The organism is Brachybacterium sp. SW0106-09 (assembly GCF_001293905.1).
Taxonomy (GTDB): Bacteria; Actinomycetota; Actinomycetes; order Actinomycetales; family Dermabacteraceae; genus Brachybacterium; species Brachybacterium conglomeratum.
This window is the reverse complement of the sequence record NZ_BCAK01000026.1, coordinates 1-53,553: the sequence shown is the minus strand read 5'-3', so window position 1 is coordinate 53,553 and position 53,553 is coordinate 1. Positions and strand designations below refer to the sequence as shown.

At 72.7% G+C, this 53,553-nt stretch carries 49 protein-coding genes; 29 read left to right on the top strand and 20 right to left on the bottom strand.

The window, feature by feature from the left end; genetic code table 11:
* Both Y09_RS11925 and Y09_RS11920 read left to right on the top strand, forming a co-directional pair.
* A partial coding sequence (locus Y09_RS11925) for a pseudouridine synthase (protein ID WP_371440367.1) occupies positions 1-1,054 on the top strand: 1,054 nt, incomplete at its 5' end.
* A 16-nt stretch (positions 1,055-1,070) separates the two neighbouring features.
* Positions 1,071-1,841 (top strand): hypothetical protein, encoded by a 771-nt coding sequence (locus Y09_RS11920; RefSeq protein WP_053917916.1) that lies wholly within the window; start codon positions 1,071-1,073, stop codon positions 1,839-1,841.
* Positions 1,842-1,933: 92 nt separating this feature from the next.
* On the opposite strand, the gene Y09_RS11915 is transcribed toward Y09_RS11920, so the two are convergent.
* Positions 1,934-3,571, bottom strand: coding sequence for an inorganic phosphate transporter (locus tag Y09_RS11915; RefSeq protein WP_053917915.1), 1,638 nt, complete (start codon positions 3,569-3,571; stop codon positions 1,934-1,936).
* A gap of 205 nt (positions 3,572-3,776) precedes the next feature.
* On the opposite strand from Y09_RS11915, the gene guaB reads away from it, so the two are divergent.
* A complete protein-coding gene (gene guaB / locus Y09_RS11910) occupies positions 3,777-5,276 on the top strand; it encodes an IMP dehydrogenase (RefSeq protein ID WP_053917914.1) in 1,500 nt (499 codons plus the stop codon).
* 75 nt (positions 5,277-5,351) lie between these two features.
* Here guaB and Y09_RS11905 read toward each other — a convergent pair whose 3' ends face one another.
* The gene (locus tag Y09_RS11905; protein WP_053917913.1) at positions 5,352-5,807 is read right to left on the bottom strand and encodes a VOC family protein; all 456 of its coding nucleotides are present in this window, start codon (positions 5,805-5,807) and stop codon (positions 5,352-5,354) included.
* Between the two features lie 121 nt (positions 5,808-5,928).
* Here Y09_RS11905 and Y09_RS11900 point away from each other — a divergent pair, with 121 nt between their 5' ends.
* From Y09_RS11900 to Y09_RS11885, 4 genes are all read left to right on the top strand, one after another.
* On the top strand, positions 5,929-6,639 hold the full coding sequence (locus Y09_RS11900) for an exonuclease domain-containing protein (RefSeq protein ID WP_053917912.1): 711 nt from the start codon (positions 5,929-5,931) through the stop codon (positions 6,637-6,639).
* 73 nt (positions 6,640-6,712) lie between these two features.
* The gene (locus Y09_RS11895) at positions 6,713-7,822 is read left to right on the top strand and encodes a GuaB3 family IMP dehydrogenase-related protein (protein WP_148639638.1); all 1,110 of its coding nucleotides are present in this window, start codon (positions 6,713-6,715) and stop codon (positions 7,820-7,822) included.
* A 13-nt stretch (positions 7,823-7,835) separates the two neighbouring features.
* Complete coding sequence (locus Y09_RS11890) at positions 7,836-8,810, top strand: hypothetical protein (protein ID WP_148639637.1); 975 nt, start codon at positions 7,836-7,838, stop codon at positions 8,808-8,810.
* A complete protein-coding gene (locus tag Y09_RS11885) occupies positions 8,807-9,391 on the top strand; it encodes a hypothetical protein (protein WP_053917909.1) in 585 nt (194 codons plus the stop codon). The genes Y09_RS11890 and Y09_RS11885 overlap by 4 nt, the downstream gene beginning before the upstream one ends.
* A gap of 169 nt (positions 9,392-9,560) precedes the next feature.
* On the opposite strand, the gene Y09_RS11880 is transcribed toward Y09_RS11885, so the two are convergent.
* From Y09_RS11880 to pta, 3 genes are all read right to left on the bottom strand, one after another.
* Entirely contained in the window at positions 9,561-10,127 is a 567-nt protein-coding gene (locus Y09_RS11880) for a hypothetical protein (protein ID WP_053917908.1), read from the bottom strand.
* A gap of 169 nt (positions 10,128-10,296) precedes the next feature.
* A complete protein-coding gene (locus tag Y09_RS11875) occupies positions 10,297-11,562 on the bottom strand; it encodes an acetate kinase (RefSeq protein ID WP_148639636.1) in 1,266 nt (421 codons plus the stop codon).
* On the bottom strand, positions 11,559-13,667 hold the full coding sequence (gene pta, locus Y09_RS11870; RefSeq protein WP_255351685.1) for a phosphate acetyltransferase: 2,109 nt from the start codon (positions 13,665-13,667) through the stop codon (positions 11,559-11,561). Before pta ends, Y09_RS11875 begins: the two co-directional genes overlap by 4 nt.
* A 231-nt stretch (positions 13,668-13,898) precedes the next feature.
* On the opposite strand from pta, the gene Y09_RS11865 reads away from it, so the two are divergent.
* The 3 genes from Y09_RS11865 (at position 13,899) to guaA (ending at position 17,013) form a co-directional block, all read left to right on the top strand.
* Positions 13,899-14,858 (top strand): SURF1 family protein, encoded by a 960-nt coding sequence (locus Y09_RS11865; protein ID WP_053917918.1) that lies wholly within the window; start codon positions 13,899-13,901, stop codon positions 14,856-14,858.
* Between the two features lie 2 nt (positions 14,859-14,860).
* Entirely contained in the window at positions 14,861-15,262 is a 402-nt protein-coding gene (locus Y09_RS11860; RefSeq protein ID WP_148639635.1) for a DUF3817 domain-containing protein, read from the top strand.
* Between the two features lie 143 nt (positions 15,263-15,405).
* Complete coding sequence (gene guaA, locus Y09_RS11855; protein ID WP_053917905.1) at positions 15,406-17,013, top strand: glutamine-hydrolyzing GMP synthase; 1,608 nt, start codon at positions 15,406-15,408, stop codon at positions 17,011-17,013.
* A 100-nt stretch (positions 17,014-17,113) separates the two neighbouring features.
* Here guaA and Y09_RS11850 read toward each other — a convergent pair whose 3' ends face one another.
* The 4 genes from Y09_RS11850 to Y09_RS11835 all read right to left on the bottom strand — a co-directional run bounded on the left by Y09_RS11850 (position 17,114) and on the right by Y09_RS11835 (position 21,665).
* Positions 17,114-17,833, bottom strand: a complete 720-nt coding sequence (locus Y09_RS11850; RefSeq protein WP_234695714.1) for a nucleotidyl transferase AbiEii/AbiGii toxin family protein — start codon at positions 17,831-17,833, stop codon at positions 17,114-17,116.
* Positions 17,834-17,868: 35 nt separating this feature from the next.
* Entirely contained in the window at positions 17,869-18,534 is a 666-nt protein-coding gene (locus Y09_RS11845; RefSeq protein WP_053917903.1) for a type IV toxin-antitoxin system AbiEi family antitoxin, read from the bottom strand.
* A gap of 43 nt (positions 18,535-18,577) precedes the next feature.
* Positions 18,578-19,675: a GNAT family N-acetyltransferase gene (locus Y09_RS11840; protein WP_053917902.1), complete on the bottom strand. Its 1,098-nt coding sequence runs from the start codon at positions 19,673-19,675 to the stop codon at positions 18,578-18,580.
* Positions 19,676-19,889: 214 nt separating this feature from the next.
* Entirely contained in the window at positions 19,890-21,665 is a 1,776-nt protein-coding gene (locus Y09_RS11835; protein ID WP_053917901.1) for an MDR family MFS transporter, read from the bottom strand.
* Positions 21,666-21,806: 141 nt separating this feature from the next.
* On the opposite strand from Y09_RS11835, the gene Y09_RS11830 reads away from it, so the two are divergent.
* Positions 21,807-22,436 carry a TetR/AcrR family transcriptional regulator gene (locus Y09_RS11830; protein WP_053917900.1) on the top strand — a complete coding sequence of 210 codons (630 nt, stop codon included), beginning with the start codon at positions 21,807-21,809 and terminating at the stop codon, positions 22,434-22,436.
* A 21-nt stretch (positions 22,437-22,457) separates the two neighbouring features.
* On the opposite strand, the gene Y09_RS11825 is transcribed toward Y09_RS11830, so the two are convergent.
* Positions 22,458-23,465, bottom strand: coding sequence for an acyltransferase domain-containing protein (locus Y09_RS11825; RefSeq protein WP_053917899.1), 1,008 nt, complete (start codon positions 23,463-23,465; stop codon positions 22,458-22,460).
* A gap of 90 nt (positions 23,466-23,555) precedes the next feature.
* On the opposite strand from Y09_RS11825, the gene Y09_RS11820 reads away from it, so the two are divergent.
* Positions 23,556-25,283: a helicase HerA-like domain-containing protein gene (locus Y09_RS11820; RefSeq protein WP_053917898.1), complete on the top strand. Its 1,728-nt coding sequence runs from the start codon at positions 23,556-23,558 to the stop codon at positions 25,281-25,283.
* 81 nt (positions 25,284-25,364) lie between these two features.
* On the opposite strand, the gene Y09_RS11815 is transcribed toward Y09_RS11820, so the two are convergent.
* Both Y09_RS11815 and Y09_RS11810 read right to left on the bottom strand, forming a co-directional pair.
* Entirely contained in the window at positions 25,365-26,126 is a 762-nt protein-coding gene (locus tag Y09_RS11815; RefSeq protein ID WP_053917897.1) for a hypothetical protein, read from the bottom strand.
* A gap of 127 nt (positions 26,127-26,253) precedes the next feature.
* Positions 26,254-27,000, bottom strand: coding sequence for a phosphoglyceromutase (locus Y09_RS11810; protein ID WP_053917896.1), 747 nt, complete (start codon positions 26,998-27,000; stop codon positions 26,254-26,256).
* 263 nt (positions 27,001-27,263) lie between these two features.
* Between Y09_RS11810 and Y09_RS11805 the strand changes: the two genes are divergently transcribed.
* Positions 27,264-27,935 carry an HAD hydrolase-like protein gene (locus Y09_RS11805; protein WP_053917895.1) on the top strand — a complete coding sequence of 224 codons (672 nt, stop codon included), beginning with the start codon at positions 27,264-27,266 and terminating at the stop codon, positions 27,933-27,935.
* A 24-nt stretch (positions 27,936-27,959) separates the two neighbouring features.
* On the opposite strand, the gene dtd is transcribed toward Y09_RS11805, so the two are convergent.
* On the bottom strand, positions 27,960-28,385 hold the full coding sequence (dtd, locus tag Y09_RS11800; protein WP_053917894.1) for a D-aminoacyl-tRNA deacylase: 426 nt from the start codon (positions 28,383-28,385) through the stop codon (positions 27,960-27,962).
* Between the two features lie 42 nt (positions 28,386-28,427).
* Complete coding sequence (locus Y09_RS11795; protein WP_053917893.1) at positions 28,428-30,392, bottom strand: phosphotransferase family protein; 1,965 nt, start codon at positions 30,390-30,392, stop codon at positions 28,428-28,430.
* A gap of 53 nt (positions 30,393-30,445) precedes the next feature.
* Between Y09_RS11795 and Y09_RS11790 the strand changes: the two genes are divergently transcribed.
* The 7 genes from Y09_RS11790 to purM all read left to right on the top strand — a co-directional run bounded on the left by Y09_RS11790 (position 30,446) and on the right by purM (position 37,036).
* Positions 30,446-30,871 carry a DUF3151 domain-containing protein gene (locus Y09_RS11790; protein ID WP_053917892.1) on the top strand — a complete coding sequence of 142 codons (426 nt, stop codon included), beginning with the start codon at positions 30,446-30,448 and terminating at the stop codon, positions 30,869-30,871.
* Between the two features lie 293 nt (positions 30,872-31,164).
* Entirely contained in the window at positions 31,165-32,463 is a 1,299-nt protein-coding gene (locus tag Y09_RS11785) for an adenylosuccinate synthase (protein WP_053917891.1), read from the top strand.
* 1 nt (position 32,464) lies between these two features.
* Positions 32,465-32,944, top strand: coding sequence for a sterol carrier family protein (locus Y09_RS11780; RefSeq protein ID WP_053917890.1), 480 nt, complete (start codon positions 32,465-32,467; stop codon positions 32,942-32,944).
* On the top strand, positions 32,941-33,738 hold the full coding sequence (locus Y09_RS11775) for a copper homeostasis protein CutC (RefSeq protein WP_053917889.1): 798 nt from the start codon (positions 32,941-32,943) through the stop codon (positions 33,736-33,738). The genes Y09_RS11780 and Y09_RS11775 overlap by 4 nt, the downstream gene beginning before the upstream one ends.
* Positions 33,735-34,217, top strand: coding sequence for a hypothetical protein (locus Y09_RS11770; RefSeq protein WP_053917888.1), 483 nt, complete (start codon positions 33,735-33,737; stop codon positions 34,215-34,217). The genes Y09_RS11775 and Y09_RS11770 overlap by 4 nt, the downstream gene beginning before the upstream one ends.
* Positions 34,218-34,394: 177 nt before the next feature.
* Positions 34,395-35,885 (top strand): amidophosphoribosyltransferase, encoded by a 1,491-nt coding sequence (gene purF, locus Y09_RS11765; protein WP_053917887.1) that lies wholly within the window; start codon positions 34,395-34,397, stop codon positions 35,883-35,885.
* On the top strand, positions 35,882-37,036 hold the full coding sequence (gene purM, locus Y09_RS11760; RefSeq protein WP_053917886.1) for a phosphoribosylformylglycinamidine cyclo-ligase: 1,155 nt from the start codon (positions 35,882-35,884) through the stop codon (positions 37,034-37,036). The genes purF and purM overlap by 4 nt, the downstream gene beginning before the upstream one ends.
* A 90-nt stretch (positions 37,037-37,126) precedes the next feature.
* Here purM and Y09_RS11755 read toward each other — a convergent pair whose 3' ends face one another.
* Entirely contained in the window at positions 37,127-37,327 is a 201-nt protein-coding gene (locus tag Y09_RS11755) for a DUF3073 domain-containing protein (RefSeq protein WP_029360640.1), read from the bottom strand.
* A gap of 310 nt (positions 37,328-37,637) precedes the next feature.
* Here Y09_RS11755 and Y09_RS11750 point away from each other — a divergent pair, with 310 nt between their 5' ends.
* Genes Y09_RS11750 through Y09_RS11740 form a run of 3 tightly spaced genes read left to right on the top strand, consistent with a single transcriptional unit; the run spans position 37,638 to position 39,413 of the window.
* Positions 37,638-37,865 (top strand): BldC family transcriptional regulator, encoded by a 228-nt coding sequence (locus tag Y09_RS11750; RefSeq protein ID WP_050815757.1) that lies wholly within the window; start codon positions 37,638-37,640, stop codon positions 37,863-37,865.
* On the top strand, positions 37,862-38,878 hold the full coding sequence (locus Y09_RS11745; RefSeq protein WP_053917885.1) for an alpha/beta hydrolase: 1,017 nt from the start codon (positions 37,862-37,864) through the stop codon (positions 38,876-38,878). The genes Y09_RS11750 and Y09_RS11745 overlap by 4 nt, the downstream gene beginning before the upstream one ends.
* Positions 38,879-38,909: 31 nt before the next feature.
* Positions 38,910-39,413 carry a hypothetical protein gene (locus Y09_RS11740; protein WP_010551232.1) on the top strand — a complete coding sequence of 168 codons (504 nt, stop codon included), beginning with the start codon at positions 38,910-38,912 and terminating at the stop codon, positions 39,411-39,413.
* Positions 39,414-39,483: 70 nt separating this feature from the next.
* Here Y09_RS11740 and Y09_RS11735 read toward each other — a convergent pair whose 3' ends face one another.
* Entirely contained in the window at positions 39,484-40,629 is a 1,146-nt protein-coding gene (locus Y09_RS11735) for a lysylphosphatidylglycerol synthase domain-containing protein (RefSeq protein WP_234695713.1), read from the bottom strand.
* 60 nt (positions 40,630-40,689) lie between these two features.
* Here Y09_RS11735 and Y09_RS11730 point away from each other — a divergent pair, with 60 nt between their 5' ends.
* Together Y09_RS11730 and Y09_RS11725 are read left to right on the top strand one after the other, a co-directional pair.
* The gene (locus Y09_RS11730; RefSeq protein WP_053917884.1) at positions 40,690-41,025 is read left to right on the top strand and encodes a hypothetical protein; all 336 of its coding nucleotides are present in this window, start codon (positions 40,690-40,692) and stop codon (positions 41,023-41,025) included.
* Between the two features lie 154 nt (positions 41,026-41,179).
* Positions 41,180-44,038, top strand: a complete 2,859-nt coding sequence (locus tag Y09_RS11725; protein ID WP_053917883.1) for a UvrD-helicase domain-containing protein — start codon at positions 41,180-41,182, stop codon at positions 44,036-44,038.
* Between the two features lie 82 nt (positions 44,039-44,120).
* Here Y09_RS11725 and Y09_RS11720 read toward each other — a convergent pair whose 3' ends face one another.
* The 4 genes from Y09_RS11720 to Y09_RS11705 form a co-directional block, all read right to left on the bottom strand.
* Positions 44,121-44,537 (bottom strand): VOC family protein, encoded by a 417-nt coding sequence (locus tag Y09_RS11720; protein WP_053917882.1) that lies wholly within the window; start codon positions 44,535-44,537, stop codon positions 44,121-44,123.
* A 121-nt stretch (positions 44,538-44,658) separates the two neighbouring features.
* Complete coding sequence (locus Y09_RS11715; protein WP_053917881.1) at positions 44,659-47,505, bottom strand: multicopper oxidase domain-containing protein; 2,847 nt, start codon at positions 47,503-47,505, stop codon at positions 44,659-44,661.
* A 374-nt stretch (positions 47,506-47,879) separates the two neighbouring features.
* On the bottom strand, positions 47,880-48,533 hold the full coding sequence (locus Y09_RS11710) for a hypothetical protein (RefSeq protein ID WP_053917880.1): 654 nt from the start codon (positions 48,531-48,533) through the stop codon (positions 47,880-47,882).
* 13 nt (positions 48,534-48,546) lie between these two features.
* Complete coding sequence (locus Y09_RS11705) at positions 48,547-48,870, bottom strand: hypothetical protein (RefSeq protein WP_010551239.1); 324 nt, start codon at positions 48,868-48,870, stop codon at positions 48,547-48,549.
* Between the two features lie 188 nt (positions 48,871-49,058).
* Between Y09_RS11705 and sucC the strand changes: the two genes are divergently transcribed.
* From sucC to Y09_RS11685, 4 genes are all read left to right on the top strand, one after another.
* Complete coding sequence (sucC, locus tag Y09_RS11700) at positions 49,059-50,228, top strand: ADP-forming succinate--CoA ligase subunit beta (protein WP_053917879.1); 1,170 nt, start codon at positions 49,059-49,061, stop codon at positions 50,226-50,228.
* Between the two features lie 12 nt (positions 50,229-50,240).
* Positions 50,241-51,131, top strand: a complete 891-nt coding sequence (sucD, locus tag Y09_RS11695; protein ID WP_053917878.1) for a succinate--CoA ligase subunit alpha — start codon at positions 50,241-50,243, stop codon at positions 51,129-51,131.
* Between the two features lie 249 nt (positions 51,132-51,380).
* Complete coding sequence (locus Y09_RS11690; protein WP_053917877.1) at positions 51,381-52,331, top strand: CPBP family intramembrane glutamic endopeptidase; 951 nt, start codon at positions 51,381-51,383, stop codon at positions 52,329-52,331.
* A 142-nt stretch (positions 52,332-52,473) separates the two neighbouring features.
* A complete protein-coding gene (locus Y09_RS11685; RefSeq protein ID WP_053917876.1) occupies positions 52,474-53,193 on the top strand; it encodes a metal-dependent transcriptional regulator in 720 nt (239 codons plus the stop codon).
* The last annotated feature ends 360 nt before the right edge of the window (positions 53,194-53,553 follow it).

The window sequence follows — 53,553 nt, the reverse complement described above, 5'->3', positions numbered from 1 at the left end:
GGAGGGGCGCGGGCCCGGCCGCGCCGCCCGCCGCCGCGCCCGCCGGCTCCCGCCCCCGCTGCCGCAGCGGGACGGTCTGGACGCGGTGCGCTGGCTCGTGCCGAGGGACGCTCCCGTCGGACCGGCGGCCTCGATGCTCCTCGCACGTTTCCCCGCCCTTGCGGACCCGGCCGCCACGCCGCTGGCCGAGCGCTTCGCCGCCGGGGAGGTGATCGACGCCCGCGGGCGCGCGTGGGCGGCCGACGATGCCGTCGGCGCCGGCGACGAGCTGTGGTTCCACCGCGAGCTGCGCCCGGAGGAGGTGCCGGCCGAGCCGCTGCCGATCCTCTTCCGCGACGAGCACCTGCTGGTGATCGACAAGCCCCATGACGTGGCGACCATGCCACGCGGGGCCTATGTGCTCGCCAGCGCCCTGGTCCGCCTGCGCCGCGACACGGGGATCGAGCAGCTGGTGCCGCTGCACCGCCTGGACCGTCGCACCGCCGGGGTGCTCGCCTTCGGAGTGCGTCCCGAGGAGCGCAGCGCCTATCAGCAGCTCTTCGCGAGGCGAGAGGTCGACAAGCGCTACGCGGCGCTCGTCCTGCCCGGGCCCGGGTGCACGCTGCCGCGGACCGTCGGGGAGCGCGCCGAGCTCGCGGACCGGATGGAGAAGCGCCGTGGGGAGCTCACCGCGAGGATCGTGCCCGGCGCGCCGAACGCGCACACCGAGCTCGAGGTGCTCACCGCACGCGGCCCGGGAGTGGACGGCACCGGAGAGGCCGGCACGACGGAGGACGGGCCTTCGGGGGCCGGCTCTGCGGAGAGCCGCGCGCTGCTGCTGGGGCTGCGCCCCCGCACCGGACGCACCCATCAGCTGCGCCTCCAGCTCTCCTCCCGCGGCGCCCCGATCGCCGGCGAGGACCTCTACCCCGAGCCCTGCCCGGAGCCGGCCGGGCCGCTCCAGCTGCTGGCCCGCTCGCTCGCCTTCACCGATCCGGTGACCGGGCAGGCGAGGGAGTTCCGCAGCGGGCGGGTGCTCGGGGGCCTCGCCCGGGGCGAGGCCCCAGGCATCTGACCGTACTCTGGTCATCGTGAGCACGACCCCGCCCGCGGAACCCGCCGCGACCGTCCCCGCCCCGCGGCGCACCCGCACCGGCGAGGTGCTCGTCGGCCCCTCGGTCCGTGGCCGCTACCTGCCCGGCGCGCTGATCGGACTGCCGCTGGTCTCCCTGCTGCTGAGCCCCTTCGCCGGTGCGGGATTCCAGCAGTGGCGGATCTCCCGGCTCCAGGACGGGCACGACGGGCTGCTCGAGCAGCTGCTCGCCCCCGCCTGGATGCAGCTGCTGCTGGGCGCGCTCGCCCTCTGGGCCCTGTTCGCGCTGTGGGCGCTGGTGCCGCTGCTGCTGACCCGCACCGTCGTGCTCCTCGACGAGCAGTCACGGACCCTGCGCCTGCGCAAGGGGCTGCGCACCCGTGACCGGGCCGCGCTCGGCGAGGTCGAGTACGCGGTGGGGGAGGCGGTGCGCGGCAGCCTCGGGCTGATCGGCGTGCGCGCGCCGGAGCAGCAGGAGGTGCGGCAGTGGGTCGTGCCGGAGATCGGCTGGGACGCTGCCTCCTTCGACGGGCTGCGCGTCCTGCAGGCCGCGGCGGGATTCCGTCCGGCGCCGCCGCGCGAGATGCTCGTGCGCGAGGAGCGGCGCGGCCGCGTCGAGGCGGCGCATCGTGAGCTCGCCGCCCGCCTCGGCATGCCCTGGCGGGAGGAGTACGCGCACGACGAGGACGCCTTCCAGGCCGAGTTCGACCGGGTGCGCCGTGTGCTCGGCGGGCGGGAGGGGCCCCGGGACGGCGATCCGCGCCCCTGAGACGGCCGCACCCCGGCGGCCTCCTTGCGGAGGCGGTCGGGGCGCGTGTACGACGGCGGGCTGTGGAGCCGTGCGTCGCGGGAGCCGGGGGCTCAGAACATCGCACGCAGCACCAGCACGACCGCCGCGCCGATGCCTGCGGCGGCGGGCAGGGTGATGATCCAGGCGAGGAAGATCGGCCGCATGAGCCGCCAGTTCGCGGCGTGGTTGACGATGCCGACGCCGAGCACCGCGCCGATCAGGATGTGCGTGGAGGAGACGGGCAGGCCCAGCACCGAGGCGAGCAGCACGATCGTCGCCGCCGCCAGCTCCGCGGCGAAGCCGGAGGAGGGGTGCATCGCGGTCAGGCCGGTGCCGACGGTGTGGATCACCTTGCGGCCCACGAACCACAGCCCCGAGACCAGGGCGATGCCGAAGGCGATCAGGGCGGCGGTGGGCACCGCGGCCTCCGCGCCGATCTGCCCGGTCTTCAGCACGTCGAGGACTGCCGCGAAGGGGCCGATCGCGTTGGCGATGTCGTTGGCGCCGTGGGAGAAGGCGAAGGCGCAGGCGGTGAACACCTGCATCCAGCTGAACATGATGAAGGTGGCGCGCGAGATCGACTGCTTCTTCAGGGCGCGCGCGAAGATCGTCGTCGCCATCCACACTCCGAGCGCGAGCATGACCAGCATCAGCACGCCGCCGCCGACGGAGATGTTCAGCCCCACGTTGTCCAGGCCCTTGAACACCAGCATCGCGGCCAGCAGCATCGCGGCGCCGGCGGCCAGCGGCGGGACCCGCTTCTCCAGGGCGTGGTAGGCGGCCTTGCGCTCCACCTTGCGGGCCGCCTTGCGCTCCTTCTTGGTCAGATCCGCGGAGGCCTCGATGAGCTCGGCGCCGGGGCCGCCCGGGGTGAGGTCCAGGGCCGCGGACTCCGCGAACGCGGACTGCTGCAGCTCGGTCATGCGCTCGGAGGCGGGCACGTGACGCTGCCACGACTCGTCCGCGTCGTCGTCCTCATCGTAGTCCTCCGCGTCGTCGTATCCGCGGGAGCCGAGCGCGATCGCGCGAGCGGCGGGGGCGAGGATCCGGCGCTTGATCGCCCCGAACAGGAGGAAGGAGGCGATGCCGCCCAGCAGCGGGGAGAGGATCCAGGACACGGCGATCTTCCCGATCTCACCCCAGTGCACCATGGCGAAGCCGCCGGTGCCCGTGACCAGGCCGGTGGTCACCGCCGCGCCGACGATGCCGCCGATGATCGCGTGCGTGGTGGAGACCGGCCAGCCCATCCTGGTCGCCAGCAGCAGCCACACCGCGGCGCCCAGCAGGGCCGACATCATGATCAGCGCGAAGGCGAGCGGGTCGATCGCCATCCCCTCGAGGTCCACGATGCCGCTGCGCACGGTCTCGGTGACGGAGCCGCCGGCGAGCACGGCGCCGGAGACCTCGAAGACCGCCGCGACGACGAGGGCCTGCTTCATGGTCAGGGTGCCGGCGCCGACGCTCGTGCCGAAGGAGTTCGCGACGTCGTTGCCGCCGATGTTGAACGCCATGAACAGCCCGAACGCGATCGCGAGGATCAGCAGGAAGGCGTTGACGTCGGTGCCGGTGTGGGTGAAGGCCCAGATCGTGAACGCGACCACGGTCGCGAGGGTCATCAGCCCGGCACCGACGTGCCAGTTGCGGTCGGGACCGAGGAAGCCCTTGGTCACTGGGGCGTCGGTCGAGTCCTGGGCGGAGGTGCGTGCCATCGTCGCGTTCCCGGGATGAGGAGGGGCGGGAGGGGGAGGGGCGCGGGAGCCGGACGGCCCTCGCGCGCCGCGGCCACTCTAGGCCCAGAAGTGTCCTCGTGGTGACATCGGGGTGAACTCCCGGGGTGGGGCCGGGGTGCGGACGTGGCCGTTCCCACGTCGGACGGCCTGCCCGTCCCGGTTCTCCGGGACGTAGCATCTCTGCATGACGAGCGCGGATCCTTTCGGTTTCATCGGCCTGACCTACGACGACGTCCTGCTGCTTCCCGGGGAGACCGACGTGATCCCCTCCGAGGCGGACACCTCCTCCCGGCTCACCAGGGAGATCACCCTCAAGCTCCCCCTCGCCAGCGCCGCGATGGACACCGTGACCGAGTCGCGGATGGCGATCGCGATGGCCCGCCACGGCGGCATCGGCATCCTCCACCGCAACCTCTCCATCGAGGACCAGGCCCACCAGGTCGACCTCGTCAAGCGCACCCAGACCGGCCGCATCACGAACCCCGTCACGATCGACCCCGAGGCGACCCTTGAGGACTTCGACGCCCTGTGCGGCCAGTTCCGGGTCTCCGGCCTCCCCGTCGTCGACCAGGGCCAGCGCCTGCTGGGCATCTGCACCAACCGCGACCTGCGCTTCATCCCCGTCGCCGAGTGGTCCACCACCCGCGTCGCCGACGTGATGACCACCGAGCTGTTCACCGCCCCGGAGGACGTCACCCCCGAGCAGGCCACCGCCCTGCTGCGCAGGAACAAGCGCGAGCGCCTCCCGCTGATCGACGCAGAGGGCCGCCTGACCGGGCTGATCACCGTGAAGGACTTCGTGAAGTCCGAGCAGTTCCCCGACGCCTCCAAGGACAGCCAGGGCCGCCTCCTCGTGGGCGCGGGCGTCGGCTTCTTCGGCGATTCCCTCGAGCGCGCCGGCCAGCTGCGCGACGCCGGCGCCGACGTGCTCGTCGTCGACACCGCCAACGGCCACGCCCGCCTGGCGCTGGAGATGATCCGCACCCTGAAGAACGACCCCTGCTTCGCCGACGTCCAGATCATCGGCGGCAACGTCGCCACCCGCGAGGGCGCACAGGCGCTCGTCGACGCGGGCGCCGACGCTGTCAAGGTCGGCGTGGGCCCCGGCTCCATCTGCACCACCCGCGTGGTCGCCGGCGTCGGCGTCCCGCAGGTCACCGCGATCCACGAGGCCGCCAAGGCCTGCGGCCCCGCGGGCGTGCCGCTGATCGGCGACGGCGGCCTGCAGTACTCCGGCGACATCGCCAAGGCGCTCGTCGCCGGCGCCGACACCGTCATGGTCGGCTCCCTGCTGGCCGGCACCGAGGAGTCCCCGGGCGAGGTCGTGCTCGTCGGCGGCAAGCAGTACAAGGCCTACCGCGGCATGGGCTCGCTCGGCGCGATGTCCTCGCGCGGCAAGAAGTCCTTCTCCAAGGACCGCTACTTCCAGGCCGACGTCCCCAGCGATGACAAGATCGTCCCCGAGGGCATCGAGGGCCGAGTCTCCTACAAGGGGCAGCTCGGCTCCGTCGTCCACCAGCTCATCGGAGGGCTGCACCAGTCGATGTTCTACGTCGGCGCGAACACCGTTCCGGAGCTGAAGGAGCGCGGGAAGTTCGTGCGCATCACCGCGGCGGGGCTCAAGGAGTCCCACCCCCACGACATGGCCGCGATCATGGAGGCCCCGAACTACTCCTCGCTCTGAGCGAGGCCGCCGGGCTCGTCGCGCCGACGTCATCGGGCACCCGGCGGTGCTGCGCTCCGTCGGCCGACGGCCCGGTCACTCCTGCGTGATGGTGGTGTCCCCCTGCGTGCTGGTGGCGTCGGCCGTCGGGTCCGTGCCGTGCTCGTAGCCGATCAGCCACAGCACCCCGTAGCGGTCGCGGACCTGGCCGTCGGAAGCGCCCCAGTCGCGCCGCTGCAGCGGGTCGACCACGTCGCCTCCCTCGGCGAGCGCCGCGAACCAGGTGCGCAGCGTGGTGGGCTCGGCCGCACCGAGCAGCGCGACCATGAGCCCGCGGGCGGAGAACGGCTCGTCGTGCTCGCCCGCGTCGGAGACGTACAGGTCCACCGCACCGCTCAGCGTGCCGTGGGCGACCGCGGAGCCGGGGCCGTCGGTCCGACCGAACTCGGCATAGGTCGCGGTCGAGGTCTCCCCGCCGAAGACCCCCTGGTAGAACTCGAGCGCCTCGGCGGCGGTGCCGGGCAGGTGCAGGTACAGGGCGGGAGCGGTCATCGGGTCTCCTCGAGGTCGGGAAGCGGGGCGTGCCCCGTGATCATTCCTCCCCACGGCCCTCACGTCCACAGCGCTCGCCGTGCGGGACGAACCACGGACGCCGGGCTCTAGTCTTGAGGGCATGAGCACCCCCTCCTGGATCGACGCCCCGCTGCTGGGCTTCGACACCGAGACCACCGGCACGAACGTCGAGCGGGACCGGATCGTCACGGTCGCGCTCGTGCACTCTGTCGGCCCCGGCCGCGAGAACGAGACCGTCGCGACCTGGCTGATCGACCCGGGGGTGGAGATCCCCGAGCCCGCCCAGCGCGTGCACGGGATCAGCACCGAGCACGCCCGCGAGCACGGCATGCAGCCCGCCGAGGCGCTCGACGAGGTCGCGGGCATGATCGTCGAGGCGCTCGGGAAGGACGTGCCGCTGGTCGCCTTCAACATCGGCTTCGACCTGGCGATCCTCGAGAACGAGCTGACCCGCCTGGGCCTTCCCACGCTCGTCCAGCGGCTCGGCCACGACATCGCGCCCGTGATCGACGGGCTCGTCATCGACCGCGGCGTGGACCGTTACCGCAAGGGCAAGCGCACCCTCACCGACGTCCTCGCCCACTACGGCCTCGAGCAGGACGCTCGCCTCCACACCGCCGACGTCGACGTCTCCGCCACCCTGGACGTGGTCCGTGCGATCGCCGCGAAGTACCCGCAGGTCGCCTCCTCCCCCCTCGCGGAGCTCCACCGCGAGCAGGTGGGCTGGCATGGCCGCTGGGCCGAGGGCATGAACGAGTGGCTCACGAAGAAGGGCAGGACCCCGGACGTGAACACCGCCTGGCCGCTGTGACGATCCGGGGGCGGCGTCCCACCCCGACGGCCGGCCCGCCGCGGTCCCCGGGATCGGTAGACTCCCCGGTGTGATGAGCGAGATCGAGATCGGCCGCAACAAGCGGGGACGCCGCAGCTACAGCTTCGACGACGTGGCGGTGGTCCCCTCCCGACGCACCCGGGACCCGGAGGACGTCTCCACCGCCTGGCAGGTGGACGCCTACCACTTCGACATCCCGATCTTCGCCGCCCCGATGGACTCCCTGATGTCCCCCGAGACCGCGATCGCGCTCGGCGAGCACGGCGGACTCGGCGTGCTGGACCTCGAAGGCCTGTGGACCCGCTACGAGGACCCCTCCGCGCAGTTCGACCGGATCGCCGCCGCCTCCGAGGAGGGCGTGGTCGAGGTGATGCGCAGCGTCTACGAGGAGCCGATCAAGCCCGAACTGATCCGCGACCGCATCCAGCAGCTGCGCGACGCGGGCGTGACCGCGGCCGGCTCCCTCTCCCCGCAGCGCACCCAGGAGCACTGGAAGACGGTCGTCGACGCGGGCGTGGACCTCTTCTTCATCCGCGGCACCACCGTCTCCGCCGAGCACGTCTCCACCGGCCGCGAGCCGCTGAACCTCAAGCGGTTCATCTACGAGCTCGACGTCCCCGTCATCGTCGGCGGCTGCGCGACCTACACCGCGGCCCTGCACCTGATGCGCACCGGCGCCGCGGGCGTGCTCGTCGGCTTCGGCGGCGGCGCCTCGCAGACCACCCGCGAGACCCTCGGCATCCAGGTCCCGCTGGCCAGCGCCGTCGCCGACGTCGCCGCCGCCCGCCGCGACTACATGGACGAATCCGGCGGCCGCTACGTGCACGTCATCGCCGACGGCGGCCTGGGTCGCAGCGGCGACCTGGTCAAGGCGATCGCCTGCGGCGCCGACGGCCTGATGGTCGGTGCGGCCCTGGCCCGCGCCGAGGAGGCGCCCGGCCGCGGCCACCACTGGGGCAGCGAGGCGCACCACCCCACGCTCACCCGCGGCCACCGCGTCCCCGTCGGGACCGTCGCCCCGCTCGAGCAGATCCTCTTCGGCCCCTCGATCTCCGCCGACGGCACCACCAACCTCGTCGGCGCGCTGCGCCACGCGATGGCGACCACCGGCTACCTCGACCTCAAGGAGTTCCAGCGGGTCGAGGTCGTCACCACCGTCTGAGACGACCACGGGGATGACAGCTCCCGCGGCGAGGAGGGGTCGCCGTCCGCTCATCGTGCTCGGCCTCGGGCTCCTCGGCGTCGCCGTCGTGATGCTGCTGCTGTACGGGCCGTTCCACGGTGCGGACTACGAGGCACCGGGCTGGTACCTGCACCGGTTCCTCGCATCCCTGATGAGCAGCGGCGCGCAGGCCTCCGGCCTCGACATGCTCCATCGGCTCGCCTCCTGGGCGAGGTACGACTTCGTGCCGCTGCTGATCGTGGTGCTCGTGCTGATCATGGCCGTGCTGCCCGCCGCCGTCGCGCTCGGCCGACGGCCCCGGCACGACGAGGCCGCCGGTGCCGGGCGTCTGCAGGACGATTCGCGCGCGGACGACGCCCGGGCGACGCGCCCCGGCACGACGGACTCCCGGACGGGCCGCGCGCGTGACGGCGGTGCCCGGGGCCGGAGGCCGCGCACCGGGATGCGAGACCGTGACCGGCTCGGCTCCCTCGTCTTCTCCGACGACGGCAGCATCGGCGCGGCCGGTGCTGCGCCGGGGGAGGGGCTCGAGCTCGGGATCGCCGAGCTGCGAGGCCTCGCGGACGAGGCCGGACTGCCCTGGCACACCCGCTACGAGACCGAGGGCGGGGCGCGGGGCTTCCTCGAGATCCTGCGCGCACGCCGGGACGGGCCGACGAAGGTCCGCCGGGCGGCGGGGACCGCGGCGGCGGCTGCGACGGCGACGGCAGCGACGGTGACCGAGGTGGGGGAGTCCGCGCCCGTCGAGCGCTCCGACGCGGTGCCTTCCGATCCCGAGGCGTCCGCCCCTGTCGGCGGGGAGGCGACGGTCTCCTCGGATCCGGCAGCATCCGATCACGCGCTGTGGAGCCCCGGCGACATCGGCTCGGTCTACACCCCCACCACCCTGTACAGCTCCGGACAGGGTGGTGAGGACGCGTCGGGCGACCTCTCCGATGATGACGGCGACCGGGAGGAGGGGCGATGAGCGACGAGGAGATGACCGAGGAGGACAAGCGCCTCGAGGCGAAGCTGCGGCGCTCCTACTACCTGTTCGCGGCCGCGTTCTTCCTCGCGCTGTGGATCCTCACCTCCCAGGACCACTGGGCGCTGCGGCCGGGCCTGCTGGGGTTCTCGATCCGCTGGGTGGTCGACCTCGGCTCCGGTCTGATCCCGCTCACCCTCGCCCTGGGGCTCGTGGTCCAGGTGCCCCTGCTCCTGCTGCGTCGGCCCCGCCGCGCGGACGCGACGGAGGCGACGCGGAGCAGGAAGGGGCGTGCTCGCTCCCGCGCCCGCGACGGCGAGGGAGCGGGGCGGTCCGAGGGCTCCGAGCGCATCGCCTCCGCGAGGGATCTCCCGGGTGCGGTGCACGACGGGGAGGCCGACAGGGAGCGGGAGCGTCTGCGGATCCCCGGCGGGACATTCCGCGAGCTCGGCGCGCAGCACCGCTGGGAGATGGCGGAGGCGCTCCACATCACCTGGCGCGACGAGTTCGTCCACGACCATCCGGGCTGGGCCGTCGCCTGCCTCGAGGCCGCGCAGCGACGGGCCGCGGACCCGCTCGGCTGACCCTCGGACCGGAGCCTCGAATCGGAGTCTCGCACCGGATCCTCGGCCCAGAGCCTCAGGCCCGGACGCCGTGCGGACAGCGCCTGCGCCGGCCTGCCGCGCAGTCCCGCGGGCTCCTCGCCCCGGGATCCCCGCGAGATCTCACGCCGCAGGCTCCTCGCCCGGGTCCTCAGGCCGAGCGCACCAGCGCGATGATCCCCCAGATCAGCATCACCAGCGCGACCAGACCGAGCACCACCGGCAGCAGGACGCCGACCCCGATGCTGATCGCGAAGCCTCCCATCCCCGCATCCCAGAGCGCGACAGACTCACCGCCCGTGCAGGTCACGGAGACCTCCTGGTCGCCGAAGACCTGCACCGAGTACAGGTCGTAGTAGGGCACCCCGTTCACCGAGCCCATCGAGGAGGAGGCCTCAGCCGGTTCGACGGTGACGTCGGCGCCCTCGATCTCGCAGGTCGTCGTGCCGAGGTCCTCCTGCGGCACCGCGATGGAGTACATGGACCAGGTCGAGGCCTCGAAGCTGTCGCCTGCGGGGTCCAACGGGGCCATCTCTGTGTTCCCGGTGACGATGAGCATGGCACCGATCATCGCCGCGACGATCGGCATCACCACGAGGCCTATGGCGTTGGCGACCAGGCCCAGCCCGCCGAAGATCGTGCGCTTCAGCCCACGGCGGCGACGGCGCGGAGCCGGGGCGTAGCTGTGGGCAGGGCCGTAGGCAGGCGGATAGGTCATCGGCTCCCCCTCAGGACGCAATGCGGTGCGAGGTCAGGATAGTCGGAGGCCAGGAGGCTCCTGGACGCGGCCGCCTACCGCGAGAAGGGCGGCGCGGACGTGCCCGGCGTGCGCAGGCGCAGGCGCCGTTCCCGGCGCCCGCGCGGCCCTGCTCAGTGCTTCGACCTGCTCAGCGCTTCGAGCGCGCGACCTCCAGCGCCTGCTGCGCGATCGCGAGCTCCTCGTCGGTCGGGACGATCAGCACCGTCACCGGCGAGTCGTCGGCCGAGATGACCCGGACGCCCTTGGCACGCTCGGCGTTGCGGGCGGGGTCCAGGCGGATCCCGAAGCCCTCGAGCCCGGAGAGCACCCGCTCGCGCACCTCCGGCACGTTCTCGCCGATCCCGGCGGTGAACGCGATCGCGTCGAGGCCGCCGAGCACGAAGGCGTAGGAGCCGACGTACTTGCGCAGCCGGTGCACGTACACCTGCATCGCCAGCTCCGCGCCCCGGTCCCCGTCGCGGATCGCGGCGGTGATGTCTCTGAAGTCGCTCATCCCGCACAGCCCCTGCATGCCGGAGCGCTTGTTCAGCAGGGTGTCGATCTCGTCGATGCCCATCCCTGCGCTGCGGGAGAGATGGGCGTACACGGCCGGGTCGATGTCCCCGGTGCGGGTGCCCATCACGAGGCCTTCGAGCGGGGTGAGCCCCATGGAGGTCTCCACCGGCTCGCCGCCGCGCACCGCCGAGGCGGAGGCGCCGTTGCCGAGGTGGAGCACGATCTGGCGCAGCGCGGAGGTGTCCTTCCCCTGCGCGGCGAAGTGCTCGGTGACCTGCTCGGAGACGTAGCGGTGGCTGGTGCCGTGGGCGCCGTAGCGGCGGATCCGGTACTCGTCGGCGACCTGCTTGTTCAGCGCATAGGTGCGCGCCGCCTCCGGCAGGGAGGTGAAGAAGGCGGTGTCGAACACGGCCACATGCGGGATCGCGGGGAACAGCTTGCGGGCCGCGTCGATCCCGTCGACCGCCGCGGGGTTGTGCAGCGGCGCGAGCGCGCCGAGGTCCGCGATCTGGTCCCGCACCCAGGAGTCGATGAGCTTCGGGGCCGAGAAGCGCGCCCCGCCCTGCACCACGCGGTGGCCGACCGCCACCACGTTCGCCTCCTCGAGGGAGAGCCCCGCCTGCTCGAACAGCCGCATGACCACCTCCATGGCCACGACGTGGTTCGGCACCTCTCCCGAGAACGGCTGGGTGACCGAGCCAGTCTCCAGACGCGCGACGCCGTCGTCCAGGCCGATCCGCTCGACGATCCCGGAGGCGAAGACCTCCTCCGCGATCGGGTCCAGCAGCTGGAACTTCAGCGAGGAGGAGCCCGAGTTCAGCACGAGCACCGTCGCGGCGTCCGGGATCGTCCGGGGGCGCTCGGCGCTGTCGGAGGAGGCGTGGGCGGAGGTGGTCATGCGTTCTCCTTCGTCGGCTCCGTCGAGGCGTTCTCCGCGTCGGCCGCCTGGGCCTGGATCGCGGTGATCACGACGGTGTTGATGATGTCGTCCACGAGCGCTCCGCGGGAGAGGTCGTTGACCGGCTTGTTCAAGCCCTGCAGGACGGGGCCGATCGCGATCGCGCCGGCCGAGCGCTGCACGGCTTTGTAGGTGTTGTTGCCGGTGTTGAGGTCGGGGAAGACGAACACCGTCGCTCGGCCCGCGACCGAGGAGTCCGGCAGCTTGGTCTTGGCGACCGAGGCGTCCACCGCGGCGTCGTACTGGATCGGACCCTCCACGTCGAGCGACGGGTCGATGGAGCGCACCAGCTCGGTCGCCTCGCGCACCTTGTCCACGTCGGCCCCGGTACCGGAGGTGCCGGTGGAGTAGGAGAGCATCGCGATCCGCGGGTCCACACCGAACTGCGCGGCGGTGGTCGCGGACTGCACCGCGATGTCCGCGAGCTGCTCGGCGGTGGGGTCGGGGTTCACGGCGCAGTCGCCGTAGACCAGCACCCGGTCCTCGAGCGCCATCAGGAACACCGAGGAGACGATCTTCGCGCCGGGCCTGGTCTTGATGATCTCGAAGGACGGGCGGATCGTGTGGGCGGTGGAGTGGACCGCGCCGGAGACCATCCCGTCGGCCTCGCCCATCTGCACCATCATCGTGCCGAAGTAGGAGACGTCCTGGACCGTCGAGCGGGCCTGCTCGAGGGTCACGCCCTTCTTGGCGCGCAGCCGCGCGTACTCCTTCGCGTAGCGCTCGACGTGCTCCGGGTCGTGCGGGGAGACCACGCGCGCCTCGGAGATGTCGTGGCCGAGCTGGGAGGCCTTGGCGCGGATCGTGTTCTCCTCGCCGAGCAGCACCAGGTCCGCGACGCCGCGGGCGAGGATCGACTCGGCTGCGGCGAGGATCCGCTCGTCCTCGCCCTCGGGCAGGACGATCGTCTTCTTCTCCCCGCGGGCGCGGGCCAGCAGCTCGAACTCGAACATCATCGGGGTGACCACCTCGCTGCGCGTCACCTCGAGGGCGGAGAGCAGCTCCTCGGTGGGCAGGTGCTCGGCGACCGCGCGACGCGCCGCGTCGAGCTTCTGCGCGCTCGCGGCGCTGAGCCGGCCGCGGGAGCGGGCGATCCGCACCGCGGTGTCGAAGGTGGACAGCTCCGAGGTGATGATCGGCAGGTCCTGCTGCACACCGGAGATGAGCCGGTCCACCTCCTCGGGCACCTCGTAGCCGCCCGTGAGCACGATCGAGGAGAGCGCGGGGAAGGTGCCCGACTGCTGCGCCATGACGAGTCCGGGGAGCAGGTCGTAGCGGTCGCCGGGGGCGATCACGGTGCAGTTCTCGGTGAGGCGGGTGAGCACGTTGGGCAGGCTCATCGCCGCGATGACCGTGCCCACGGAGACGCGCTCGAGCCACTCGGGATTGCCCATCAGCAGCGAGCCGTCCACCGCGTCCTTCAGCTCCTGCACCGTCGGTGCCAGGATCACCGGGTTCTCCGGGATCGCGGAGACCAGCGCGCCGGGCACCTTCGCCGCGACGGCCTCGCGCACGGCGTCGAGGGACGCGGCCTCGGCACGGTTGACGATGACGGCCAGCGGCATCGCATGGTGACCGCCGAACTCGCCGACGGCGACCGCCGCGAGCGCCCCGATCTGGTCCGGGCTGCGGTCCAGCCCCGAGAGCACCACCACCACCGGCGCGCCCATGTTGGCGGCGACCTCGGCGTTGAAGGCGAGCTCGGTGGGGTTGGCGAGGTCGTCGTAATCCGAGCCGAGCACGACCAGCACGCTGTAGCGCTCGGCGAGCTCGCGATGGCGGGCGAGGATCCGCTCGTGCGCGGCATCCGGATCGGACAGCACCAGCTGGTGGTCCACCCCGATCGCGTCCTCGTAGGCCTGGTCGACGGCGGGATGGCGGATGAGCAGGTCCACCGCGTAGTCGCGCGTGGACGTCGAGCGCACGACGGGGCGGAACACCCCGACGCGATCGGATCGGGAGGCGAGGGCTTCGAGCAGACCGAAAGCCACCATCGACTTGCCGGTCATCCCCTCCGGGCTGGCGATATACACACTCTGCGACACGACCCCAGCATAGGCGCGCGGCCCTCCCGTGGCACGGGGCCGGGAGTCCCGGCCGGGAGCCGTCGGCTCGGGTACGGGGGAGCGGCCGACGGGCCGGCGCGCACCGCGCCGGGACGAGTGCGATCCCATCGGTGCAGGTGGGGCGGCCCGGCCCCGGGCGAGATGGGTTCCCGACGTGATCGAGGTCCCTCTCCAGGTCCCGTCCGGGCCCCGGCTCGTACCATGGTGGCCATGCTCCGCGTCGCCCTCCGCCCCCGATTCCTCGGGCTGCTCGCCCTGATGATCGTGGCGACGATCGTGTGCGGTCTCCTCGCCGGATGGCAGTGGGACCGCGCCCACCGCGCGCTGACCGACAAGGCCGACGGCCCTCAGCAGATCGGCGACATCCGCGAGGTGGTCGGCGTCGGCGACGCCGTCACCAACGAGATCGTCGGCGACATCGTCACGGCCGACGGACGCTTCGCCGCCGGCGAGCAGGTGCTCGTCCCCGGCCGACGGATCGAGGGGCAGGACGCCGTGATCGTGGTGACCGCCTTCCTCGTCGAGCTCGAGGACGGCACCGAGGCCCGACTGCCCGTGGCCCGCGGCTGGCTGCCTGCCGAGGACGTGACCGGCGAGGACGGCGCGCTCGATCCCTCCCTCGCCCCCGCCGCGCCCGAGGGGGAGGTCCGCCTCTCCGGACGCCTCGAGGCGAGCGAGTCCGCCTCCGGCGGCGTCGTCGACGGGGTGGCGCGGGAGATCGCGACCCCGCTGCTGGTCAACGAGTGGGGCTCGCCCATGTACGCCGGCTATCTCGCACTCGACGAGACCGAGGCCCCGCTCACGGCGCTGCCCGCCGCGGAGTCCCAGTTCTCCCGCGGCCTGGACTGGCAGAACATCGGCTACTCCCTCCAGTGGGTGGCCTTCGGCGTGTTCTTCCTGTACCTGTGGTGGCGCTCGGTGCGCACCGCCTATCGCGACGAGCTCGACGACCGTCGCGAGGAGGTCGAGAGGCTGCTCGCCGAGGCCTCCGACGACGGGCCCCGCCCCGGGCCGCCGGCCGGTGCCGACCAGAACTCCGGTGCTGCCCCCGTCGACCGGGCCGCCGCCGATCAGGCCGACGGCGCAGTACCCGCCGCCGGACTCGCCCCCTCGGGCGTCGCCCCGAGCTCCCGCCCCGCCCTCCAGCAGAACCCCGACAAGGACGTGTGACCGTGCCCGCAGAACGCCCCCTCGACGAAGTCGCCGCCAGGACCTCCTTCGCCCGCTTCCGCGTGGCCTCCATCGTGGAGGGCATCGCGCTGCTGGTGCTCGTGGGCATCATGACCATGCGCTATGTCGTCTTCGGCGGCGACGCCTGGTTCACCTCGACCTCCCCGTTCTGGGAGCAGGTCTCCTCGGTGTGGTCCCCGATCCACGGCCTGATCTACATGGTCTACGTGGTGCTCGGCTTCGACCTGTGGATGAAGATGCGCTGGGGCCTGCCGCGGATGCTGCTGCTGATGTTCTTCGGCGTCGTCCCGGTGCTGTCCTTCTTCGGCGAGCGCTGGACCCATCAGCGCGTCGAGACCGATCTCGCGCAGCGCCCCACGATCCAGGACGAGGAGCGGGTCTGACCGCCGGGTGACCGGACCCCTCCTGTCCGGGGCCGCGGTGCCGGGCCCGTGCCCGAGGAGCGGAGCCCGGCGTGAGCAGGCTCGCCCTCGGGGGAGCCGGACCGCGGCTCCCCCGGGCTCGGGCGCGACGTAGACTCGCGCCTGTGACCGACACCGACCAGCGCCCCGTCCTCGTCGTCGACTTCGGCGCCCAGTACGCACAGCTCATCGCTCGTCGCGTGCGCGAGGCCCGGGTCTACTCCGAGATCGTCCCGCACTCGATGGCCGTCGAGAAGATGCTCGCGAAGGATCCCCGCGCGATCATCCTCTCCGGCGGGCCGAGCTCCGTCTACGCCGAGGGCGCACCCCGCCTGGACCCGGCCCTGCTCGAGGCCGGCGTGCCGGTGCTCGGGCTCTGCTACGGCTTCCAGTCGATGGCCGCGGCGGCCGGCGGCACCGTCTCCCCGACGGGCGTGCGCGAGTACGGCGCGACCCGCCTCGAGGCCCTCGACGCCTCCTCCGAGCTGCTCTCCGGCCAGGACGTCGACCAGAACGTGTGGATGAGCCACGGCGACTCCGTCACCGCGGCGCCCGAGGGCTTCGAGGTCGTCGCGACCTCCGCCGCGAGCCCCGTCGCCGCCTTCGAGAACCGCGAGAAGCGGCTCTACGGCGTGCAGTGGCACCCCGAGGTGGGCCACTCCGACCGCGGCCAGGAGGTGCTGGAGAACTTCCTCCACCGCGGCGCGGGCATCGAGCCGTCCTGGACCACCGGCAACGTCATCGAGGAGCAGGTCGAGCGGATCCGCGCCCAGGTGGGCGAGGGCACCGCGATCTGCGGACTCTCCGGCGGCGTGGACTCCGCCGTCGCCGCGGCGCTCGTGCAGCGCGCCATCGGCGACCGCCTCACCTGCGTGTACGTGAACCACGGCCTGATGCGCCAGGACGAGTCCGAGCAGATCGAGAAGGCTTTCGGCGCCTCCACCGGCGGGGCGAAGCTCGTCATGGTCGACGCCGAGGAGCAGTTCCTCACGGCGCTCGCCGGCGTCACCGACCCCGAGACCAAGCGCAAGATCATCGGGCGCGAGTTCATCCGCACCTTCGAGAAGGCCCAGGCGGAGATCCTGCGCGAGCAGGGCGTCGTCGAGGGCGAGGGCGACTCGGCGAATGTCGGGAAGGCGTCCACCGCCTTTCTCGTCCAGGGCACGCTCTACCCCGACGTCGTCGAGTCCGGCGGCGGCGAGGGCGCGGCGAACATCAAGAGCCACCACAACGTGGGCGGCCTGCCCGAGGACCTCTCCTTCGAGCTGGTCGAGCCGCTGCGCACCCTGTTCAAGGACGAGGTGCGCGCCGTCGGCTCCGAGCTCGGCCTGCCCGACGAGATCGTCTGGCGCCAGCCCTTCCCGGGCCCCGGCCTCGGCATCCGCATCATCGGCGAGGTCACCAGGGAGCGCCTGGACATCCTGCGCGCGGCCGACGCGATCGCCCGCGCCGAGCTGACCGCCGCGGGCCTGGACCGCACCATCTGGCAGTGCCCCGTCGTGCTCCTGGCCGACGTGCGCTCCGTGGGCGTCCAGGGCGACGGCCGCACCTACGGCCACCCCGTCGTGCTGCGCCCCGTCACCAGCGACGACGCGATGACCGCGGACTGGGCCAAGGTGCCCTACGAGGTGCTCTCCCGGATCTCGACCCGCATCACCAACGAGGTCTCCGAGATCAACCGCGTCACCCTCGACATCACCTCGAAGCCCCCGGGCACCATCGAGTGGGAGTGAGCGTCGCGGCCTGAGCCGCGACCTGAGCGAACGGGCCGGGGTCCGAGCCGCTGCACAGCGGGCTCGGGCCCCGGCCCTTTCGTCGTCGGGTCGAGGTCGCTCAGCGCACCCAGGCCCTGCGGACGGCATCGGCGGCTTCGTCGGCGGTGACCGCCGGCCGGCATTGGTGACCGAGCGCGGCCTCCCATTCCTCTGGCGTGGGGAGCCGTGCGAACGAGACCGCCTCCGGTGACGTCAGTGGACCGGAGCGTGAGAACAGGGTCGCTGCGTCCTGATCGATCATCCCGGCGGAGGCCAGAGCCCAGAGGTCATAGAGATCGCGCGGCGCGGCTCGGTCATGCCAGGCGGCACGTTTGGCGGCGGCGAAGGATGCCGGTGTGAAAACGCGCATCGTGGCGGGCGGGGCATCGCTGTACCGCTGTTCGAGGTCGACGACCTCGGTCGGCCATGGGGGCAGATGCGATGCGCTGAGCAGCTGAATCTGGACCCGCACTGATCCGATCGTCATCGTCGACGGATCGGCGTCTCGCGTCTCCTCGAGGGGTGGTGCGAAGCGCGGGCGCCCGAGACTCCTCCGCAACAGGCGTGAGAGCGTCTTCCCCACAGCAGATGCGGTGGCGGCCCGAGGGCCGAGTGCGATCAGATCGATGTCCTCGGAGAGGCGCAGAGCGGGCAGATGAGTTCGTGACAGGGCCGTGCCGCCGAAGAAGACGAGGTCGTCGGTCCCGAGAGTCGACAGTGCGGCAAGTGCGTGGGAGATGACGTGGTCGCGGCGCACCTGGGCCTCGCCGACACCGAAGAGCTCGGCGATCTCGTGCATCTCGCCTGTATCGAGTACTCCTGGTGCTCGAGAGATCATCGTGATGCGCGCAGTTCGTCGAGTGTGCGACGGATCGCGGTATTCGTCCGGGGCGCCGTGCGGATGATCTGCGCATACTCGTCAGGATCCAGCTGCGGGCGGAGAGTTTCGGCGGCGGTCAGCGAGGTGTCGCGGTCGCCGCCCTGGGCGGGGCGCATGAGCAGGTCGACGTGTGTCTGCTCCGGAGTCGTGACCAGTGCTCGACCCAGCTCGGTCTCCTCCAGGGCGGCGTCGACGAGGTCGAGGTCGCGCTGCACGAAGTGGACGGTTCCGGATCCGATCGTCAGAGGATGATGGCCTGCGGTCGGGACCGCGATGACCGTGGTGCCGATCGCCCGCGGGATGGCACCCCAGTGGCGGGCTGCGCCGATCCCCATGAGGATCGTCCGGCGCTCGCCGTGCCGCGCCGTCGCGATCGCCAATCCAGCGCTCTCCAGCCCGGGCTGCCAGCGCCGTGCATCTCGGCCATCGGGGGGGACGGTGTAGATGCCATGTGCCAGACGCAGCAGCGCACCGCCGGACACGAGGGAATCCAGCTGACGCCACGTGTTGGTCCCGGCGGTCTGCAGATCGCGGAACCGCATCGTGCGCAAGGGGGCGCTGGCGATCGTCCTCACGAGCTCCAGATCCGTCATCTCGCCCCTTTCACTGAGCGTGAGCATACGTCATTCGTATACCTGTGCTCGATGAATGCCAGGTTTCCCGTCAGACCTCCGTCGGCGGCTCGAGCAGGCGCGAGGGGTGCGAGGGGGCGACGGCGTGCCAGGAGTGGGTCCTCTCGAAGGTCTCCCAGCCCATCGCGGCGTAGATCCCGTCGGCGCCGGTGGGGGAGTCGTCGTCGACCTCGAGGTCCACGAACTCCCGTCCTCGCTCGGCGGCATCGCGGATCGCGGCGCGCAGCAGGGACTTCGCCACCCCGTGGCCGCGGGCGCTGCGGTGCACGCCGAGGTACTCGAGGTAGGTGCCCTCGCCGCGGGTGGCCGTGGCCTTCATCGGCGCGGCGACGAGGCCGCCGGCGGGCAGCCAGCGTCCGTCCCGCTCGATCTCGGCGATCCACCAGTGGTCCCAGTCCGCCTGCTCCGGGTTCTCGATGAGGCGCTGGGCGAACTCGGCGAAGGACTCGCGGTAGGAGTTGAAGTGGTCGGCGAAGGACTCCTCGAGCATCCGGTGCACGGTGCGGACGTCCTGGGCGACCGGCAGGCCCGTGTCGTGGAGGTTGACCCTTCGCACCCGCGTGCCCTCGCGCGGGGCGGGCGTCGACGTCGCCTCCTCCGCCTCGACATGGCGGCGCATGTGCAGCCAGGTGCGGACCTGTGCGTAGCCGGCCGCCGCGAGCAGGCGCTCCTTGTCGGTGTCGAGCTCGTTCGCATCGGTGGTGAGCTTGGAGGTCTCCACGCCGCGGGCGCGGGCGAACGACCCGCCGACCTCGACGGCCCAGTCCAGCAGGGAGGCGGCGAGCGCATCCCGCTCCGGGGCCTCCGACGCGATCGTGAACTGGACGTTGGTGCGGCCGGTGGCGCGGTCCTCGAGCGAGATCCAGGCCAGCGGCGGCAGGTCGAGGGAGGGGGCGCCGTCGGCGGCGACGGGGACCACGACCACCTGGCGTCGGGCCCACGACTTCAGCCCCACCATGCGCGAGCGCAGGCCGGCCTCGTCGGGTGTGGCCTCTGGGTCGTAGCGGCGCATCGAGGCGGTGAGCAGCGCGGACACCGGGGCGACGTCCACCGGGATCGGCAGGCGCGTGGTGACCCTCCCCTCGAGCGATGTGGGGAGGGCGGGCGGGAAGTGATCCACGAGCAGCATCCGCCCATCTTTTCACGACGGGCACGGGGCGCCTGGGCGTTCGTCCGGGCGCATCGGGCACCGGCCCGTGTCGCGGCCCCGCCCGTCGAGACGCCCTGCCCGAAGTGCCGAGAGCTCCGTTCCTCCCGGGTGGAGCGGGTGGAACGGAGCTCTCGGCGTCTCGGCGAGGTGCGTCGCCGGAGTGGGTCGACGGCCGACGGGCCGACGGACCGGGTCAGCGGGCGGTGCCCACCGGATCGCGTCCGTCGTCGGCGGGGCGCTGTCCCGCGTCGGCGTCGGCGTCGGCCTCGGGGTCCACGACCGGGATCGGCCCGGTGCGGGGGTGGAGGTCCTCCGGCTCGGAGCCGGTGCCGCTGAGCTCCGCGGCCGCGTCGAGGCCGGGCTGTGCGACCTGCTCATCGGCGGTCTCGACGGTCTCGCGCAGCGGCACGTGCTTGATGAACAGCGAGAGCACCAGCGCGAGGACCGCGAAGGGCACCGCGGTGAGGAACACGTCGTGCATCGCATCGCTCAGCCCGCCGCGCACCGGGTCCACGAGGAACTCGGGCAGCTTCGCCAGGGCGGAGGGGTCCAGCACCGCGTTCTCGAGGGTGCTGGTGTCGACCTCACCGCCCGTGCTCTGCAGCGCGGCGAGCTGCTCGGGCGGCAGGGCCGCGATCTTCTCGGGGATCGCGGTGGACATCGAGGCGGTCATCACGGTGCCGAGCACGGCGGTGCCCACCGTCGAGCCGATGTTGCGGAAGAACTGGATCGCGGCGGTCGCGGTGCCGAGCTCTCGGCGGGAGACGGCGTTCTGCACGACCAGCGTGTAGACCTGCATCGACAGGCCGAGCCCCAGGCCGATCACGATCATCGCGAGGGTCAGGTGCCACTGCGTGTCGCCGTAGGAGAGGTTCGCCAGCAGCAGGTAGCCCGCGACCATCACCACGCCGCCCAGGATCAGGAACGGGCGGTAGCGGCCGGTGCGGGAGATGAGCAGGCCCACCAGGATCGAGGTGAGGATCATCGCGAGCGACTGCGGGACGAGGATCATGCCGGAGTTGGTGGCGGAGACGCCCATGACGCCCTGCGCGTAGACGGGGATGTAGATGATCGCGCCGAACATCGCCACCGCGATCGCGAAGGAGGCCGCGACCGACAGCGCCACGATCGGGCGCAGCAGCAGGTGCAGGGGTAGCAGCGGCTCCTCGACCCGGGTCTCGATCACCACGAAGGCGACGAGGAAGAGTGCGGCCACCGCGTACATCCCGATGATCACGGGGGAGGTCCACTCGTAGTCGCCGCCGCCCCACGTGGTGGCCAGCAGCGCGAGCACGAGGCCCGGGGTGAGAGTGAGGATGCCCCAGAAGTCGACCTTGCCGTGCTGCTGGGACTTCTCCAGGTGGAGGAAGCGCAGGATGAAGCCGAAGGCGACCACGCCCAGCGGCAGGGTGAGGAAGAACAGCCAGCGCCAGCCGACGTGGTCGGTGATGGTGCCGCCGATCAGCGGGCCGGCGACCGAGGTGACGCCGAAGACGGCGCCCATGATGCCCTGGTACTTGCCGCGCTGACGGGGCGGGATGATGTCGCCGACGATCGTCTGGCTCAGGGGCATCAGGGTGCCCATGCCCAGGCCCTGCACGGCGCGGGCGAAGACCAGGAACCAGAAGCCCTGGGCGAGGCCGGCGAGCACGGAGCCGATCATGAACACGGCGAGGCCGCCGAGGTAGAACCAGCGGCGCCCGTAGAGGTCGGAGAGCTTGCCGACGACGGGGACCGCGACGGCGGAGACGAGCATCGCGGCGGTCGCGATCCAGTTGTAGTGCTCGACGCCGCCGAGCTCGGCGACGATGCGCGGCATCGCGGGGCCGACGACGGTCTGGGAGAGGGAGGCGACGAACATGCCGAGCATGAGCCCGACGAAGACGAGCTTGCCCTGGCGGTCGAGGCCGGTGAAGGCGGCGGGCTCCGCAGCGGCCGGCTGCGGTGCCCGGGTGGTGGATGCAGTCATGAGGTCCTCGGGAGTGAGCGGTGGGGAGACGGCCGCAGCACCCCGTCGGGCTGTGACTCGCACACACTACAGAACTGTTGCATTGACTGCACTATTGCATCGAGTGCAGATTTTGTGATGTGTCGGGCCTAGGATGGGGGCGTGACTTCCGCGCAGACGACCGATGACCATGACCCCGCGGGCTCGGAGGAGCTCGGCCTGCGGGAGCAGAAGAAGCGCCAGACCCGCATGGCGATGCACCGCGCCGCGCTCGAGCTGGTGGTCGAGCACGGGCTCTCGGCCGTGACGGCGCAGATGATCGCCGAGCGTGCCGGGGTCTCCACCCGCACCTTCTTCAACCACTGGGCCACCAAGGAGTCCGCGATCCTCGGGGTGATCGGCGACGAGGGAAAGCGCGCCGTCACCTCGCTGCGGGACAAGCTCGAGGTGATGCCCGTGCGGGACGCGATGCGCGCGATGATGCGCGAGGCGATCGCGAACATCCCCGTCGATCAGGGACTGCGCGAGCTGAAGAAGCAGGTGATGGAGCAGGAGCCGGCCCTGCACCTGGTCAACAGCGGGAACCTCCAGGCCATGCAGACCGAGCTGGTCGAGGTGCTGGAGCAGGCGCTGGAGGGCGAGTTCGCCCGCGATCATGCGGTGATCCTGGTGCAGGTCTCGTTCGCGCTGACCCGCAGCGCCTTCGCGATCTCCATGCGCCGCGGCATCGACCTGGTCGGCGCCTTCGACCAGGTCATCGCGCTCTACGACGAGCCCGACATCGACCTCTGAACCGACGGTCCGCCGGCCGTCTCAGCGCATCAGACGCCCGAGCCCGCCGGTCCAGCCGCGCCCGTCCTCGAGGCGCTCGGCGACCCCGCGCTCGAGGCGCGAGGTGCGGGGGAGCGCGGCGACGTCGACCGGAGGACGTCGGCCGAACACGAAGAAGAGCGCCCCGTCGTCCATCCGGGAGCGCTCGAGCATCTCCCAGCGCGCGGCGAAGCGGGCGAGGTTCGAGCCCACTCCCGTGATCTCGGCGAGCTGGTCGCTCAGCAGCCACGAGTCGCAGACGAACTCATGGCCGAACGCGGGCTCCTCCACGCCGCGCCCCGCACCGAGCTCGGTGTAGTGCTCCGCGAAATACGCGGTCGCGGCGTCGAAGGAGGCGTCGACCTCCGCCGGGTCCAGCGGGCCGCGCGCCGGGATGTGGGTGCCGAGCACCCAGCGGCGGGGGTCGTCGGCCGACGGCGTCGAGCCGGTGCCCGCGAGCAGGGCGACGCTCTGGCGGTGCAGGTCGAACTGGAGTCGCCCGAGGTGCACCAGCCGCCCCGTCCAGTTCATGCTCATCCAGTTCAGCTGGTGGAGGCCCAGCCGCCCGGTGCCCGCGCGGTGGACCCGCAACTGCTGGCCGAGATCGGCGAGCACCTCCCAGGACTGCTCTCGTGTGAGGCCGCGCGCGTCGTGCCAGGCGCGCACCGTCGAGGTGGAGACCAGCAGCGCGAGGATCGCGACCAGGCCCTCCCCGGGGGCGAGGCGCTGCTGGAGCCCGTCGTGGCGGTCCTTCTCGGCGGCGAGGTCGACCTCGGGCACCTCGAGCCCGGCGGCGGCGCGCAGACGGTTCGCGGTCGCGGTCACCTCGGTGAGCACCTCCTCGTCGGCCGCGGCGGCGTCGAGCAGGGGGAGCAGCTCGGAGGCGTCCTGGTCGGCGATCCCGAGGTTGTCGAGCAGGGCGGTGCGGGAGGGGGCGGTGAGCATGACGCGCACGTCCGCGGCGGCGAGCTCGTCCTCGGCGCGGATCTCGGCCGGCGGGGGTGGCTTCATGTGATCACGGTAACGGGTCAGCCGCCCCCTCCCGCTACGATCGGTGCGTCCCGACCACGAGCGCGCCGGTGCGCCGGCGAGGAGGCCATGATGACCAGCCCGCAGCAGGAACCCGCCACGCCCGAGGCGCAGGACGCTCCCGCGCCCGACGCCGCCGCGCCGGAGGCCTCGGCCGCCGACGGGGCCCAGGCCGCCGCGCCGGCCCAGGACGGCTCGGCGCCCGCGGCGCAGGACGCCCCGGCCGCGCCGCCTGCGAGCTCGGAGGAGGCCGAGGCGATCCGCACCGCCTACGGCTTCGAGGGCGCGCGGATCCACCTCGGTGCGATGCTCGACGGGGACGAGCCGGACCCGAGCGTGCCGGTGAACCTCGCAGTCTCGATGCTGAACCGCCATGGCCTGATCGCGGGCGCCACCGGCACCGGCAAGACCCGCACCCTCCAGGTCATCGCCGAGCAGGCCGCCCATGCCGGCGCCGCCGTGTTCGTCGCCGACATGAAGGGCGACCTCTCCGGTATCGCCGTGCCGGGCGAGGCCTCGGAGAAGCTCACCGCGCGTGCCGCGGCCCGCGGCCAGGAGTGGGTCTCCCGGGCGGCGCCCACGGAGTTCTTCACCCTCGGCGGGCAGGGCGAGGGCGTCCCGATCCGCACCACCGTCAGCGACTTCGGGCCGGTGCTGATGGCGAAGGTGCTCGAGCTGAACCCCACCCAGGAGTCCTCGCTCGGGCTGATCTTCCACTACGCGGACTCCCAGGGCCTGGCGCTGCTGGACCTCAAGGACCTGCGCGCGCTGATCCAGTTCCTCACCTCCGACGAGGGCAAGGACGAGCTCAAGGGCATCGGCGGGATCTCGAGCGCGACCGCGGGCGTGATCCTGCGCAGCCTCACCGCCTTCGAGGCCTCCGGCGCGGACGTCTTCTTCGGCGAGCCCGCCTTCGACACCCAGCAGCTGCTGCGCACGAAGGACGGCGCGGGCATGATCTCCTGCCTCGAGCTGCCCGGGGTCGCCTCTCGCCCGGCGCTGTTCTCCACCTTCATGATGTGGATGCTGGCCGAGCTGTACCAGGAGCTGCCCGAGGTGGGCGATGCCGAGGTGCCGAAGCTGGTGTTCTTCTTCGACGAGGCGCACCTGCTGTTCAAGGACGCCTCCAAGGCGTTCCTGGACCAGGTGGTCCAGACCGTGCGCCTGATCCGCTCCAAGGGCGTGGGCATCTTCTTCATCACCCAGACCCCGAAGGACATCCCCGGCGACGTCCTCGCCCAGCTCGGCAACCGGGTCCAGCACGCGCTGCGCGCCTTCACCCCGGACGACGCGAAGGCGCTCAAGGCGACAGCCAAGACCTTCCCCACCTCCGAGCACGACCTCGAGGAGGTCATCCCTGCGCTCGGCACCGGTGAGGCGATCGTGACCGTGATGAGCGAGGACGGCGCCCCGACGCCGGTCGCGATCACCGCGGTGCGCGCCCCGGAGAGCTCGATGGAGCCCGCCGGCGAGCAGGTCATCAAGGAGTCCGCCGCGGCCTCGCCGCTGATGAAGGACTACGGCGAGGCGGTGGACAACGAGTCCGCCTACGAGATCCTCCAGAAGCGCGCCGCGGCCGACGCCGAGGCGGAGGACGCCGCGGCCGCGGAGAAGGAGGCCGCAGGGAAGGGCTCCGCGAAGGGCGCGGACCCCGAGGCGAAGCCCGCCGCGAAGAAGCCCGCGAAGAAGGACGAGGGTCTCATGGGCAACCCCGCCGTGAAGTCCTTCCTCCGCTCGGCCGGCACGGTGCTCGGCCGCGAGATCAGCCGCTCCCTGTTCGGGACCCGCAAGCGCCGCTGAGAGAGCGACCTCGCCGGACCCCAGGGAAGACGCGGAAGTAGTTGCACTCCGCGCTGCACCTGTACATGCGCGAGCGAGGAGTCATCCCTTCTCCAGCGCCTGGTATTCCATGGCCATGTCCAAGAACGCAGGATTGCACTCGGACAGTGCCATGACCTGAGATCTCCAGGTCGATCGGAGGGGCGCTCCGAAATACGCCAGCTCGGGGAGATCGGCGGCGGGGGAGAGATCACCACTGTCGATCGTCGCTCCCGGCAGATGGAACCAGTGCAGGTGCCTCAAGGGCCGGACCCACTCGAGGTCGGGGATGTGCAGGAGTCTGTCTGTCCCGATGCCTGTGCCGAGCGTGAGATACCTCAGCGCGGTGAGATCGCCGAGTTCTGAGAAATCGGCGAGCCGGAAGGCGTTGGAAAGGTCCACTTCGACGAGATCGGGCAGCAGTCGCAGTGGCGCCAAAGTAGTGACCCGAGAGGCGCCACCCAGGCGGAGCGCCTCGATGAGGTGCAGGTCGGAGAGCGGGCCGAGGTCCTCGTACGGTCCCCACTTCACCGCGAGATAACGCAGATCGGGCAGACCAGAGACCGCGTCCAGGAGTCTCTGGGGGACTCGGGAGCAGAGATAGAGATGAGTGATCGGGGCGTCTCCCGCGGACAGCAGGTCGATCCATCCGTCGAGGATCCGTCGCTTCTGTGCCGCCGTTCGTGCCTCGTCGTCCTCGAGCTGGGTGGCCGAGAGGGCGATCCACGCCTGCCCCGAGTACGACGCCGGATCCCACAGCTCGGTGAAACGATCGAGATGCCGCAGCGGTGGTCGGGAGTCGTCGGTTACGTGGGGAGTGAACATGGATCTCCTCGAGGGCGTGGTGTTCACGCCCATGATGCATGCTCAGTCCTCGAAGAGCGTTCTGCGGACAAGAAGCGGCGCCCCCACCCGGAGGTGAGGGGCGCCGCTCGCGACGGGCGAGGTCAGATCACTTCTTGCCCTGGTTGGCGACGGCCTCGGCGGCGGCCTTCGCGGCGACCGGGTCGAGGTACCGGCCGCCCTTCTCGACGGGCTGGAAGTCCTCGTCGAGCTCGTAGACCAGCGGCTGTCCGGTGGGGATGTTGAGACCCGAGATCTCCTCGTCGGAGATGCCGTCGAGGTACTTCACCAGCGCGCGCAGCGAGTTGCCGTGGGCGGCGATCAGCACCGTCTTCCCCTCGACGAGGTCGGGCTTGATGCCCTCCTCCCAGTAGGGGAGGAAGCGCTCGACGACGTCCTTGAGGCACTCGGACTTCGGCAGCTGATCGCCGAGGTCGGCGTACTGCGGGTCCTGGTCCTGGGAGAACTCGGTGCCGAACTCGATCTCGGGCGGCGGCGTGTCGTAGGAGCGGCGCCAGGCCATGAACTTCTCCTCGCCGTACTTCTCGCGGATCTCCGACTTGTTCATGCCCTGCAGCGCACCGTAGTGGCGCTCGTTCAGCCGCCAGTCGCGCTTGACGGGGATCCAGTGGCGGTCGGCCGCATCCAGGGAGAGGTTCGCGGTCATGATGGCGCGACGCTGAAGGGAGGTGTGCACGACATCGGGGAGGATGCCGGCCTCCTTCATGAGGTCGCCGCCCTCCGTGGCCTCCTGACGTCCCTTCTCGGTGAGGGGGACGTCCACCCAGCCGGTGAACAGGTTCTTCGCGTTCCAGTCGCTCTCGCCGTGGCGGAGCAGCACGAGTGTGTAGGTCATTGCCCCAGCCTACGCGGGCCGGTGCCCGCCGTGCATTCGGTGGCCATCGGTGGCCACGGGCGGGGTCGAGCCCCGACGCGGCCGACGGGCGCTCGGCGGCGCGGGTGCCGGCGGTGTCGAGCCGCGAAGCGGCCGACGGGTGCTCGGCGGCGCGGGTGCCGTCCGAACCGCGGGTCCCGGCCGGGCCGCGGCTCGCCGTCGAACCGGTGCCCGCGCCTCGGGCCGGACGGCCCACGACCCGGCAGCCTGGATAAGGTCGGGCCATGACCGCAGTGACCTCCCGTGATCTCACCTCCGTGCCCGTCGTGCTGCTGGACCTGGACGGCACCGTCGTCGAGTCGGCGCCCGGCATCCTCGCCGCCCTCGAGCACGCCTTCGCCGCCTGCGGCGAGGAGCATCCCGGTGCGGAGCGCCTGCAGTCCTTCATCGGGCCGCCGCTGGTGGACTCCTTCCGCTCCGAGCTGGGGCTGGACGCCGAGCGGGCCGAGGCGCTGCGCCTGGCCTACACCGACCACTACCTCGCCGAGGGATACACGTTCAGCGTCCCCTACGCCGGGATGGCGGACCTCATCTCCGGGCTGCGGGCCGACGGCCGCACCGTCGCGATCGCGACCAACAAGCCCGAGACCACCGCGCGCAGGGTGCTGGAGCACCAGGGCCTCACCGCGGACCTCGACCTGATCGGCGGCACCGATCTCGCCGTGGGCCGCACCCACAAGGCGCAGGTGATCGCCAGCGTCCTCGAGCGGCTCGGCGTCTCCGCGGCCGACGGGGCCGTGATGGTGGGGGACCGGCTGCACGACGCGGAAGGTGCCGCCGTGCACGGCCTCGACGCGGTGCTGGTGGGCTGGGGCTACGGCGGGGACGCCGAGCGCGCCGCCGACCTGCCCTACGCCGCGACGGTCCCCGAGCTCCACCGGATGCTGCGCGGCTGATCCTCCAGCCGAGGCTCCGGGTGCTCAGGCCTCGAGCAGGATCGTCACCGGCCCGTCGTTCGTCAGAGCCACCCGCATGTGGGCGCCGAAGCGGCCCGTCGCGACCGTGATCCCTCGCTCACGCAGCGCGTCGACCACCTGCTGCACGAGCGGCTCGGCGACCGGGGCCGGGGCGGCGCCGTTCCAGGACGGACGGCGCCCCTTGCGCACGTCGGCGTAGAGGGTGAACTGCGAGATCACGAGCACCTGCGCGCCCGTGTCCTGGACCGAGCGCTCGCCGTCCAGGATCCGCAGCTCGGCGATCTTCCGGGCGATCGTGGCGACCTGCTCGGGGCCGTCCTCATGGGTGACGCCGACGAGCGCGACGAGGCCCTCGCCGGTGATCTCTCCGACCACCTCGCCCTCGACCTCGACCCGGGCACCGTCGACTCTCTGGAGCACTGCACGCATGCCCTCGATCGTGGCACAGGTGCGGGCTCCGCTGGCGCGGGGTCAGCGGGGAGAGATCGAGGAGATCCTCCGCTCCTGGGTGGGGGAGTCGTCCTCGGGGTGCTGGTCGACCGGCTCGGACGGGCGGTCCGTCGGGGGAGCGGACGGCTGCGACGGAGCCTGCGGGGGAGCGGACTGCTGCGGCGCCGCCTGAGGGGGAACCGGCTGCGTCGGTGCCGACTGCTGGACCGGTGCGGCGAACTGCTGCGGCGGCGCGGAGCGGTCAGGGGCGCCGTGCTGCTGCGGCGGGGCGACGTACTGCGGCGCGGCCGACTGCTGCGGGGGCGCCGACTGCTGAGCCGGTGCCGACTGCTGCGGGGGTGCCGATTGCTGAGCTGGTGCCGAGTGGTGCGCCGGCGCCGAGTGCTGCTGTGCCGAGTGCTGCGGGGCCGACGGGTGCGGGGCCGAAACGTGCTGGGCCGACTGGTGGGGCGCCGACTGCGAGGGCGCCGAGCGCTGCGGCGGAGCGGACTGCTGCACCGCCGAGGAGCCCGACGGGGGAGCGATCCCGGGACCGCTCGGCACGTGCACGCCCTGGGCGGGGGCCTGCCGCACGCCCGTCGGCCCCTGCGTCGGATTGGACTGCGCGGCGTGCTGCGCCCCCGCGGCCGGACCAGCCTGCTGCGCGGCGGGCTGGCCGGGGGCGGGCGTCGCGGACTGCGCCGCCGCGGCCCGGTCGATCCGCTGCCGCTCCGCGTGCCGTGCCGCGGCGACCCACTCCTCGGCCACGCGCACGATCGCCTCGGTCGCGGCCTCCCAGGCCGCCTCCTGCTGACGGTGCGGCCCGGTCGCGAGCGAGAGCACGACCCCTGCGGAGCGCAGCGCGAGCTCCACCGGATCGACCCGCTCCTGGAAGGTCTCGTGCCAGGTGCGGATCGCGTCCTCGACCCGCTGCTGCATGCCGCGGTCGATGCGCCCGGCGTTGCCGTAGTCGGCCAGGACGCTGAGATGGGCGAGCAGGCAGGCGAGGTCGTCGGCGCGTCGGCCCGGACCGACGGTGTCGATGTCGAGCAGCCCCACGACCCTGCCGTCCTGGACGAACACCTGCGCCTCGTAGAAGTCGCCGTGGACGACGTCGTGCGGGCGCATGTCGATGCGCTGCTCGATCGCGGCCAGGCCCTCGCGGATCTCCCGCACCAGCGCGTCCAGGCGCGGCCCGAGCGCGGGAACGGCGGAGGCGACGATCCCCGCGTAGAACTCGACCGAGTCGGTCCACGGCGGCCGCAGCGACAGGCCGTACATGGAGGCGGGCAGGCGGTCCAGCAGCGCGACCAGGTCCTCGGCGCGGCAGGAGTCCACACCCTCGTCGATCACCGCGCGGGCGAGCGGCCGGCCCGGCAGCTCCGCGAGCACGACGAGGCCCTGATGGTGCGCGATGACCTCGGGCACCGGCACCCCGGCGGAGAGCAGGCGCTGATGGCGCTCCACGATCTCGCCGCTGCGGTGCGGCTGCATGACCTTGAGATACACGGCCGCGGCGCCCTGGGAGGCGCGCAGCACGGCGCGCCGGCCGGGACGGTAGGAGACGACGTCGATCGCGATCGGCTCGGACGGGTCCGGACCGAGGGAGACGCCCAGGTCATGCAGGGTGCGGCCGACGATGTCGGGATAGCAGACCTGCGGGAGCATCGGCAGCCACGGATCGTGGGGGTAGCGCCACACGCGCACGTTGATGTCCCCGTCGGTCATCACCAGGGTCTGCTCGGCGACGTAGAGGTTCTTCTCGCGCTCCCCGATGTGGGCGCTCGCGCCGAACAGCTCCTCCCGGGCCGGCGCCTGGGGGCCGTCCAGCTCGGGCCAGGAGACCTGGGTGCGGTACAGGGCCTTGGTGCTGCGGCCGGGCCGGTGGTCGACGTGGTCGAGCTGCCAGCTGTGCAGCACCCCGCCCGAGTTGCCGACGGCCGAGCGGAGCAGCCCACCGGCTCCGGACCCGGTGAGAAGCTCGGAGCCGTCCTGCGTGTGTGACATGGGCGATTCACTCTGTTCTGTGGTCATCGGGCGGCTGCGCCTACGATGCTTGCATGGCTGATCGTACCGATAACCTCACCAGCGGGAATCTCCTGGGCATCCCGGAGACCCGCCTCCCCGACGACTTCGTCGACGTCCAGGTCGCCGAGGAGCTCGTCGAGGGCGAGCCGCGCGAGGTCGTCGCCCGGCATCTGGACTCCCCTCTGGCCTGGGCCACCCTCGCCGAGGACGCGCTGAGCGACGGTGACGAGATCACCGCCTACGCCTGCGCCCGCACCGGCTACCACCGGGGTCTCGACGCGCTGCGCCGCAACGGCTGGCGCGGCCAGGGCCCGATCCCCGCCTCCCACGCCCCGAATCGTGGCGTGCTGCGGGCGCTCGCGCTGCTGGGAGAGGTCTCCCGCCGCCTCGGCGACCAGTCCGAGGCCGACCGCATCACCGACTTCCTGCGCGAGGCCGACCCGACCCTGCTGGACTGAGCCGGCTCCCGGCCCGGGCCTGCGCGAGCCCGGCCAGACCGGCTGGACCTGCGCTGGCCTGGCAGGATCGGAGCCGGCCCGGACAGCGTGGGCGGTGCGTGTGCAACCAGTGGCGCCCAGTGCGCAGCCGGGGCCGCATGCGGGGTCGGATGCTGGCTGAGCGCCACCGGATGCAGCGCCAGCCGTCACCCCTCGGACGTGCTCCCGGATGGCGCTTGGTAGGATCCACGCGGCCCTGTGCACCGCACGCGGTCACCTGTGCAGAAGTCCCGACATCGTTCCCAGGAGTCGCCATGCCCGCCGTCGTGATCGTCGGAGCCCAGTGGGGCGACGAGGGGAAGGGCAAGGCCACCGACCTGCTCGGAGAGCGCGTCGACTACGTCGTCAAGCCCAACGGGGGCAACAACGCCGGCCACACCGTGGTCGTCGACGGCGAGAAGTTCGAGCTGAAGCTCCTCCCCGCCGGAATTCTCTCCCCGCAGGTCACGCCCGTGATCGGCAACGGCGTCGTGGTGAACCTCGAAGCGCTGTTCGAGGAGATCGGCATGCTCGAGTCGCGCGGCGTGGACACCACCCGCCTGCGCATCAGCGCGAACGCCCACATCGTCGCGCCCTATCACCAGACCCTCGACAAGGTCACCGAGCGCTTCCTCGGCAAGCGCGCGATCGGCACCACCGGGCGCGGCATCGGCCCCGCCTACATCGACAAGGTGGGCCGCCTCGGCATCCGCGTGCAGGACCTCTACGACGCCTCGATCCTGCGGCAGAAGGTCGAGGGCGCGCTGCGCCAGAAGAACGAGCTGCTGGTCAAGCTCTACAACCGCCGCGCCGTCGAGGTCGACGAGATCGTCGAGGGCCTGCTCTCCTACGCGGAGCGCCTGCGCCCCATGGTCGTGGACACCACCGTGCTGCTGGGCGATGCGCTGGATCGCGGCGAGGTCGTGCTGATGGAGGGCGGCCAGGCCACCTTCCTCGATGTCGACCACGGCACCTACCCCTTCGTCACCAGCTCCAACCCCACCGCGGGCGGCGCCGTGACGGGCACCGGAGTCGGCCCCACCCGCATCGACCGGGTGATCGGGATCGTCAAGGCGTACACCACCCGAGTGGGCGCCGGACCGTTCCCCACCGAGCTCGAGGACAAGTGGGGCGAGTACCTCCAGAAGACCGGCGGCGAGGTGGGCGTGAACACCGGCCGTCCCCGCCGCTGCGGCTGGTACGACGCGCTGATGATCCGCCACGCGGTGCGCATCAACGGCTTCACCGACATCGTGCTCACCAAGCTCGACGTCCTCACCGGCATCGACGAGGTCCCGATCTGCACCGGCTACGACGTGGACGGCGTGATCCACCGCGAGATGCCGATGACCCAGACCGAGTTCCACCACGCCGTGCCGGTCTACGAGACCCTGCCCGGCTGGACCGAGGACCTCTCCGAGGCACGCACCTTCGAGGAGCTGCCCGAGAACGCGCAGGCCTACGTGCGACGCCTCGAGGAGCTCGCCGGCTGCCGCATCAGCGCCATCGGCGTGGGCCCGGACCGCGCCGACACCATCGCCGTCCACGACCTCCTGCCGGAGACGACGGCCTGACGTGGTGACCCGCCGTACCGACCCCGAGGCCGGCCGCGCCGCGCTCGCGGCCTGGGCGACGGATCCCGCGGCCGCGCGCCGCCCGGTGCTCGCCCCCGCCGTGCGGCACACCCTGGAGCTCTTCGCCGAGGAGCACCCCGGCGGCGCCGTGGAGCTGCGGGTCCCGCCCTATGCCGCGGTCCAGGCCATCGCCGGCACCCGTCACACCCGCGGCACCCCGCCCGCCGTGGTCGAGACCGACGCCGCGACCTGGCTCGCGCTCGTCACCGGCGACCTGACCTGGGACGATGCCGCCGCGGACGGCCGGGTCACCGCCTCGGGCGAGCGCAGCGACCTCTCCGAGCTGCTGCCCCTGCCCGGCCCGCGACGCACGGTCCGCACCGCCCGCGGCACCGGCGCGCGGCCCGCCGACGGCGAGGCGCCGAGCGTCGACGGGTCGGCCCCGGACCGTGGCGAGCCGACCGCCGAGGGGACGCGATGAGCCCCGCCGTCGAGATCGCCGTGGAGGACCTCGCCGGCCTCGAGGTCGCCGCGCTCGCCGGCGCCGACCGGATCGAGCTGTGCCAGGACCTCGACCTCGGCGGCACCACCCCCGCGCCCGAGCTCGTCGAGCAGGCCGTGCGCCGCGCCCGCGAGCTCGTCGCCGCCCGGGACGCGAAGCCCCACCTCGACGTCCACGTGCTGATCCGCCCCCGCGCGAGCAGCGCGGACTTCCTCGGCAGGCCGGCCGAGTTCGCGGCCGACGCCGACGCGATCGAGCGGATGGCGGACCATGCGGCCGCCGTCGTCGACGCCGGCGCCGCAGGCGTCGTGCTCGGGGTGCTCACCGAGGCCGGCGAGCTCGACCTCCCCGCCCTCGAGGCCGTGCGCGACAGCGCCCTCCTCGCCGCCCAGCGCGCCGGCCGCGGACTGACCCTCACCCTGCACCGCGCCGTCGACGCGATGCCCTCGCGCGAGGCCCGCGTCGCCGCCGTCCAGGCCGCGATCGGCCTCGGGATCCACCGAGTTCTCAGCTCGGGAGGGCAGGCTCGGGCCCTCGACGGCGCCGACGACCTCTCCGCGATGGTCGACGCCGCCGAGGACCTCGTCGAGATCTGCGCCGGGGGAGGGGTCCGCCCCGCCGACGTCGTGGACCTCGTCCGTCGCTCCGGCGTCGGCTCCGTGCACCTCTCTGCCCGTCGGCGGCCCGGTGCGCCCGTCGAGCCCGACGCCCCCGAGACCCTGACCGACCCGGCGATCGTCGCCGCGGCGGTCGATGCCGCAGGAGAGCTGTGAACACCGTGAACACCACCGAGAACCCCCAGACCCGTCCCGAGGACGAGGATCGCGAGCACCTGACGGGCCGCACGGACGCCGCGGAGGATGCCGTCGACGCGACCCCCGACGCTGACCTGACCGACGCCGACGCCTCGGCGACGAGCCGCGCACGGGCCGAGGACGAGACGTCGGTCGCGACGACGGGGGCCGACGGGACGCCGGCCGAGGCGGACGGGGCCGGGGAGGCCGGGAGTCCGCGCACCGCGCTCTACGTCCGCCGCAGGCGCGCCCCCGCTCTCGGGTTCTGGGTCCTGCTGTCCTTCCTGGTGCCCGGGGTCCTGGCCCTGCTGAGCGTGCCGCTGTTCGGCTTCGGCGACCTCCGCGGTGTCGTGAACTTCGTGCTGCTGGCCATGGTCGTGATCGGGCTCCCGCTCGCCGCGATCGCCTCGTTCGTCGACGCGCGCCGCCACCGTCGCGAGGACCGCCGCCGCCGCTGAGCGCCCGTATCCTCTGGCCGAGTGCACGCGCCCCGCGGTCGAGCGCACGCCTCCCGCACCGGGGATCGCGTCGGCGGGCGGGTGCCGCGCCCTGCCTGCCGCGCCCTGCCTGGCGCGCCCTGCCCGCGAGACGGACCGCACGGCGGGGGCAGGACCTCGCTGTGGCATCATGGACCGGTGGCACGCGGCGACGGAAAACTCTCCCATGACCTGCTCCCCGGGGAGAAGGGCCCGCAGGACGCCTGCGGGGTCTTCGGCGTCTTCGCCCCCGGCGAGGACGTCTCGAAGCTGACCTACTACGGGCTGTACGCGCTGCAGCACCGCGGCCAGGAGTCCGCGGGCATCGCGACCTCCGACGGCTCGCAGATCCTGGTCTACAAGGACATGGGACTGGTCTCCCAGGTCTTCGACGAGGCCTCCCTCGGCACCCTCCAGGGGCACATCGCGATCGGGCACACCCGCTACGCGACCACCGGCGGCTCCGTCTGGTCCAACGCCCAGCCCACCCTCGGCCCCCGGCACGAGGGCACCGTGGCGCTCGCCCACAACGGCAACCTCGTCAACACCGAGGAGCTGCTCGAGCTGATCCACGAGCGGCAGGGCACGCCCCGCACCGGCGAGATCGCCCGCGGCAACACCACCGACACCGCCCTGGTCACCGCACTGCTGAACTCCGAGGGCACCCTCGCCGACTCGCTGCGCGACGTCATGCCGCGCCTGCGCGGCGCGTACTGCTTCACCCTGATGGACGAGACCGCGCTGTACGCGGCGAGGGACCCGCAGGGCATTCGCCCGCTGGTGCTGGGCCGGCTCGAGCGCGGCTGGGTCATCGCCTCGGAGACCGCGGCGCTGGACATCTGCGGCGCGAGCTTCGTGCGCGAGGTCGCCCCCGGCGAGATGGTCATCGTCGACGAACAGGGCCTGCACAGCGAGCAGGTCGTCCCCGCGGAGCCCAAGGGCTGCGTCTTCGAGTACGTCTACCTCGCCCGTCCCGACACCCGCATCGCCGGGCGCAGCGTGAACGAGTCCCGCGCTGAGATGGGACGCCAGCTCGCCCGCGAGCACCCCGTCGAGGCCGACCTGGTCATCCCCACCCCCGAGTCCGGGACCCCCGCCGCGATCGGCTACGCCCAGGAGTCCGGGATCCCCTACGGGCAGGGCATGGTCAAGAACGCCTACGTGGGCCGCACCTTCATCCAGCCCTCCCAGACCATCCGCCAGCTCGGCATCCGCCTGAAGCTCAACCCGCTGCGCGAGGTGATCCAGGGCAAGCGCCTCGTGGTCATCGACGACTCCATCGTGCGCGGGAACACGCAGCGCGCCGTGGTGCGGATGCTGCGCGAGGCCGGCGCCGCCGAGGTCCATGTGCGGATCTCCTCGCCGCCGGTGCGCTGGCCCTGCTTCTATGGCATCGACTTCGCCTCCCGGGCCGAGCTCATCGCCAACGGCCTGGGCATCGAGGAGATCGCCCGCTCGCTCGGTGCGGACTCCCTCGGCTTCATCTCCGAGGAGGGGATGATCGCCGCCACCGGCCAGCCCGAGGAGCGGCTGTGCACCGCCTGCTTCTCCGGGAAGTACCCGGTCGCCCTGCCGGAGCCCGTCGCCCGGGCACAGGGCATCCTCCAGGCCCGCCCCGGCGAGCCGGCCGCCGTCGGGAAGGACGCATGAACACCACCCCCCGCCCCGCCTCGGGCGATGCGATCACCTACGCCTCCGCCGGTGTCGACACCGCTGCGGGCGACCGTGCCGTCGAGCTGATGAAGGAGGCCGTCGCGGCGACGCACGGCCCCGACGTCCTCGGCGGGATCGGCGCGTTCGCCGGACTGGTCGACGTCTCCGCGCTGAAGGACTACCGCCGCCCGCTGCTCGCCTCCTCGACCGACGGCGTCGGCACGAAGATCGCGATCGCCCGCGCCCTCGACGTGCACGACACGATCGGCCAGGACCTGGTCGGCATGGTCGTCGACGACATCGTCGTGGTCGGCGCCGCACCGCTGGCGATGACCGACTACATCGCCTGCGGCGCCGTGGTGCCCGAGCGGATCGCCGACATCGTGCGCGGCATCGCCGAGGGATGCCGCCTCGCGGGCTGCGCCCTCGTCGGCGGCGAGACCGCCGAGCACCCGGGCCTGATGTCCCCCGAGGACTACGACGTCGCGGGCGCCGCGGTCGGCGTGGTCGAGGCCGACGACCTGCTGGGCCCCGACCGGGTGCGCCAGGGCGACGTGGTGATCGGCATGGACGCCTCCGGCCTGCACTCCAACGGGTACTCCCTGGTCCGCGCCGTGGTCTCCGCCGCCGGGCTCACCCTCGAGCAGCGCGTCGAGGACTTCGGCCGCACCCTGGGGGAGGAGCTCCTGGAGCCCACCCGCATCTACACCGCGGACCTCCTGGCCGTGCTGCGCGATGCCCGCACCGCCGGTGCCGTCCACGCCCTCAGCCATGTCACCGGCGGCGGCCTCGCCGCGAACCTCGCCCGGGTCATGCCGCACGGCCTGGCGGCCCGCGTGGACCGCGCCCTCTGGGAGCCGGCCCCCGTGTTCTCCCGAGTCGCCGGGTGGGGCTCCGTCCCGCAGCTCGACCTCGAGGGCACGCTGAACATGGGCATCGGCATGGTCGCCCTGGTCGCGCAGGAGCAGGCCGACCAGGTCCTGGCCGTGCTCGCCGAACGCGGCCTCGGCGCCCGCGCGATCGGCGAGGTCGTGGCCGAGGAGTCCCTGCCCGAGCCCGGCCATGCACTCGAGCACGTCGTCGCCGGCGCCAAGGGCGTCGAGGGCGGCGCGGTCATGCTCGCCGGCCAGCACCCCGGCTGGGCCTGAGCGGCCACCCCTCACACAGCAGGAGGGCCGACCCATCGGGTCGGCCCTCCTGCGGTGTCACGGTGCTCCGCGGAGCCTGCCGCGCGCCGCTCAGCGGCGATGTGCGGACGGGGCGTCCTCGTCGGCCCAGTCCTCGGCGTCCTCGCCCCAGTCGTCTCCGTCGGCGGAGGAGGTCTCGCTCCGCTGAGACTGCAGCTCCCGCTGCAGCGCCGAGAGATCCGTCGGCGGGCTGTAGTACTTGAGGTCCCGTGCCACCTTGGTGTGCTTGGCTTTCTGTCGGCCGCGACCCATGGATCTGACCCCCTGTGCGTCGGGTGCCGGGTGTGCTCGACGACCCGGAGGATGGCATTAGTTTCGGATGCCCAGAGTACATGGTCGCTCCGGCCGACGGCGAACCGCGACCCTCCGGACGTGCCCGACGCCCCTTCCGTGGCACCCGGTGCGGCGGGCGGAGCACTGCCCGGCGAAGGAATTGGGCGTTTCGCGCCCGCCTTTTACCGGCTCACACACCTAACCGGGTAGTCTTGTGTCGGTACTCGAGCGCAGTGGGGACCCCCGTCCCGTCTCGAGCCGACTCCCCCAGCGAAAGGTCTCCTCCTCGATGAACGCTTCCACGGATCAGCACCCCGGTGGAGTGCCCGACGGGGACGACGCCGCTGAGCTGATGACGCCCGCGGAGGTCGCGAGCATGTTCCATGTCGACCCCAAGACCGTCACTCGCTGGGCCCAGGCGGGCAAGCTCACCTACATGCGCACCCTCGGCGGTCACCGCCGCTACCGCCGCGGCGAGGTCGTCGAGCTGCTGCGGGAGAGCTCCAAAGACGTGTGAGCACCGACCCGGTGCTCGGAGCGGGCTACACGCTCCACCGGATCGATCTCGGCAGCGACGACGAGGGACCGCTGCAGGCGAGCCTCATCCACCGCGAGCCCGTCCCGGGCGACGCTCCCCGCACCGGACGGACCCCGCCCGTGCTGCTCATGCACGGCTGGTCGGACTACGTCTTCGACCGTGACCTGATGGACCACCTCGGCGCCCGCGGCCACGACGTCTGGGGCCTGGACCTGCGCAAGTACGGCCGCAGCATCCTGCCCGGTCAGACGCCCACCGAGATCGACCACCTCAGCCGATACGACGAGGAGATCGGCGCCTCGCTGCGCCGCATCGGCCGCAGCACGCCCCCGGTGATCCTCGCCCACTCCGCGGGAGGACTCGTCGCGACGCTCTACGCGCTGCGCCATCCGGGCGTGGTCCGGGGTCTCGCCCTGAACTCGCCGTGGCTCGAGATGCACCTCGGACCGGGCACGCGGAGGCTGCTCGAGCGCCCGGTGCACCTGCTGGCCCGCCGGCTGAGGAGCAGGCCCATCCTTCCCGTCGGTGACGACGCCTACGCCCGCGCCACCCACCGTGACCTGGGCGGGGACTACGACTACGACCTCGAGCTGAAGCCTCCCGGGGGCCACCGCTTCCCCGCCAGCACCCTCAAGGCGATGCTCGACGGGCACCGGCGCCTGGCCGCCGCCGGCTCGCTCGCCGCACCGGCGCTGGTCATGCACTCCGACCGCACCGCGATCACCTCGAGGCGGGGCGAGCGCCCCCTCCACGCGGACACCGTCCTGGACGTGCGCTCCCTCGCCGCGGCCGCGCGACGGCTCGGCCCCCGGGTGCGGGTCGTGCCCGTCACCGGGGCGCGTCACGACGTCTTCCTCTCCGATCCGCCGGTGCGGGCGACGGCGATCGAGATCCTCGACGACTGGCTGGCCACGGATCTGCTCGCAGCGCCTACGATGACCGGGACAGGCCGCACCGCGGGACCCGACGCCTCCGAGACCGGGGCCTCGTGACCCCCGAGACCTCGTGACAAGGAGTAGCGCGATGACCGCGGACACCCATGGCCTCCGAGCCCTCGCCGATGCCCAGCGCCGTGGAGCGGATCGGCTCACCCTCCTGCGCCTGCGCCTGGCGAACACGCTGGCCGAGGTCGGTCGCGCCGAGGCGCCCGAGGTCCGGGGGATCGGGGAGCGGGTCCACGAGCGCTGGATCCGCGAGGAGCATCCGGAGCTGGGACGCCTGGCCACGGGCCTGCGCGCGGCCGCGAGGCAACTCGATCAGGAGGCGGTCCGGGCGGAGCGGCTCAGCGGCCGCCGCATGGGTGGCTACACCGGCGCCGGCTTCCTGGGACGCGGCAGGGAAGCGAGCCGTCACGTGCACGAGGTCGCCGCTGTCGTCGCCGCCGAGCCCGCCTTCGTCGGCACCGAGCACGGGGCGAGCATCGGCGGCTTCCCGCTGCAGCCGAGCGTCCAGGAGGGGTTCCTCGCGCATCCCTCCTCCGCCCTCGGCATCGAGACCCCCGACTTCGACGAGGACGACGAGGGCTGAGCCACGGCGCGGGCCGGTCCTGGACCCGGTCGGTGCTGGCACGACGCCCGCGCGGCCGCCGTGGGACGCGTCAGCGCCGCGCAGGGGTCCGCGTGAGCGCCGCGGGCACCGCGACCGCCCCTGCCAGCAGCGGCACCACCAGCATTGCGACCAGCAGCAGGAGCATCGCCGCGGCGGCATCGGCCGAGCCCACCCCGAGGCCGACCAGCGCCGCCCCGCTGACCGTCTCGGAGATCCCCGCGCCGCCCGGCGTCAGCGGCACCAGCGCGAGCACCCTCCCCAGCGCGAAGACGGCGAGGACGAACAGGGCGGGCACCTCGGCGCCGACCGCCTCGATCGCGAGCCACAGGGCGGCGAGCTGGAGCGCCCGCGCCGCGAGCGTGGGCAGCGCGAGGGTGGGGAGCCGACGCCGCAGCATCCCCACCAGCGCCTCCCGCTGATGGAGGATCTCCGCCGACGCCCCGGCGGGGAGCATCCCGTCGGCCTGCGCGAGCAGCGCCGTGAGCACGCCGCGGCGCAGCAGCACCGCGCTGAGGACGAGAGCGATCACGGCGCCGGCCGCGGCGACGGCGGCCGCCCACAGCCAGCCGGCGGCGAGCGTGCCGGCCGGGGTGAGGGCAGAGCCGAGCAGGTAGGAGCCGGCGCCCAGCAGCGGCACCAGCACCGAGGTGATCGCCATCTCGACCAGCGAGGCGGCGAGGATGCCGGTGAGCACCACGGGCAGGGCGATCCCGCTGCGACGCAGGACCCAGGCCAATAGTCCCAGGCCCAGCACGGACCCGCCCGGCAGGGCGAGCGCGGCGCCCTGGGAGGCGGCATGGCCCTGCAGCACGGGGGAGGGGCGGGAGCCGGGCACCGCGGCGCGGACCGTCATCGCCTCCAGCAGCAGCGCCCCCGCGCCGAGCACGATCATCGCGGGCACCGACCACCACGGCAGCGCACCCAGGCTCGCGACGATCTCGCCCCAGCTCGCGCCGGTCGCCCACGGCAGGCCCCAGACCAGCAGGGCGATCACCAGCAGACCCGAGGCCGCCGCGGCGAGCAGGCGCCCGGCGCCGGGCCGCTCCGGCGGGGCGGCGCCGAGGTCCTCGGTGAGCAGCGCGAGCCGCTCCGGGCTGTGGCCCGCCCGCGAGGTTCGCTCCGTGCTCCGCGCCGGCTCTGCGCTCTCGGGGGGCTCCGGTGCGGCGTCCTGGGGGCCGGGAGGTGCCTCTGACATGCGGTGATTCTCGCACGCTGTGCCCCTGGAGTTCCCAGGCCCGGGATCTAACATGGTGTCATGTCCTTTCTGATCTCGCTCTTCGTCGTGCTGCACATGATCTGCTGGGCCGTGGCGCTCGGCACCTGGGTCGCTTCCGCCCGCACCCGCGTCCCGAACAAGGGGATGGCCCATGCCACCGCGGCCGCGCTCGTGTTCGGCATCGTCCTGGCCGCCCTCGTCTCCATCGGCGGCGACCCGAACCACATGAAGCTCGGCATCAAGCTGCTCCTGGCGATAGTCGCCACCGTCCTCGCCTACATCGCGAACAGGAAGCAGGCCGAGACCCCCTCGGCCGTCTGGTTCGGCATCCCCACCGCGATCATCGCGAACATCGTCGTGGCGGTCTTCGTCTGATCCGCTCCCCGCGGGGAGCCTCCCGCGGAGCGACGGAGCCGCGGGCGGAGCGCGCGGCGACGGGGAGCCCACCTCCCCTCCACCGCGACCCTCCGTCCCCACGGGGCCCGGCAGCGCACCCGCTGTCGGGCCCCGCGCCTATCCTGGAGGCCTCATGAGCTCACTCTTCGACGACCTCTCGCTGCCCGACGCCTTCCGCCGCCTGGACGGCGTGCAGGTGACGCCCTCGACCTCGCCCTCCCGGGCCGCGGCCGACGACGACGCTCGCGCCGACGGACGCACCGACGGCGAGGAGCCGCACCACGAGGAGGAGGCCCCGGACCTGCTCGACCGCGAGCCGCTGCCCGAGCACGAGGAGCCCCCGTACGAGGAGGAGCCGCCCTACGAGGACGAGCCGCCGCGGGAGGAGCCCGCGCCCGTCGCCGCCCCGGCGCCGTCCCGTCGGCGTGTCCCGGCGGACTCACCCGCCCTCGCCGAGCTCGTCGACGGGCTGAACCCCGCCCAGCGCGAGGCGGTCGAGCACCGGGGCAGCCCGCTGCTGATCGTCGCCGGCGCCGGCTCCGGCAAGACCCGCGTGCTCACCCGCCGCATCGCCCACCTGCTGCGCGCCGGCGAGGCGCTGCCCGGCGAGATCCTCGCGATCACCTTCACCAACAAGGCCGCCGCCGAGATGCGCGAGCGCGTCGAGGAGCTGATCGGCCCCGCCGCCCGCTCCATGTGGGTCTCCACCTTCCACAGCGCCTGCGTGCGCATCCTGCGCCGCGACGCCGCCGCGGCCGGGCTGAAGAGCTCCTTCACGATCTACGACAGCGCCGACTCGCTGCGCCTGATCACCACGATCGCCAAGGACCTCCAGCTCGACACCAAGAAGCACGCCCCCCGCGCGCTCGCCTCCCGCATCTCGACGCTGAAGAACGACCTCGTGGACCCGATCGACTTCGCCGATCAGGCCGAGAGCGCGAAGAACCCGTTCGAGAAGACGCTCGCGAAGATCTTCACGAACTACACCGAGCGCCTGCGCCAGGCCAACGCCGTCGACTTCGACGACCTGATCGGCCTGACCGTCGCGCTGCTGCGCGAGAACCCCGCGATCCGCGAGGGCTACCGGCGCCGCTTCCGCCACCTGCTGGTGGACGAGTACCAGGACACCAACACCGCCCAGTACCAGCTGGTGCGGGAGCTGGTGGGGGAGGACCCGCGCGCCGATCTCACCGTGGTGGGCGACTCCGACCAGTCGATCTACGCCTTCCGCGGGGCGACGATCCGCAACATCATCGAGTTCGAGCAGGACTTCCCCTCCGCGCGCACCATCGTGCTGGAGCAGAACTACCGCTCGACCCAGAACATCCTCACCGCCGCGAACGCGGTGATCGAGGAGAACCAGGGCCGCCGCGAGAAGAACCTCTGGACCGACCAGGGCGAGGGGGAGCAGATCACCCTCTACGTCGCCGACGACGAGCAGTCCGAGGCCCGCTACATCGGCCGCCAGATCGACGCGCTCGTGGACGACGGCCGCCGCGCCGGGGACATCGCGATCTTCTACCGCGCCAACGCCCAGTCCCGGGCGCTGGAGGACCAGCTGATCCGCGTGGGCCTGCCGTACCGCGTCGTGGGCGGCACGCGCTTCTACGAGCGGCGCGAGATCAAGGACGCGATCGCCTACCTGCAGGTGCTCGCCAACCCCGCCGACGAGATCAACCTGCGCCGCATCCTCAACGTCCCCAAGCGCGGGATCGGCGACCGCGCCGAGGCCGCGATCGCCATGCTCGCCGAGAGGGACCGGATCGGCTTCGGAGAGGCGCTGCGCCGCGCGGAGGAGGCGCCGGGCATCGCGACCCGCTCGCTGAACGCCGTGCGCACCTTCGTGGCGATGCTCGAGGACCTCCAGGCGATGGCCGAGCGCGGCGACGGCCCCGCCGAGCTGCTTGAGGCGATCCTCACCCGCTCCGGCTACTACGCCGAGCTGCAGGGCAGCGACGACCCGCAGGACGAGTCCCGCCTGGAGAACCTCGCCGAGCTGATCAGCGTGGCCGCGGAGTTCGAGGCGCAGATGGAGGAGCTCGACGCGCTCGCCAGCGAGATGGAGGACGAGGAGGGCGACGCCGCCGCGGTCGGGGGCGCGGAGGGCGCCGCCGAGACCGAGGTCGGCGCAGCCGCTGAGAGCCCGGCGGACGCAGTCGCGGCGGGCTCCGCGGACGCGGTCGCCGAGGCGTCCGGCGCGGTCGTCGCCGGAGCGGCCCCCGCCTCCGACCCCGTCGGCGGCGACATCGGCCCGGATGCGGCGCTGACCGCGCCGGACGATCCCGAGGCGAGCCTCGTGGACCGCTTCCTGGAGAAGGTCTCCCTCGTCGCGGACGCCGACCAGCTGCCAAGGGAGGAGGACCAGTTCGTCACCCTCATGACTCTGCACACCGCCAAGGGTCTCGAGTTCCCGGTCGTGTTCCTCACCGGCATGGAGGACGGCACCTTCCCCCACAACCGCACGCTCCAGGATCCCGACGAGCTCGAGGAGGAGCGGCGACTGGCCTACGTGGGCATCACCCGCGCCCGCGAGAAGCTCTATCTCACCCGCGCGCAGATGCGCTCGATGTGGGGCCAGTCCCAGTACATGCCCGCCAGCCGCTTCCTCGACGAGGTGCCGGAGGAGGTCCTGGACGTGGCGCGCGCCGGCTCGACCCTCGGCGGCGCCGGGTTCGGCGGCGGAGGCTTCTCCGGCGGCTCCGGCTTCGGCGGCGGTCGCGGCGGGGGTCGGGGGCCGTCCTTCAGCGGCGGGGTCGGCGGCGGCCGCTCCGACGTGAAGCGCCCCAGCTTCGGCTCCGGTCGCACAGCGACGCCCACGGACAAGCTCCCGCAGCTCGCCGTCGGCGACCGCGTCACCCACGACTCCTTCGGGATGGGCACGGTCGCGGAGGTCTCCGGGCAGGGCGACAAGACGCAGGTCGAGGTCCAGTTCCGCGATCCCCACGGCCGCAAGCGCCTGCTGCTGCGCTACGCCCCGCTGACCAAGCTCTGAGCAGATCGGCGCGCGGACGCGAGCTCCGAGCAGCGCGGCGCGCGGGCCGAGCACCGGGCGCCGCAGGGGCGGGCCGCGGCGGTCAGGGGCCGGCGACCAGCTCGACCTCGATGCCGTGAGGGTCCTCCGCGTACCAGGCGGTGTGGTCCCCGCCGCCCGCATGCGGGTAGTGCCCCGCGAACAGCTCCCGCCAGCCGTGCCCGGGCCCTTGCCGTCGGACCCGGTTCAGCAGCTCGCGGTCTCGCACCCGCAGCGCGAGATGGTTCATGCCCGGGGCGCGCCGCTCGGCGCGCTCGCCGCGCACGTCCTCGGACTGCTCGAGGACGAGGTAGGAGCCGTCGGCGTGGCGCCAGATCCGCCCGAGCTCCCAGCCCTCGACGCGCCCGGCCCGCCAGCCCAGCGTGGTCATCAGCCAGTGCCAGGCCGGCTCCGAGACGGCGAGGTCCGCGGTCCAGAGCTCGAGGTGGTGCAGGCCGGAGGAGGGAGGCGGTGCTTGCATGGGGCCGACGGTATCCCGCGGCCACGCCCGCTCCGAGCACCTCCGTCTCTCCGAGAGGGGCGGGCGTCCGGCAGCGCACGGGCGACGTCCGGCCACGGACGGTGCGCGGCCGCGGGAATGCTCAGGCCGTGACGCGGATCAGGGCGCGAGCGCCGCGCTCCATCTCCACGAAGGAGTGGTTCACGGCGGTGTAGGTGCCGGGCTCGTCGAAGACCAGCTCCACGAACCCGCCCTGGGCCGCGGCGAGGTCGAGCGCCTGCGCCCCGCCGCCCTCCCCGTCCCCGGGACGCAGCAGATAGGCGCCCTCCTTGAAGACGGTGTCGAACACCCCGCCGACGACGTGGAAGGAGATCCCGCGCGACGGGCCTGCGGCGAGCACCCACAGCCGCACCCGCTCGCCCACCTTCGCCTCGAGCGGGGAGTGGACGTACTGGGTGGCGTGGCCGTTGAAGACCGTGAGGTCGGGGCGCTCGGCCGCGATCTTCGCGGGGCTCACCGGCAGGGCGCCCTCGTGCGTCGTCGACTCGGAGCCGGGGGCGCCGACGGGCACGAGATAGTGCTCCGACTGCACCAGCACGTACTCCCGCTCGACGGGCGCGAGCTCCGGCGGCGGGACCACGAGCGCGCCGACCATCCCGGCGGACAGGTGCACCGACATCGGCGTGGTCGAGCAGTGGTAGAGCCAGATCCCGGCATGGTCGGTGGTGATCGCGTACTCCAGCTGCTCGCCCGGAGGGATCGTGCGCATGGCCTGGTCGGGGGAGACGCGGCCCGCGTGCAGGTCGAGGGAGTGCCCCATCGACCCGTGATTGACCAGGTCGACGGTCAGGCGCGCCCCGAGCTCGGAGCGCAGCACCGGCCCGACGACGGCGCCGCCGTAGGTCATCGCGTCCATGGTCACGCCCGGTGCGATCTCGGCGGCGACCTCGACGACCTCCAGGGTGACCCGCTGCTGCGGACCGGTCGCGGCAGGGAGGCGGGCGTCGCGCACGGCGACGTCCGGTCCGGGGGCGGCCATCATGTCGGCGTCCACGGGGGTGAGCTCGTCGGGCCCGGACGCCGCGGCCACGGCGCCCGCGTCGGCGGCCGTGCCCGCCGCGGCACCGGTCGCGACGATGCTCAGCGTCATGCCCATCGCGCGATGGCCGACGATCGAGCACCATCCCTCCATGTCATGGGCGACCACGCCGCCGTCGAGGACCCGCGACTCTCCCGGCTGCAGGCGCCCCGAGGTCGCGCCGGTGGCGAGCACGAGGTCGTGCACGTCGTGCGGATCGTCGTTGCTCAGCTCGATGACCAGCGTGTTCCCGGCGGGGACCTCGAGCCGGTCGGGCGTGAACCGCATCTCCGCCATCGAGACCGCGATCGTGGTGCTCTCCCCGGTGGGCGTCACCGCGGCGGCGCCCGCGGTGCCGCCCGCGGTGCCGGCGACGTCGGGGATCGAGCCCTGGGAGCGGTCCAGGGAGCCGCCGAGCGCGGTCGCACCGAGCACGGAGCCGAGGCCCAGCAGCGCGCCGGTCAGCGCGCGTCGGTCCATGGGCGCTGCGGCGGCGGGAGCGGGCCCGGTCCTGGACCCCGTCGGCGGGCCGACGGACGGCGGCGGGCCGACCGACGGCGACGGGCCGACCGACGGCGACGGCAGCTCGCTGCGCGCGGGGGAGACCGATGCGGCGGCCTCGGGGCGGCTCGGTGTCGGCAGCGGCACGGCGGTGCCGCGCAGCCGCGAGCTCGTCCGCACCGCGAGGACCAGCAGCACCACGAAGCTCACCAGCACCGCGAAGCCGAGCAGGGAGAGGACCACCCGGGAGAGCGAGCCGAAGCCCGCGACCTCCGCGGTGCCGAGCGTGAGGGCGGAGAACAGCGCCCCGGAGCCGGCCGTGCCCCGCTCGGCGAGCACGAACAGCGCTACGACGAGGTTGTACGCCACCACGCGCAGCACCGCGCCGCGGCTCATCACCGCCAGTGCCGCCGTCGTCGCGCGGGGGCCGCCGCCGAGGGTCACCGGCAGCAGATGGCTCATCGCCCCCAGCAGCACCTGCAGCAGGAAGCCGGCGACGAAGGGGACGGTGAGCTGCTGCACGTCGGCGGCGACGAGGGAGGTCGCCATCTGCGCATCGGCCGAGCGCCACCACATCACCAGCAGCCCGGCGGTGGTCAGCGAGAACCAGCCCGTCCCCGCGGTGATCGACAGGATCGGGAACGGGGCGAGCGGCACCCGGCGCTCCTGGCGCACGCCGCGCACCCCGGCCCGCACGAGCGTCGCCGCGACCCAGGCGAAGGAGCCGAGATAGGCGAGCAGCGCCGCGCAGCCCAGCAGGGTCGAGCCGATCAGCGCCCCGGCGACCGCGCCGAGGACGGCCAGGAACATGCCCAGCAGCCCGCCCGCGGCCCGGGTCGCCGCGGCGGGTTCGATGCGCGTGCGCAGCACGGTGGGCCACAGGGTCAGCAGCGTGCCCGTCACCGTCAGACCCACGAACCCCAGCACGTTCACGATCTGGTGGGCGAGCATCAGCCGTCCCTGCCAGGGCTCGCCCGGGCTGAACGCCATCACCGCGCCGAGCATCGCACCGACGGGAAGCAGGCAGGCCGCGGCGACGTACGCTCGGACCGTGAACGCGAAGCGCGGCGCGAGCGCGGCCCGGATCTGCGCGCCGAGCGCGGCGGCGTACCAGAGGAGCGCCGCGGAGACCGCCAGCGCACCGAGCACCACCAGCCACGGCCATCCCGGCAGCATTCCGGCGATCGTCGCCACCACCCCGGCGGTGAGCAGCCGCAGCCTCGCCAGCTGACGCGGGCGGGACTCCTCGCCCAGGCGGGTCTTCAGCAGCGCCTCGGCGAAGTGCTGCCCCCAGACCATGATCGAGGTGGTGATCAGGCCCAGCGTGACCATGTGGACCATCAGCCAGCGAGCCTGCGGCAGCCATTGGTGCACCAGGACCACCACGACCAGCGCGAGCATCCAGCCCATCACGGGGCGGGCGGCACGCCGGTGCCAGGCACCGCGCCCGGTGGCGGGGGAGCGCCTGGAGGGACGAGGGTCAGGAGCGGGGGAGGACGGCTCGGAGGATGACGGCCCGGGAGCCGACGGGACAGGGGAGGACGGCACGGTGCAGGACCACCTCAGGCGTGATCCCGGTCCGGGCGGCGGGCGACCGGTCGGGGACGGGCAGGGACCGTTCCAGACTAGGACGGGCCGACGACGCCCTGTCAGGCCATGGTCCCGACGTCACGGCACAGCGCTCGGCCGCTCGGGCCACCGCGTCACGGTCTCGTCGTCACGTGTCCCGGGCGGGGCGGACCGATGCTCACTCGGGAGCGGTGCGCGCAGCGCTCGACGCGTGCTCAGCGGTCGCGGGGATCCTCGGCCTGGTCGAGCCGCTCCCTGCTGCGCTTCCACTGCGCGTACAGGCCCGCCCCGAAGCTCACCACCACGATCAGCCCCACGGCGATCAACACGGTGGTGAAGGGGATCGGGATCCCGGCGGCGGCGAGCACCGCCCAGATCACCACCAGCGAGAGTCCGATCAGCAGGGCGTCGCGCAGGGCGCGCATGATGCGCGGGAAGATGTTCGCGCGCTCGACGTGCCGGCTCGCGACGGCGTAGTACGCGGCGGCCTCGCGACGCAGCTCCTCGCCGGAGGGGCGGGGGCGCTGAGCGGTGCGGGTCCCGCCGTCCCGGTCCGCGGAGCGGCGCCGGCCCTCCGGATCGGCGGAGCGGCGCCGGCCCTCCGGATCGGCGGAGCGATGCTCGTCCTCCCGCTCCCCACGGGCTTCCCGGTCCCGATCGACGTCGCGCTCGCGGTACGCGTCGCGCTCGTCGGCTCCGGTCGACGCACGGCGTCCGTCCTCGCGCCAGCCCTCGTCGACCGCGCGCCCGGCGGCGCGTGCATAGCCGCCGGCACGGTCGCCGGCCCGCCGGGCGGCGTCCTTCGCGGCAGGGGCCTGCTTGCGGGCGGTGTTCCGCGCCGCCTTCACGTAGGTCTTCCAGTCGGCCATGGCTCTCCTCGCCTCAGCGGTGCCAGTCGCCGCGGTCCCGCGGGTCCAGGTGCTCGATGCGCCGGTCGTCCCGGGGGCGCCGGTCGTCCTCGCGGAAGCGGATGTCCCCGCCGCCGCGGGGCTCCCGCTGCGGGCGCGGGTTCCGGGCGCGGCGCTCGTAGTAGTACGACAGGCCGACGTTCAGCGCGAGGGTGATGCCCACGGACAGCACGAAGCCGCCCAGGGTCGAGCGCATGCCCAGCAGGCGCAGCACGATGAACAGCACCCCGATGGCGACGATGCTGAATCCGAGGTGGTCTCGCACGCGCTGGACGAGGCTGCGGGAACGGCGGCTCATCGTCCCATCGTAGACGCGGCGCCTGGACGCGAGCCGGACGGTATGAGAGTCCCGCCACAGTCCTCTCCCTGCCATGGCCCGTGACCGCCTGAGCCTGCGGACGCGTTACCCTGGCGGTGTTCCCAGGGGTGGCATCGAGGCCAGTGCGGCCTGCCGCCCACTGCCGACATCGAGAGGAAAAGCACCCCGTGGACCTGTATGAGTACCAGGCCCGCGATCTCTTCGAGAAGCACGGCGTGCCCGTGCTCGGAGGAGTCGTCGCGGAGGACCCCGCAGCCGCCAAGGCCGGCGCAGAGAAGCTCGGCACCCCGGTCGTCGTCGTCAAGGCCCAGGTGAAGACCGGTGGCCGTGGCAAGGCCGGCGGAGTGAAGGTCGCCAAGTCCCCCGAGGAGGCGGAGCAGAAGGCCTCCGAGATCCTCGGCATGGACATCAAGGGCCACACCGTGCACCGCGTGATGATCGCGGCCGGTGCGGACATCGCCGAGGAGTACTACTTCTCGCTCCTGCTGGACCGCGCCAACCGCAACTACCTGGCCATGTGCTCGGTCGAGGGCGGCATGGAGATCGAGCAGCTCGCCGTCGAGCGGCCCGAGGCCCTCGCCCGCGTGGCCGTCGACCCCAACGTCGGGATCGACGAGGCCAAGGCGAAGGAGATCGTCGAGGCCGCGAAGTTCGACGCCGAGACCGGCGCGAAGGTCGCCCCCGTGCTGCAGAAGCTGTGGGACGTCTACCGCGAGGAGGACGCGACCCTCGTCGAGGTCAACCCGCTGGTCAAGACCGGCGCCGGCGACATCGTCGCGCTGGACGGCAAGATCACCCTGGACGACAACGCCGGGTTCCGCCACGAGGCCCACGCCGAGCTCGTCGACGTCACCTCCGAGGACCCGCTGGAGACCAAGGCGAAGGCCCTGGACCTCAACTACGTCAAGCTCGACGGCGAGGTCGGCATCATCGGCAACGGCGCGGGGCTGGTCATGTCCACCCTCGACGTGGTCGCCTACGCCGGCGAGAAGCACGGTGTCAAGCCCGCGAACTTCCTGGACATCGGCGGCGGCGCGAGCGCCGAGGTCATGGCCAACGGCCTCGACGTGATCCTCGGCGACGAGCAGGTCTCGGCCGTGTTCGTCAACGTCTTCGGCGGCATCACCGCGTGCGACGCGGTCGCCAACGGCATCGTCGGCGCCCTGAAGAAGCTCGGCGACGCGGCGACCAAGCCGCTCGTCGTCCGCCTCGACGGCAACAACGTCGAGGAGGGTCGCAAGATCCTCGCGGACTTCGCCCACCCCCTCGTCACCCAGGCCGACACCATGGACGGCGGCGCCGCGAAGGTCGCCGAGGCCGCCGCCGCAGGAAAGTGAGCAGCACCCGACATGTCTATCTTCCTTGATGAGAACAGCAAGGTCATCGTCCAGGGCATGACGGGCTCGGAGGGCATGAAGCACTCCCAGCGCATGCTCGACTCCGGCACGAACATCGTCGGCGGCGTGAACCCGCGCAAGGCCGGCCAGTCCGTGTCCTTCGAGGGCGGCGCCGAGGTGCCCGTCTTCGGCACCGTGGCGGAGGCCATGGAGGCCACCGGCGCGAACGTCTCGGTGGTCTTCGTGCCGCCGAAGTTCGCCAAGTCCGCCGCGATCGAGGCGATCGACGCCGAGATCCCGCTCCTGGTGATCATCACCGAGGGCATCCCGGTCAAGGACTCCGCCGAGTTCTTCAACTACTCGCAGACCAAGGGCACGACCCGCATCATCGGGCCGAACTGCCCGGGCCTGATCAGCCCCGGCAAGTCGAACGCGGGCATCACCCCCTCGAACATCACCGGTGCGGGCAAGCTGGGCCTGGTCTCCAAGTCCGGCACCCTGACCTACCAGATGATGTACGAGCTGGCCGACATCGGCTTCACCACCGCCATCGGCATCGGCGGCGACCCGGTCATCGGCACCACGCACATCGATGCGCTGAAGGCCTTCGAGGCCGACCCCGACACCGCCGGCATCGTCATGATCGGTGAGATCGGCGGCGACGCCGAGGAGCGCGCGGCCGAGTACATCAAGGCCAACGTCACCAAGCCGGTCGTCGGCTACGTCGCGGGCTTCACCGCCCCCGAGGGCAAGACGATGGGTCACGCCGGCGCGATCGTGTCCGGCTCCGCCGGCACCGCGCAGGCGAAGAAGGAGGCCCTCGAGGCCGCCGGTGTCAAGGTGGGCAAGACCCCCACCGAGACCGCCGATCTCATGCGCGAGATCATCAAGGGCCTCTCCTGACCGACGTGCTGCGAGGCACGAGCGGCAGGAGATCAGGCGGACGGCTCGCCTGATCCCTCCCGCCCAACGCGAGGCCGACGTGCCCCGGACCCGCACGGGTCCGGGGCACGTCGTCGTCCCGGGGGAGCGGTGCGGCGCGAAGGAGAGCGGCTCAGCAGCAGCTGATCCGCTCCGGACCGCAGGAGCGGCACGCGGATCTCCTCCGGGCGGAGGAGGCGCCGTCGGGCAGACGCGGGGCAGGATCAGGGTATGACCGCTGCTGCCGCTCGACGACCCTCCTCCTCCGTTCGCGGACCCGGTGCGGATCGCGCTGTCCCTGCCGCTGATCCTGCGCCCCGCGGCCGGCCCGCCCCCGCGGACCGCCCCGTCGTCGTCGGCATCCTGCTGGCGCTGTTCGTCCTCTCGATCGCGGTGACGGCCTGGCGCCATCCCGACGGGGTGGTGGTCTCCCGGGATCCCGGCTACGCCCCGATGCCGGTCCTGCTCCTGCTCGTCCCGGCACTGGCCGCGATGGCGCTCACCGTGCAGCTGCCGCGGGGGCGCGGCGCGGCGGAGCTGAGCGTGCGGCGAGGTTCCGCCCTGCGCGCCGAGACGGCGGTGCTGCTGGGCCTGGTCCTCGCCTTCCCGCTGCTCGTGCCGCTGCTGCCCACGGGCGAGGACTACGTGCTGGTGAAGGCCGCGCTGTTCCTGCTGGTCCCGTCGGTCGTGCTCGCGCTGTCCGCCCGGCGCAGAGGCGCCTCGGTCATGATCCGACGACCCGAGGTCGGCGCGGCGGTGATCGCACTGCCCGCCCTCGTGCTGGGCGTGCTCTCGACCGTCGGCCCCTTCTCCTCGGGCGGTCCCGCGAGCTGGCCGCGCCTCGAGGTCCTGCTGATCGCGGCGACGGCGACCGCGATCACCGCCGGTCTCGGCGAGGAGCTCATCTACCGCCGCTTCCTGCAGACCCGCCTCGAGGCGCTGCTCGGCCCGTGGACCGGACTGCTGCTCGCCTCGCTGCTGTTCGGCCTCATGCACGTCCTCAGCCACGGGGGAGGGGCCTGGTGGGAGAGCGCCGCGCAGGTGATCGCGCTGCAGGGCACCACCGGGATCGCGCTGGGCCTGATGTGGCGGCGCTGGCGACGGCTGTGGGTGTGCGTCCTCGCGCACGTCCTGCTCAACGGCCTCGGGGTGCTGCTCCATCTCCTGGGGCTGCTGGGGTGAGGGCAGGGTGGGGAGCCGCGACCAGGGGATCCGTCGGTCCGGTCCGACGCCGTCCCCGCTCGGCCCGGGGCGAACGGGGCGTCCGACGTCGGCGCGCCCGATAAGCTGGACGTCGCTAGTCGCGCTGACCGAGGAGGGGCCTGTGTCCGGAGATCTCATCGACACCACCGAGATGTACCTGAAGACGGTGTTCGAGCTCCACGAGGCCGGCATCGCCCCGATGCGCGCCCGCATCGCCGAGCGGCTCGGGCACTCCGGACCCACCGTCTCCCAGACGGTCGCCCGGATGGAGCGCGACGGGCTGCTCCACCTCGACGGCCAGCGGCGCATCCGCCTCACCGCCGAGGGCACCGAGGTGGCAACCGACGTCATGCGCAAGCACCGCCTCGCTGAACGGCACCTGCTGGACGTGATCGGGCTGGACTACGCCCACGTCCACGAGGAGGCCTGCCGCTGGGAGCACGTGATGAGCCTCGAGGTCGAGAAGCGCCTCGCCCGCCAGATCACCCCGCCCTACGTCGACCCCTATGGGAACCCGATCCCCGGCCTCGCGGCCCTCGGGATCGAGGAGACCCGGGCCACGGACGAGGGTAAAGACGAGACCTCTGCGGTCCAGGAGCTGCGCGGCGCGGTCGAGGATGGCCAGAGCCGCGAGGTCCGCCTCGAGCGCATCGGCGAGCGGCTCCAGAGCGATGTCGACCTGCTCGGCGAACTCGCACGTCATGGCATCCTTCCCGGCGCACGGCTCGCAGTGGAGCGGGTGGGGGTGAGCGTCGTCGTCCGAGGCCCCGAGGGCGGGGAGGTGGCGCTCGGCGACCTCGACGCCGACCAGCTCCACGTGACCCCGATCGCCGCCGGGTAAAGCCTCCGTCAAGCCCTTCCCCAGAAGCTTCCAGTCATCCTGACGAGGGCGCGACCAGCCCTTAGTCTCGAGGGCGTGTCGCGGCGCAGAGGTCCGCGACATCCCTTCCGGAAGCCCCACCGCGCACCGGAGAACAGGGTGCGAGACGTGACCACGCGCGGGGGCTGAGCCCGGGGCTGGGAGCGATTCGTGTCGAACACCGTGCACCACACCCACCGCCGTGCTATGCGCACCGTCACCCCCGTCTCCCGCGCCGGGCGCGCGGGGGCCGGAGCGGCGATGGCCGCGGCGATGCTGTTCGGTGGCGCCGCCGCCGCGACCGCCGAGCCGCAGGCCGAGGCCCCCCGCGCCGACGCCGGC

Bases quoted from the DNA above. Each gene is read 5' to 3' on its own strand.
- Y09_RS11915 (WP_053917915.1), bottom strand. From the start codon at position 3,571: ATGGCACGCACCTCCGCCCAGGACTCGACCGACGCCCCAGTGACCAAG.
- guaB (WP_053917914.1), top strand. From the start codon at position 3,777: ATGACGAGCGCGGATCCTTTCGGTTTCATCGGCCTGACCTACGACGAC.
- Y09_RS11905 (WP_053917913.1), bottom strand. From the start codon at position 5,807: ATGACCGCTCCCGCCCTGTACCTGCACCTGCCCGGCACCGCCGCCGAG.
- Y09_RS11900 (WP_053917912.1), top strand. From the start codon at position 5,929: ATGAGCACCCCCTCCTGGATCGACGCCCCGCTGCTGGGCTTCGACACC.
- Y09_RS11895 (WP_148639638.1), top strand. From the start codon at position 6,713: ATGAGCGAGATCGAGATCGGCCGCAACAAGCGGGGACGCCGCAGCTAC.
- Y09_RS11890 (WP_148639637.1), top strand. From the start codon at position 7,836: ATGACAGCTCCCGCGGCGAGGAGGGGTCGCCGTCCGCTCATCGTGCTC.
- Y09_RS11885 (WP_053917909.1), top strand. From the start codon at position 8,807: ATGAGCGACGAGGAGATGACCGAGGAGGACAAGCGCCTCGAGGCGAAG.
- Y09_RS11880 (WP_053917908.1), bottom strand. From the start codon at position 10,127: ATGACCTATCCGCCTGCCTACGGCCCTGCCCACAGCTACGCCCCGGCT.
- Y09_RS11875 (WP_148639636.1), bottom strand. From the start codon at position 11,562: ATGACCACCTCCGCCCACGCCTCCTCCGACAGCGCCGAGCGCCCCCGG.
- Y09_RS11865 (WP_053917918.1), top strand. From the start codon at position 13,899: ATGCTCCGCGTCGCCCTCCGCCCCCGATTCCTCGGGCTGCTCGCCCTG.
- Y09_RS11850 (WP_234695714.1), bottom strand. From the start codon at position 17,833: ATGCACGAGATCGCCGAGCTCTTCGGTGTCGGCGAGGCCCAGGTGCGC.
- Y09_RS11845 (WP_053917903.1), bottom strand. From the start codon at position 18,534: ATGCTCACGCTCAGTGAAAGGGGCGAGATGACGGATCTGGAGCTCGTG.
- Y09_RS11840 (WP_053917902.1), bottom strand. From the start codon at position 19,675: ATGCTGCTCGTGGATCACTTCCCGCCCGCCCTCCCCACATCGCTCGAG.
- Y09_RS11835 (WP_053917901.1), bottom strand. From the start codon at position 21,665: ATGACTGCATCCACCACCCGGGCACCGCAGCCGGCCGCTGCGGAGCCC.
- Y09_RS11825 (WP_053917899.1), bottom strand. From the start codon at position 23,465: ATGAAGCCACCCCCGCCGGCCGAGATCCGCGCCGAGGACGAGCTCGCC.
- Y09_RS11820 (WP_053917898.1), top strand. From the start codon at position 23,556: ATGACCAGCCCGCAGCAGGAACCCGCCACGCCCGAGGCGCAGGACGCT.
- Y09_RS11815 (WP_053917897.1), bottom strand. From the start codon at position 26,126: ATGTTCACTCCCCACGTAACCGACGACTCCCGACCACCGCTGCGGCAT.
- Y09_RS11810 (WP_053917896.1), bottom strand. From the start codon at position 27,000: ATGACCTACACACTCGTGCTGCTCCGCCACGGCGAGAGCGACTGGAAC.
- Y09_RS11805 (WP_053917895.1), top strand. From the start codon at position 27,264: ATGACCGCAGTGACCTCCCGTGATCTCACCTCCGTGCCCGTCGTGCTG.
- dtd (WP_053917894.1), bottom strand. From the start codon at position 28,385: ATGCGTGCAGTGCTCCAGAGAGTCGACGGTGCCCGGGTCGAGGTCGAG.
- Y09_RS11795 (WP_053917893.1), bottom strand. From the start codon at position 30,392: ATGTCACACACGCAGGACGGCTCCGAGCTTCTCACCGGGTCCGGAGCC.
- Y09_RS11790 (WP_053917892.1), top strand. From the start codon at position 30,446: ATGGCTGATCGTACCGATAACCTCACCAGCGGGAATCTCCTGGGCATC.
- Y09_RS11785 (WP_053917891.1), top strand. From the start codon at position 31,165: ATGCCCGCCGTCGTGATCGTCGGAGCCCAGTGGGGCGACGAGGGGAAG.
- Y09_RS11775 (WP_053917889.1), top strand. From the start codon at position 32,941: ATGAGCCCCGCCGTCGAGATCGCCGTGGAGGACCTCGCCGGCCTCGAG.
- purM (WP_053917886.1), top strand. From the start codon at position 35,882: ATGAACACCACCCCCCGCCCCGCCTCGGGCGATGCGATCACCTACGCC.
- Y09_RS11755 (WP_029360640.1), bottom strand. From the start codon at position 37,327: ATGGGTCGCGGCCGACAGAAAGCCAAGCACACCAAGGTGGCACGGGAC.
- Y09_RS11750 (WP_050815757.1), top strand. From the start codon at position 37,638: ATGAACGCTTCCACGGATCAGCACCCCGGTGGAGTGCCCGACGGGGAC.
- Y09_RS11740 (WP_010551232.1), top strand. From the start codon at position 38,910: ATGACCGCGGACACCCATGGCCTCCGAGCCCTCGCCGATGCCCAGCGC.
- Y09_RS11735 (WP_234695713.1), bottom strand. From the start codon at position 40,629: ATGTCAGAGGCACCTCCCGGCCCCCAGGACGCCGCACCGGAGCCCCCC.
- Y09_RS11730 (WP_053917884.1), top strand. From the start codon at position 40,690: ATGTCCTTTCTGATCTCGCTCTTCGTCGTGCTGCACATGATCTGCTGG.
- Y09_RS11725 (WP_053917883.1), top strand. From the start codon at position 41,180: ATGAGCTCACTCTTCGACGACCTCTCGCTGCCCGACGCCTTCCGCCGC.
- Y09_RS11720 (WP_053917882.1), bottom strand. From the start codon at position 44,537: ATGCAAGCACCGCCTCCCTCCTCCGGCCTGCACCACCTCGAGCTCTGG.
- Y09_RS11715 (WP_053917881.1), bottom strand. From the start codon at position 47,505: ATGGGCTGGATGCTCGCGCTGGTCGTGGTGGTCCTGGTGCACCAATGG.
- Y09_RS11710 (WP_053917880.1), bottom strand. From the start codon at position 48,533: ATGGCCGACTGGAAGACCTACGTGAAGGCGGCGCGGAACACCGCCCGC.
- Y09_RS11705 (WP_010551239.1), bottom strand. From the start codon at position 48,870: ATGAGCCGCCGTTCCCGCAGCCTCGTCCAGCGCGTGCGAGACCACCTC.
- sucD (WP_053917878.1), top strand. From the start codon at position 50,241: ATGTCTATCTTCCTTGATGAGAACAGCAAGGTCATCGTCCAGGGCATG.
- Y09_RS11690 (WP_053917877.1), top strand. From the start codon at position 51,381: ATGACCGCTGCTGCCGCTCGACGACCCTCCTCCTCCGTTCGCGGACCC.